Annotated in this window: 37 protein-coding genes (1 of these 37 running past the window's edge); 23 read left to right on the forward strand and 14 right to left on the reverse strand. The window is 59.8% G+C overall.

Annotated features, from left to right (window positions below):
• Nucleotides 1-2,364 (reverse strand): hypothetical protein (locus MOV76_RS02385; RefSeq protein WP_247263705.1); only part of this gene is annotated, 2,364 nt, incomplete at its 3' end.
• On the reverse strand, nt 2,346-11,891 hold the full coding sequence (locus MOV76_RS02390) for a hypothetical protein (RefSeq protein ID WP_247263706.1): 9,546 nt from the start codon (nt 11,889-11,891) through the stop codon (nt 2,346-2,348). The genes MOV76_RS02390 and MOV76_RS02385, both read right to left, overlap by 19 nt.
• 838 nt (nt 11,892-12,729) lie before the next feature.
• Between MOV76_RS02390 and MOV76_RS02395 the strand changes: the two genes are divergently transcribed.
• Nucleotides 12,730-13,194 (forward strand): hypothetical protein, encoded by a 465-nt coding sequence (locus tag MOV76_RS02395; protein WP_247263707.1) that lies wholly within the window; start codon nt 12,730-12,732, stop codon nt 13,192-13,194.
• Between the two features lie 360 nt (nt 13,195-13,554).
• Nucleotides 13,555-14,157 (forward strand): hypothetical protein, encoded by a 603-nt coding sequence (locus MOV76_RS02400; protein ID WP_130794974.1) that lies wholly within the window; start codon nt 13,555-13,557, stop codon nt 14,155-14,157.
• Nucleotides 14,158-14,582: 425 nt separating this feature from the next.
• Here the strand turns inward: MOV76_RS02400 and MOV76_RS02405 are convergent, their stop codons facing one another.
• Nucleotides 14,583-15,572, reverse strand: a complete 990-nt coding sequence (locus tag MOV76_RS02405; protein WP_247263708.1) for an IS5 family transposase — start codon at nt 15,570-15,572, stop codon at nt 14,583-14,585.
• 311 nt (nt 15,573-15,883) lie between these two features.
• Between MOV76_RS02405 and MOV76_RS02410 the strand changes: the two genes are divergently transcribed.
• From MOV76_RS02410 to MOV76_RS02425, 4 genes are read left to right on the forward strand one after another with little or no spacing between them, the layout of a single operon-like run.
• The gene (locus MOV76_RS02410) at nt 15,884-17,017 is read left to right on the forward strand and encodes a radical SAM protein (protein ID WP_247263709.1); all 1,134 of its coding nucleotides are present in this window, start codon (nt 15,884-15,886) and stop codon (nt 17,015-17,017) included.
• Nucleotides 17,014-17,598, forward strand: coding sequence for a 3'-5' exonuclease (locus MOV76_RS02415; protein ID WP_247263710.1), 585 nt, complete (start codon nt 17,014-17,016; stop codon nt 17,596-17,598). The genes MOV76_RS02410 and MOV76_RS02415 overlap by 4 nt, the downstream gene beginning before the upstream one ends.
• The gene (locus MOV76_RS02420; RefSeq protein WP_247263711.1) at nt 17,595-18,176 is read left to right on the forward strand and encodes an AAA family ATPase; all 582 of its coding nucleotides are present in this window, start codon (nt 17,595-17,597) and stop codon (nt 18,174-18,176) included. Before MOV76_RS02415 ends, MOV76_RS02420 begins: the two co-directional genes overlap by 4 nt.
• A 59-nt stretch (nt 18,177-18,235) precedes the next feature.
• Nucleotides 18,236-19,672 (forward strand): HD domain-containing protein, encoded by a 1,437-nt coding sequence (locus MOV76_RS02425; RefSeq protein WP_247263712.1) that lies wholly within the window; start codon nt 18,236-18,238, stop codon nt 19,670-19,672.
• A gap of 69 nt (nt 19,673-19,741) precedes the next feature.
• Here the strand turns inward: MOV76_RS02425 and MOV76_RS02430 are convergent, their stop codons facing one another.
• From MOV76_RS02430 to MOV76_RS02450, 5 genes are all read right to left on the reverse strand, one after another.
• Nucleotides 19,742-21,013 (reverse strand): three-Cys-motif partner protein TcmP, encoded by a 1,272-nt coding sequence (locus MOV76_RS02430; RefSeq protein ID WP_247263713.1) that lies wholly within the window; start codon nt 21,011-21,013, stop codon nt 19,742-19,744.
• Between the two features lie 39 nt (nt 21,014-21,052).
• The gene (locus MOV76_RS02435; protein ID WP_247263714.1) at nt 21,053-21,886 is read right to left on the reverse strand and encodes a DUF5131 family protein; all 834 of its coding nucleotides are present in this window, start codon (nt 21,884-21,886) and stop codon (nt 21,053-21,055) included.
• 514 nt (nt 21,887-22,400) lie between these two features.
• Nucleotides 22,401-22,949 (reverse strand): hypothetical protein, encoded by a 549-nt coding sequence (locus MOV76_RS02440; RefSeq protein ID WP_247263715.1) that lies wholly within the window; start codon nt 22,947-22,949, stop codon nt 22,401-22,403.
• A 1-nt stretch (nt 22,950) separates the two neighbouring features.
• The gene (locus tag MOV76_RS02445; protein WP_247263716.1) at nt 22,951-24,603 is read right to left on the reverse strand and encodes an anti-phage dCTP deaminase; all 1,653 of its coding nucleotides are present in this window, start codon (nt 24,601-24,603) and stop codon (nt 22,951-22,953) included.
• A gap of 243 nt (nt 24,604-24,846) precedes the next feature.
• Complete coding sequence (locus MOV76_RS02450) at nt 24,847-27,201, reverse strand: LuxR C-terminal-related transcriptional regulator (RefSeq protein ID WP_247263789.1); 2,355 nt, start codon at nt 27,199-27,201, stop codon at nt 24,847-24,849.
• Nucleotides 27,202-27,336: 135 nt separating this feature from the next.
• Between MOV76_RS02450 and MOV76_RS02455 the strand changes: the two genes are divergently transcribed.
• The 10 genes from MOV76_RS02455 (at nt 27,337) to MOV76_RS02500 (ending at nt 39,981) form a co-directional block, all read left to right on the forward strand.
• On the forward strand, nt 27,337-28,365 hold the full coding sequence (locus tag MOV76_RS02455; protein WP_247263717.1) for an ABC transporter permease: 1,029 nt from the start codon (nt 27,337-27,339) through the stop codon (nt 28,363-28,365).
• Complete coding sequence (locus MOV76_RS02460; protein ID WP_183928166.1) at nt 28,365-29,246, forward strand: ABC transporter permease; 882 nt, start codon at nt 28,365-28,367, stop codon at nt 29,244-29,246. Before MOV76_RS02455 ends, MOV76_RS02460 begins: the two co-directional genes overlap by 1 nt.
• Before the next feature lies 1 nt (nt 29,247).
• The gene (locus MOV76_RS02465) at nt 29,248-30,894 is read left to right on the forward strand and encodes an ABC transporter ATP-binding protein (protein WP_247263718.1); all 1,647 of its coding nucleotides are present in this window, start codon (nt 29,248-29,250) and stop codon (nt 30,892-30,894) included.
• 12 nt (nt 30,895-30,906) lie between these two features.
• On the forward strand, nt 30,907-32,463 hold the full coding sequence (locus MOV76_RS02470) for a hydantoinase/oxoprolinase family protein (RefSeq protein WP_247263719.1): 1,557 nt from the start codon (nt 30,907-30,909) through the stop codon (nt 32,461-32,463).
• Complete coding sequence (locus tag MOV76_RS02475) at nt 32,456-33,589, forward strand: DUF917 domain-containing protein (RefSeq protein WP_183928171.1); 1,134 nt, start codon at nt 32,456-32,458, stop codon at nt 33,587-33,589. Before MOV76_RS02470 ends, MOV76_RS02475 begins: the two co-directional genes overlap by 8 nt.
• Nucleotides 33,590-33,628: 39 nt before the next feature.
• Entirely contained in the window at nt 33,629-35,227 is a 1,599-nt protein-coding gene (locus MOV76_RS02480; protein WP_247263720.1) for an ABC transporter substrate-binding protein, read from the forward strand.
• 72 nt (nt 35,228-35,299) lie between these two features.
• A complete protein-coding gene (locus MOV76_RS02485) occupies nt 35,300-36,373 on the forward strand; it encodes a DUF917 domain-containing protein (RefSeq protein WP_183928175.1) in 1,074 nt (357 codons plus the stop codon).
• Nucleotides 36,374-37,912: a hydantoinase/oxoprolinase family protein gene (locus MOV76_RS02490; protein ID WP_247263721.1), complete on the forward strand. Its 1,539-nt coding sequence runs from the start codon at nt 36,374-36,376 to the stop codon at nt 37,910-37,912.
• 73 nt (nt 37,913-37,985) lie between these two features.
• On the forward strand, nt 37,986-38,930 hold the full coding sequence (locus tag MOV76_RS02495; protein WP_247263722.1) for an isoaspartyl peptidase/L-asparaginase family protein: 945 nt from the start codon (nt 37,986-37,988) through the stop codon (nt 38,928-38,930).
• A 19-nt stretch (nt 38,931-38,949) separates the two neighbouring features.
• Nucleotides 38,950-39,981, forward strand: coding sequence for a dipeptidase (locus tag MOV76_RS02500; protein WP_258719696.1), 1,032 nt, complete (start codon nt 38,950-38,952; stop codon nt 39,979-39,981).
• Nucleotides 39,982-40,210: 229 nt separating this feature from the next.
• Here MOV76_RS02500 and MOV76_RS02505 read toward each other — a convergent pair whose 3' ends face one another.
• The 4 genes from MOV76_RS02505 to ligD all read right to left on the reverse strand — a co-directional run bounded on the left by MOV76_RS02505 (nt 40,211) and on the right by ligD (nt 45,708).
• Complete coding sequence (locus MOV76_RS02505) at nt 40,211-42,550, reverse strand: S8 family peptidase (RefSeq protein WP_247263723.1); 2,340 nt, start codon at nt 42,548-42,550, stop codon at nt 40,211-40,213.
• An 11-nt stretch (nt 42,551-42,561) separates the two neighbouring features.
• Entirely contained in the window at nt 42,562-43,533 is a 972-nt protein-coding gene (locus tag MOV76_RS02510; RefSeq protein WP_247263724.1) for an AAA family ATPase, read from the reverse strand.
• 286 nt (nt 43,534-43,819) lie between these two features.
• On the reverse strand, nt 43,820-44,593 hold the full coding sequence (locus tag MOV76_RS02515; protein ID WP_247263725.1) for an SOS response-associated peptidase family protein: 774 nt from the start codon (nt 44,591-44,593) through the stop codon (nt 43,820-43,822).
• 62 nt (nt 44,594-44,655) lie between these two features.
• Nucleotides 44,656-45,708, reverse strand: a complete 1,053-nt coding sequence (gene ligD, locus MOV76_RS02520) for a non-homologous end-joining DNA ligase (protein ID WP_247263726.1) — start codon at nt 45,706-45,708, stop codon at nt 44,656-44,658.
• Nucleotides 45,709-45,988: 280 nt separating this feature from the next.
• Here ligD and MOV76_RS02525 point away from each other — a divergent pair, with 280 nt between their 5' ends.
• From MOV76_RS02525 to MOV76_RS02555, 7 genes are all read left to right on the forward strand, one after another.
• Nucleotides 45,989-46,741, forward strand: a complete 753-nt coding sequence (locus MOV76_RS02525; protein ID WP_018517340.1) for an ImuA family protein — start codon at nt 45,989-45,991, stop codon at nt 46,739-46,741.
• Nucleotides 46,662-48,173: a DNA polymerase Y family protein gene (locus MOV76_RS02530; protein ID WP_247263727.1), complete on the forward strand. Its 1,512-nt coding sequence runs from the start codon at nt 46,662-46,664 to the stop codon at nt 48,171-48,173. Before MOV76_RS02525 ends, MOV76_RS02530 begins: the two co-directional genes overlap by 80 nt.
• The gene (locus tag MOV76_RS02535) at nt 48,170-51,472 is read left to right on the forward strand and encodes an error-prone DNA polymerase (protein ID WP_247263728.1); all 3,303 of its coding nucleotides are present in this window, start codon (nt 48,170-48,172) and stop codon (nt 51,470-51,472) included. Before MOV76_RS02530 ends, MOV76_RS02535 begins: the two co-directional genes overlap by 4 nt.
• A gap of 62 nt (nt 51,473-51,534) precedes the next feature.
• Nucleotides 51,535-52,767 carry a tyrosine-type recombinase/integrase gene (locus MOV76_RS02540; protein ID WP_247263729.1) on the forward strand — a complete coding sequence of 411 codons (1,233 nt, stop codon included), beginning with the start codon at nt 51,535-51,537 and terminating at the stop codon, nt 52,765-52,767.
• On the forward strand, nt 52,764-53,684 hold the full coding sequence (locus tag MOV76_RS02545; protein ID WP_168279083.1) for a tyrosine-type recombinase/integrase: 921 nt from the start codon (nt 52,764-52,766) through the stop codon (nt 53,682-53,684). Before MOV76_RS02540 ends, MOV76_RS02545 begins: the two co-directional genes overlap by 4 nt.
• The gene (locus MOV76_RS02550; protein WP_168279081.1) at nt 53,681-54,676 is read left to right on the forward strand and encodes a tyrosine-type recombinase/integrase; all 996 of its coding nucleotides are present in this window, start codon (nt 53,681-53,683) and stop codon (nt 54,674-54,676) included. The genes MOV76_RS02545 and MOV76_RS02550 overlap by 4 nt, the downstream gene beginning before the upstream one ends.
• 129 nt (nt 54,677-54,805) lie before the next feature.
• Complete coding sequence (locus MOV76_RS02555; RefSeq protein ID WP_168279079.1) at nt 54,806-55,552, forward strand: bifunctional 2-polyprenyl-6-hydroxyphenol methylase/3-demethylubiquinol 3-O-methyltransferase UbiG; 747 nt, start codon at nt 54,806-54,808, stop codon at nt 55,550-55,552.
• A gap of 385 nt (nt 55,553-55,937) precedes the next feature.
• Here the strand turns inward: MOV76_RS02555 and MOV76_RS02560 are convergent, their stop codons facing one another.
• Nucleotides 55,938-57,338, reverse strand: coding sequence for an L-serine ammonia-lyase (locus MOV76_RS02560; RefSeq protein ID WP_247263730.1), 1,401 nt, complete (start codon nt 57,336-57,338; stop codon nt 55,938-55,940).
• A gap of 92 nt (nt 57,339-57,430) precedes the next feature.
• On the reverse strand, nt 57,431-57,671 hold the end of the coding sequence (locus tag MOV76_RS02565; protein WP_247263731.1) for an aldehyde dehydrogenase family protein. The gene runs 1,298 nt beyond the window's last position; 241 of the gene's 1,539 nt are visible here — the last part of the coding sequence; its start codon lies beyond the right edge, outside the window; its stop codon occupies nt 57,431-57,433.

The following is a 57,671-nucleotide window of genomic DNA, read 5'->3' on the forward strand; positions in this document are numbered from 1 at the left end:
GTCCCACACCACGACGAGCTGTTCGGCGAAGGCCGTCTCCTTGCCGCCCGAGGCGATGCCGCTTTGCGAGTTGCGGACCAGCCGCGTGCCCATTGCCACCGTGGCGCCGTCGGCGGGGCGCACGCCGTCGTCCCCAGGCGGCGAGAAGGCATTGGCGACAACATCGAGATCCGCGAGATCTTCGGGAGCCACATGGCTGTAGCGCACGACCCGGCTCGACAGGCTCGACCAATGCCGGGGAGACCCATCCATCTGTGGCAGGCCGACATCGAAGCGGTAGCCGATCAGGAGGTCGTTCGCATCGACGCGCCTGCCTTCGCGCGATTGCGCGTTGCAGGAGGTGAAAATCTCGTCGATCACGGCGCCTTGCCTGAAGCGGTCGACGATCTGCAAGCCACCGGTTTTCAGCGTCGAGGTCTCCGCCGCCGAATTCTGCTCGGCTTCCGGCATGTCGAGGGACTTGCGCTCGAACGTCTTGGCCGCGGGAACCTTGTCGTCCTCGGGCAGCGGGGTGCGGGCGTCTCTGACCTGGGCCTCGGCGGCTTGGCGGCGTTGCTCCGCCTCGGACGCGATGGTCACGTCGAGCGAGAAGACGTCGTAGCGCTTAAATACTTGGCCGTTGGCCATCAGCGGCGCATCTAGATCGATGACCGCGTCGACCTGATCTAGAAAGCCGCTGTCCTCTGGGGTGGAGGCGACGGGAAGGTTCTGTTTGGTCGCGCTTCTGAGCGCCCATTCCTCCGTGGTTGAGGGCCAGCAGTGCCCCCCCGACTCCTGCTCATCGTCAGCCGGCAAACGCAGCTTCGTCAGCGTCCAAAGCGTTTGATGGACGAGGTTGCGTCCATCCTGCGGGTCGGTCGCAGCAAGGGCGAACTCCAGGAAATAAGCAGGATCGGCCAGACCGCCCTTCCCAGTCAGCTTCGCATCGAGACCGTTGAGCTCACCTTCGGTCAGGGTGAACTCGATATCCATGGTGAGGTGCATGGCGCGCATCAACGTCGGCATGCCTTGGAGCGCGTGCCAGCGCCGCTGCATTACAGTTATCTTCGCCTCGACCTCTTCCGGCCTTCCATAGTCCTGTAAGGTCGAAGCTTGCTGCGCCGCCGCATCTTTCGCGGCCGCATCGTCGAAGGCCGTCCCTAAGGCGGATTGCGCGGTAGTCTCGATGTGCGACGCGCGATGGGCGACGCGATGATCTTTAAGCTTGCCGAGGTAATCGGCAAGTTGGACAGTAGCAGCGCTGCATGCGTCAGCGCAATCCCTGCACGATTCGGCGTATTTCTTGGCCGCATCGCGCTGCTCGGCGAGCTGAAAAGCAAGCGTAAGCTCGAGCCAGCGGCGCTCGTCTTCCAGATAGGCCCCCAACTGTTTGGCCCACGCCTCCGCGGGCATCGCTTCCCATCTGTGAGGCTCGTACTTGTCTTCGTCCGTCGGCGTCGGCAGGGCTTTCGCGGCCTGTTCGAGCGCTTGGCGCCAGGCAACAAGGGTAGCGTCTGGCGGCTGAGACTTGTCCACGTTTTTCTCGAACTCCGCCGCCTCCCGCTCCAAGGCCTCGCTTTGCAGCTGTGAGCTTTCGAGAGCCCAAGCCAAACGCAGGTCGCTTGCCGCTCGCTTCGCCAGGTCTTCGGCAGTCATGCCAAGCAGGGCGCGCAGGATGTCGGTCCGTGGGGACCCCAGCGGCACCTTGGACCAGGGACGTTGCGCTGGACCCGGAAGGGCAGCCTTCCGGAGATCGCGCTGTTCTCTTGACATCTCGCTTTCGGCAACCGATTGCGCACCGGCGAGTGATTCGATCAGATTGCGCGCCCGCCCGAGCGTTGTTTGGCGCGCCAGTTCGGCGCGCGGGACGCTGATCACGTCCGGCGTGCCATTTGGCCCACCGTTTGCGTCTTGATACATATCCGTCTTGTCGCCGGCCGTTTTTGTGGCGGCGTCGCGCAGGATGGCGCGCAGGCTGGGCATGGCATCGAACCAGGTCCGCCAGATTTCGGTGAGGCGGGTCAGTGCCGATGCATCGTCGGCAGCGATTTTGCCATATGCGGTCCTGAAAGCATTGATAGCGGGTTTGGACAGCTGGCTGGTCGCGTCGTCCATAGCCCGGCGGACAAGGACACGGACGAAGTCCTCTGCTTCTGCATTGGGATCTCGCGTGAAGCGCTTGGCGATCCACGACGGCCACTCGTCGATCTCGCCGTTGCTTTCCGTGCCCGGAACCGGAGTGAAAGCGACACTGGCGCGGATCAGGTAATTTCCGCCGGGAGTTCGCATGACAGCGGTGGGCACGAGTTGAGCCGCAAAGGCGTCGGCTACGCTCGGCGCCGGCGCCGCAGCCGCGCCTGACTGGGCTAAGGTGAGAGTATCCATGGGTGCTCATCCGAGAAATATTGCATGTAGCCGGCAAAATTTTCGCACTTGCAGGCGGTTTCGCTGCTGATTCTTGGCCGATTGTCGTCGGACTCTTCCCCGGTGGTTGCACCGGTGGTCATCGGGTCGATGCCCAGCGCGCCGAAACGAGTCGGCGGCTCCAAGCTCCCATTCTGACCGCCCGGACTGAGCCCGCCGCCGCCAAAACCCTTCTTTTCCTGCTTGGCGATCACGAAGCGGAACTCGATGTCCTTGATGCCGAGCGAGAATGAGAACACGAAGATAGCGATACCGGCGACGCCGCCGGATGCCTGCTGGCCGACGCGGACCTGCAGCATCGCCATGATGCTGAACATGGCTATCTTCGCTGATCCGGCGGCGGTGAACACGCCCTCGATCGTCGAGACGCGCTTGTCGCCCATGTCGATTGAGCGGATGTAGACGCCGGCGGTGATCTGGCCGCGCCCGGTGACCGGACCGAGCTTGAAATCCACGATCGCACCGAATTCCAGCGACGCGCTGAAGCCAATGATGCCGGATGGGCTGGCATAGAGAGCCAGATGGCCGCAGCCGCCGAAAATGGTGGAGGTGATCGAGAACGGGGCTTCCGGGCGCGACAGGCCAACCTTGAAGATCGCCGTCCCCTCGGAGAACGGCAGGATGCAGGAGGCGTTCAGCGATACGTTCGAGATATTGAGCGCGCCGAGCGTCAGGTAGATCGGCGGCATGCGATAGCCGGCCTCGATGCCGGGCAGATCGTAGCGTAACGACAGGAAAAAGCCGCTCTCGCCGAACGACACGTATTGCGAGATGGAATCGAGGAACTCAACCATCTTGCCAAGCTGGAAATCAGTGATGTTGGTCTTCAGCTTGCCGCCGGTCTCACTGCCGAAGCGCGCGCCATCGAACTGCAGGGTCAATACGTCGAATTTGCTGCCGATCAGCTTGACCTTGAAAGCGCCGATTGAACCCGACACGTCGACCTTTGGCGGCGCCGGTTTCAGAAGATCGATATAGGTCCGCGCCTTCAGCGTCAGCTTGGCCGGTGCGAATTCCGAATTGAAGTTCTCGGCGACGCGCGTGTCAGTCGTGTCCTCGAAGTTGGGGATGAAGATGCCGAGCGGATCGGACTGCTTCAGATCGACATCGAGGTCGTAGGCCAGCGTCAGGCGCGTCGGCACCATTTCGCGCAGCTTTGCTTCGACCTCGCGACGCACCGCGGCGATGTCGACGAGCCGGCCGAACTCGCCGCGCACCACCGTCTCGACCGCTTCGGTCACCTGCTTGAAGATCATTACCACGGCGTTGGGGCCATCCGCGGCGCCAACCTTGCACACTGCCGTTTCGCCGGCGCCGGCGATTTTCCAGTTTTCGACGCGTTTGAAGAAGTCGTTCGAGGCAGTCAGAAACTCGTTGGAGCCGGCCGGCTGTTCGGCGATCGTCTTCGCCCAGCGCCTCAACTCTTCGGTCTGGGCCGCGAGCTGATCTTCCAGCATCTTGGAAGGGTCGGTCGGGCACGCGACCAGCAGCGCCGTCAGCCCCGCGTTGACTGACGCCGAACCGTTGGGCAGGTCGGTGACCACGTCGTTGCGTGCCGTGAGGACAGCCTGGAACGAGTCAGCCGTGGTCCCAACGATAGTTGTGAGCGTGGGCTTCAACGCAGCAAGCACTTTGCTGAGGTCAAGCTTCGCGCTGGCGAAAACGCGCGAAACGACGCCCAGCATCTGGTTTTCGAAACCCTGGGCGGCCTCGGCCAGCGCGTCGTTAGCTGCGTCGATCAAGATTCTGCGAACGTCTTTTTTTAAGGCCGGAAGGCGCACGTTCAGATAAGCTTGGAGTTCATCTCGCTTGCCGTCGATCGAACCTGCACCATAGCCGACTTTCCTGAAGTCCTCGATGACCCGGTCCACCGATTGCAGGGTGACGATTTCCTTTCCGATGTTGTCAGCGAGGGCAACGATCTCCTTCTGGAACGGGGTATCGGCTGCCTTGTTCATGAGCACCGACAGAGACGCGAAGAACCCGTTTAAATGATCGATCCCGATGGCTGCTAGCGCACCCACCAGTTCCTTCCGGGCTGCATCGCGTTGCTCATCGATCGATCTGACCGCATCGCCGGCTTTGGCCGTGGCCAGTGCGGCAAGTGCTGTGACGTCGGCCAGGAAAGCAGCCGAAGTAGTGACGGGCCACAACACAGTGGCGAGGATGTCCTTCTTAGCCGTCTCGACAAGGTACAAGGCTGTATCTGCGGACTTGATCGCGTCAGCGGGTATGTCGCTCCAGGCCCATGACTTCGGAGCGGCATCGATCGCCGGCTCAACGTTCGTATCCGGTTTCGTGATCGAGGGAACACCGGTGATCCCTGCCGGCCACAGGAAGTCCAGGCTAGTCTTGAGCACCCCGGACAAGACAATCAGCTGCTCGATGGCGTCGGTCCGCCGTCGCTCGAGCTGGACCAGCGAATTGCCAAGGGCCCGCGCCAGCTTTTCCGGAGTGAGACACAGCGCGGCCGCATCGCTGAACGACTTCCGGAGCGCAGCCTGGAGGCTGCGGACGTCGGTAACGATCGCTACGAGTTCTAGTCGAACCGTGTCGAGGTCTTGACGCAGTTTGTTTTTTTCTGGAACAAGGGCGCCATAGAAATCCTCGAGCGGTATTACCGCTGCGTCCACGATTCCCTCGGTTCGCCATGGCTTCACGGCGCGAAGAAGTTTGCCCAGTTTGTCGACGTCGGTATCGACCAGGGCCGCGATTGCATCGCTCAGGCGGATCACCGAGCCGACCAGTCTGTAGAATGGTGGAAACAGTCTCGGGTCCTGGCAGGTTGCCCAATCCCGTTCGGAATCGGAGCCGATGCAGGCCTTCGGATCCGCAACAAAGCGCGGGAAAACGACCTGCGTGAATTTATCGGCTGCGTCGACGAGATTCTGGCATTTGCTTGTCCAGCTGCCGGCGATCTGCTGCAGCGTCTGAAGCTCCCTGAAGCCTCTGGCAAGGACCACGCCCACGTCTTCGAGTGCATCGATCGCCCTGTCGATCGACAGATCGGTCAGCGCCAGAGCGCTTCCGAGCACATCGGTGGCCTTGCTCAGGCCGGCGACGACGATCTCGTCGAACAGGGTCCAGAGCGCTCCTTGCAGCGTTTCGGGCTTGGCTTTCAGCGCATTGTCGGCCCATTTTTTCAGCTGCTCCTTGAGTTCGGTTTCCAAGCCATCCGCGTCTTCCTCGATCGCTTTCTTCAGCTTGGCGAAGAAGGTCTGCTTGAACGTGTCGAGATCGAAGATCGGCCGGCCGGGCTTCAAGCTCCACGGCGATTTCTGCCCATCCTCCACCGCGTCCGGCGCCATCAGCAGCGTGGCGGCATAGGCGGTCTCGATGTGCGTCTGAGCCTTTTCGGCAAGGAGTTCGGACGCCGGGATCGGCAGTTGGATGATGACATTCGCCAGAGCCGAGGTCGCCCCACTCGGAACCAGAAGCTGTTGTTGCAGGGTCTCGACCGCCCATTTGCGTATGTCCGCGGGCCTGTAGGCCTCGATCAGCTTATCCTTGGCCTCGGTGACTGCCTTGTTCAGCGAGGCCACGAAATCGTCGACAAGCCCGCGCACGGCTTCGCGCAGCGGGGTGAGCGGGTCGCGCGTCACACGCTCCACGGCCTGCGAAAAGCGCCGACCGGTGGCGTAGACCGAGGAATAGAGCTCGATGGTCGCGTCCGCATCACTGGAGGGAGGCGGCGCTGCGATTGCCTTGTCGAGCACGTCGGCGAAAGCCGCCATCGTCCGCGCGACCTCCGGATAAACGCGATCCAGCGCCTGGGTGCCATCCGTGCCGTTGAAACGCAGATTTTCGAGCCGGTTGCGAAATACCACCAAGGCGTTGGCGATCGGCATCAGCACCTTATCGCGGATGAAGGCGTCTGCATCTTCGGCCAAGCCGCCGCCATATTCGCGGATCTCGCGTAGCTGCGGTTCGACGTCCAGCAGTTTGCCGAGTATAGTCAGCAGGTCGCTGATGCTGACGATGCCGAGCAGTTTGGCATTGTTGCCGAAGAAGGACGCGAGATCGTTGTCCTTTACCCTTTCCCCGGCTGGCGGAATTTCCGGTGCTGGCGGCAGTGTTGCCGGATTCGGCGACGGGGTTGCCGGCTGGGCCGGCTTCAACGTGCTGTCGGCATCGGCGTTTCCGATCGGACCGCGCGAGCGCGACAGCGCCACCACGTCGATCTGCGGGCGTGCCACCGCACCGCCGCGCTCGCCTTCGTTACCAAAGCGCATGCCCAGCGGTTTCAGCAGGGCGAGGAAGATGTCCCGCCCATTCTTGCGCGGTGGTGCATCTGTAGCCTCCGGCGTTCCCTCAGCGGGTTGCGGGGGATCGAAGCCGGCCAAGGCATAGGTGGTGTCATAGCCAACGGAGACAGGCACGCTCGGCTGACCGGTTAGCCGATCGATCTGCTTCACGTGCACAACCGCACGGCGCATCGCCGGATAGAAGGGCGGCTGATCAGCCCCGTTCAGATACGGATCGTTGTTGAAGTTGCGGTTGGCCGTGATCGGCTGGTAGGTTCTGGGGTCCAGGGTGCCTAGATTGCCACTGCGCCCACCTTCGACCGCGAAGGTCAACGTTTCGGTCTCGAACTCGGTGTCCCCGTCGTTTTCAGGCGGGGCGAAGATCAGCTTCTGGCTGAATAGCCGCCGCTGAACCAGAGATGCCCGTGCGACATAAGCTGCGACGGCTGGGTCGGGAGTCTGCTCCAGCGGAGTACCATGCAGATTGTAATAGTCGGCGAGCGGCCCGAGCGAATTCTCATTGTTCACGGTGACGTTGTCGACGAAGATCATCGGCATGCGCACGCGGATCTTTTCATCGAGCAGGACTTCGAACATCACTTCGGCGCCATAGCGCCGGGCGGTGCGCGGCCAGAAGGGGGTTCCGGCCCGGCCCGAGCCCCTCTCACTGGCGGCAGTTTGGGGGCGGTCGATGAGATCGATCAATCCGCCCGGCCATACACCCGTCTCATCGCGGTTACCCGCCAGATCGAAGGGGTCGACGATATCCGGCGTTTGCAGCGTTTTTATCTGGATCTTGCGGAACGGCACACGGCGTCCGTCGTCGGCCTGCCGGAACGCACGGAAATCCTTCTCCGGCTTAGCGATGCGGATGAACATCCGCTGGCGGAGGACCGCGACCGGTCCGCCCGTGCCGCCGATGCGCTCGAACCGCCGCTCGGTGCTCTTGATAAGGGAGGCGCGGATGCCGAGCGGCATCAGGTACCCCTTGTAGACGACCTCGGCGCTGATGTCGCGGCCAAGCACGATGCGATGCCGCCAGCGCTCGATGGACAGAGCGTCGAACAGCGTGCCGCGCTCATAGTCAATGATGGCAGCGGGCGGCTCGAAGGACGCGTCGACCGAAAGGAAACCGCCGAGCGAGCTCAGTGCTAACTCGAATCCTTGCGGGTCGAACGGCCTCGGCACGTAAATGTCGCCGAGATCATAGGATTCTTGCGGGTCGGCGGGCTTGCCCATCAGCGAAAGATAGAAGCCGCGCGGCGGCTCCCGCTGATCCCGTCCGATCCGCTTGTTGTCCAAGGATATCCGCCCGAGCACGGGAAGACCGTGGACAGAACTGAGCGCGACAAGCTCGTGCCGGTCGAATGCGTCAAGGGAAGTGCGGAAACGGTGATCGCCGATTTCCCCCTTCGCGTCAGACAGGTTGAGCGAGGAGATGTGCCTTCCCATTGCCCACGGAGCATAGGGTCCGCGCAGCGGCGCGCGATTGGCGCGCGAGCGCTTATTCGGAAAATAGCGGGTGACGAAGTCGGGAAGAGCGGGCTGAGCCGAAGTCAGAAGGCTCCTCCACAAGGCTTCCCGGCGCGGCTCCTGCGGCAGAAACACTTCCGGCCGGTAGTCCGGCGACCAGATGGCGCGGGTCTCCGCACCCGACTCGGGATCGAGTTCGGCGGTCCAAAGAGCCGAGGCGGCGGGCTCGCTGTCATCTTCTTCGCTTGGCCGGAACAGCCCGGCCGGGACGCCACGCGGCGTTCGAAACAGGGCGTCCTGCGAAGGCGACAGCATCAACCGGAAAGGTAGCTCGATGGACGTCTCGTCGTCCGCCGGTGGTTCGGTCGACAGCGTAACGACCTCGGCCAAGCGCTGGTCGACGGTGACCCTTGCTTCCGACCAGCGGCGCTGGCTGGCGGTCTGGTCGAGATCCGGCTCCTCGGTGCGCCGCGCATCCACCGGCTGGAGCTTATCGCCCCCGCGCGAAAAACCCTGATGGACGAGCATGTGAGCGAAGTCAGGATCCGCCTCGGTGTCCCAGACGGGCCGCCGGCTCCCGTCGAGGTTCGACAGAAGCAGCTTCTGGGCGCGGCGCACCACGGACAGCTCGAAGCGCGAAAAGTCTGTGAGCGCGTCGACGGTGAACGGGATCTCGCCGGTGGCGTAGCGCGGATCGTAGTCGTCCGTGTTGACGCGGAAGGCGAGACGGGTCGGACCTGATAGGCGGGACTGGACAGGTCGCACCGGCGGCTCCGCCCCTGTATCCGCCGCCGGCAGGGCGTCGACGAGCGGCGACAGTTTTTCGGCGAACGGCTTCCACCAAGCGTCGAATGCCGCCTTGCCTTTCGCCTTTTCGTCTTCCTTATCCTTGTTGGTCAGGAATCGATTGGCGTCAATGATCAGGCCGCGCAGCCGGTCGGCGCCGCCAAACGGCGTGAGCGGAAGCGGAACCGTCGGAACGAAGCCCTCCGGGAGGGCGAATCCCGCGAAAGTAGCGTCAAAACCCTTGGCGAAGGCAAGGTAGCCGGGACTGCGGAGTTCGCGCAGCGTGCTGACCTGGTCGGCGACGGCGCCGGTGTTCCCACCGTTGCCCGCTCCTTGCACAGGCAGGTTTTCCTTCAGCGCTAGAATCTCGGCCTCGGACACAGGCTCGACAGGAACACGATCGAGCAGCGGATTACCTTCGGAGTAGATCGACCCCTCGATCGCGTGCTGGGCTAGTTCCGCGTAGCGCTGCGTGTCCTGGTCGACGAATTCTGGTCCGGCATAGAGTTTCTGCTCGGCAGGGAAGTTCGCCGGCGGAATGTCGACCTCTTGGGTTGTCGATGAGCCAGGCTGCGGAAACCGGCCGGCAAACGCGTTGGCAAACGCGAGAAAGTTCGCGATCTCTTCGAGCAGTTTTTGATCCGCGCCGAGGTCGAGCTTGTCTTCTGGGGCAGGTCTCTTCTTCAGAAGCATGGCGAGATGCTCCCACCGGGTCCGCCAACGCTCCTTCCAGTCGTCCTCCGTTTCGTCCTTGTTTCTGGGGACCTGCAATTCGATCAGCCGCAACAGAATGTCGGCACGATGCTTCAAGCGCACCTCGCCATCACCCGGCCCATAGGCTCGGCGCAGAGCCTGCAAGGAAACGCCGATCGGCTGGGTCTCGCGCGCTGCCCCCGGCAGCTTCGGCAAGGATGGGCGCACGGTGCGCAACTGGAAGAAAGCCTGCTCAGCCCTGTGCTGCGGCGGGAACTCCACGATGATCATCGGGCGCGGATCGACCACCATGCCGGTCAACGGCAGCGCCAAGGGTTCGACTTTCTTGCCGCCCGCTGAAGACGCTTCGTCTTGGCTTTTTGCGGCGTTCGCGTCGGTCTGCTCGGCGCCCGAGGTATCCATAGGCGGCGTTTTTTCGCTCTTGGCGGAGATCAAGGGTTCATCGACTGGCTTCGGATCCGCCGCTGGATCGACAATCCGCGCGACTACCGCCGGCCCTCGCGGCCGCAACACGCAGCCGGTGCCGTTGTTGACCAGGTCGAACCCTGCGAAGCGGAAGCGCAGATCGGCGAGGTCGCCGTAACGAAGCACGCGCAGCAATGCCCGCTCCATCGGCAGCGACGACGCGAGCGGCTGAGGCGCTTCCGGCAAGGGCAGCCCGTTGGTGGTGGCAAGCAGGATATGGCCGGGGTGGCCGATCCGCGGCTCGGGGACGCCGTGCAGGCGCAGGGCGATTTCCGGACCGCCGAGGAAGTCGAGGCGGGTGAAATGGCCGCGCGACGCGCCGAGCGAAGGTAGCGTCGACTGATCTTCGAGCAGCGCGACCGACGCATCGGCAATGCGCACCGCCGCCTCAAAATGCGTCACGGTCGAGAAATTCCTCGCCCGAATGACCACGGGCGCCGGTTCACGTTTCTCGCCCGGCCTTCTGACGCGTTTCTCCGGCCGTTCCGCCGAATAGTCGCCGAGCGAGGTCGAGAGCGTAAAGGTCCGCTCGGCCAAGGGGAACAGACAAAGCGTATTGAGGTCGCCGGGTTGCGGGATTAAGGGGGCCGCCACGGCGAGCAAAGTCGAAACGCACAATTCACCGTCGGCGACAGGCAATTTACCTTCGAGGAATTCCGGTCCCGCGATGCCGCCTAGCCCACCCGACAGGACGCTCACCTCGCCCGAAAGGAACGCTCGCGCGGCGGCGATTTCGGCACGGTCTCCCGTGCTGTCGATGATCGTCGACCAGCGGGCAAATTCGACCGGGCTATGCGGGATCGATTTTCTCGGTTCTGCTTGTGCGTTCGTGCCGTTTTCACCGGCCTTGACCTTAGGAACCGTCAGATAGTGCTGCTCGAGCAGCACCGCGCTGAACCCACCTTCCTCGCCAAAGTCCTGCCCTGCCACAGCGACCCGCGGCCCGGCAGTTGCCGCTTCGTTGAAGGCGCCGCGAATGATGGACCCGACCGGCTTCTGCTCCGGGAAGCGGCCTTCGACCCAGACAATGCCGTCGGTCTCATCCTCGGACTTCGCGGCGACCTTGTCCTCGGACTTGCCAGTGTTCGCTGTCGCAGGCTTTTTGTTGTCATCCGCCTTTTTGATTTTTTTCCCCGCGTCGGCCTTGGCGGATTTCTTTTCAACGGGCGCCGGCGCTTCGCGCCAGATATCCAGCTGGGAGGCCCGAGCGATCGTCGTCAGACTCGGATCCTGCCCAGTGTCGGCCTTGCCGGAGCTTTTGTCGGGTAAGCGGCTGGAAAGCGTCAAGACCCGTTCGACAGCGACATCTTTTTTTTCTTCGCCAGCCGTTTTAATCCGCCAAAGGAACCGGTCGTCGGGATTGAGCTGTGGAAGAAAACAGAGTTCCGAGTTGCCGGGTTCGACGATCGGGCCGAAGATGCTTGCCGCGAAGCGGGCGGCGAGCCCGGTTTTATCTCCCGCCACGGGTTTTGCATCGCTGACCGGGATCGCGCCGCGCCCTTCCTTGATCCATTCGTAGAGCGTCCAAGGTTTCGTGGTCGATAGGCCCCCGATGAACGCCCAGCCGCGGGCGGCGATATCGATGCTCGGCGCGAATGCGCCGTTGGCCGCGTTATGCCTGAAGAAGAAGTCGAAGGTAAAGAACCGCGTGCCGCCGCCATCCGACCCGGCGGCGCTTTCCGGGAGCATGGTGGCCTTGGAAATGCGCAGCCTCAGGTCGATCCGGCCCGACTGCGCATCCGCCGCATCAGCCGGCCGGATTTCGATCCGGGCGAGGACGCCGAACGTTCGCTCGCGAAAGTACAAGTCCTGCTTCGCATTTCCGCTGCCGTCGAAATACGTCAGCTTGTAAACAAATCGGTCCGGCCCATCGTCGTTCTTCGAGAATAGCCAACGATCTCTACGATCGCCTGTTTCAGCGGCGAAAACATCATCTACAAAAAAAGCGCTGGCGGCGGCACTGCCAAAGATAAACCCTCGCCTTGTTACGCGAAGGTGATTGTTGTCGTCGTCCGTAGATGACAATGCCCCGGTATCTGAACGCTCGACCAAGTATCCCCCCTGTCAAGCACATGTACAACGAGAACCACTTCAAGTTTTCATGCCATTATGATTGCCCGCATTGGTTCCGGAGTCAATGGATACCGCGGAGGCAATTTCGGGAATGCTTTGCAGTGGCGCTCCCGAATTTCATCACGCAAAGAAAACATTCGCCGGTCTGCGGTTAACAGAGTGTTAGCGTCACGACTGCTATTCGCTGCGCTTGGCCGGCTCGGAGACACTCGGAAATATCGGGACACGTTTGGGCGTGGGGTGCATCAGCGACGTGGTCATATCTAGGGTGAAGCCAGCAACCGCCCAAGAGCAGCTTACGAACCAAGCAAAAACGCCTTGCTTGGCACGTTAACCCGCAAGGATGTTGTTGAATTCACAGAGTGACGCCTCCGCTTCAATAAATACGCAGAACCGCATGATCAATTACGCTTCTCAGCTTGAGAATTGACCCCTCTGGAAGTAAGTTTATAGTTGACCGTTCGCTAATACAAGTGCATTTTTATTTTAATCGCAACAGCAAGATGTACTCACTGCGTCGGCGGACACGGTTAAAATCACGATCTCCCCTTCAGCTTGGCGGTGATGCCTCATGAAGACCAGCTCGGAAGGCGTAGAACAGCAGGCGGGAAACGAGGCCTTCCAGCTGGAAGACATGCGAGTTCGAAGCGAGCAGTTTTTAATCGTCTGGCGGGCGATTTTTGACTATGCGCAAATCGCGATCCGCACGATCATTTTAGCCAATGGTGCGGGGGCCGCCGCGATATTGACTTTTCTTGGCGATGCCCGCCAACAACACTCGGCACCGGTCAACGAAACTTTGTTAGGGCTGGCTGCCGCCTCATTCGCGATGGGGGTTGCTTCTGGGGTGCTAACTGCATTCCTCGCCTACCTGAATCAGTATGATGTTATCCGGATGGCGACTGCCTCTCAAGGTAGGGTGCCAGTTGGTTCTTCCCCGAAGAGAATAACAGGGATCGTGCTTGCGTTCATCGGTCTCGGCTTCTTTTTGATCGGCATCGGCACAGCGATTTGCGGGTACCTTTTTGCCAGTTAAGATCCCGCCTTCAGCTGACCTGTTCTATTGGTGAACTTTTAAGCGGATAGAATCACAATTGAGGAGTAGCGAGCGGGCAAGTAGATGGCACAGGCGCGAGTTCAATATATTGCAATTTTCTGGTGCGTGAGGGGGACGGTGGATCTGTTGCCGGCGGAAAATCATTAGGCTGACAGAAGCCTTGGTGAAAATGACACCATCTAGCGGGGCGCCGCGCCGGAATCTCCGCAATAGGGGATGATCTCTGGACTTATGCGGAGCTGCCGGCTCGACGGCGTTACAGAGACAACGCACTGCTTTTAGAGATCGATAGTGAGAATTAGAGCCTTCAACAAGTGGTAATGGAGAGGAGAGGAAACTATGAGAAAACTACTGACAGCTGTCGCTTTATCAGTCGGGTTTTGCAGCCAAGTGGCGGCCGCTCCTGGGGACTGCATGAACACTGATCCTGAAGGGTGGAAGACAAACGCTGAACAGAAAGCGCTGTACGATAAGCTCGTTCAATATATGTCTTGTCCTACAGACGATCCAGCGAGCGGTCTGCTTGCGGACAAGGTCGCATGCAATTATTTCGTTGGAAAGGTTCTGGCGGAAATCTACGGTATAAATGATTTTTCCACGGGCGCCGGAACCTGGCTGCTTGCAAACCAGATGTTGGATTATGTTGCAAGTCACACCGAGACTTGGTCAAAGTTGGGAAAGGCTAACAGCCAGGCGGTATTGAACGACGCTGCGCAGGGGGCGGGTAACCAACAGCCGGTGCTGGCCCTTATGCCGGGGGACCCGGGTCATGTTGCGATCATTCTGCCAGGATCCCCTAAGGTATCGTCAGCCTGGAAGCTCAAGGCGCCTAATTCTGCTGCCTTCTCTCTGGGACACGTTGAGAACGCTTATGTGTTTTGCCGGCTGTCGTTCGCTTTCTCGGACCCCTCCCAGGTGGATATATATTGGCGGCTTAAATAGGCCGCCTGCGGGACGTTGAGCCAGGCCGCGAAACCCGTGTAGAGGCTCCAGCGCGGAGCGTTGCCGCCGCGCTCTACCCCGCTGCCTTCATGACGGTGACCGAGTTTGGGGTCAGAACAAGATGGGGTGGTTGCCGTCCTCCCCTAGTAGCGGCATCTGAATGTGCCAAGATGATGTTGTGTAGACCACAGGTCAGAGAGGACGGCGGATGAAGGATATGATGATCGGGGTGGACACGCTCGCACAATTTCCAAATTAGGCAGCGTTAGACGGCATGAGACCGTAGACGGCAGGGAACATCCGGCCCGCTCTTGAAAGCGCTGCCAAAAGGGGTCAAATGTGCACGCCACCCGTGATACTCACTATCATCGTGGCTTTGGTGCAGCGATCGCAGTGTAAGTGGATTTCTGTCTTTGAAGTCCTGGCTATTCGGTAGCGTTTCTGCATCGGGCGGATTTCGGGCGGGCGCATGCGAGCATCCGGTTCAGGACGCCGCAGCCAATGGCCACTTCGGTCTGCTGTGCTGCGAACGAGCGTGCCCTCAGCCGGGTGCCGATGATCGATTTGTACCGGCCGATCGCGTTCTCCACCAGCGATCGCTTGCCATAGCTGGTATCGACTTGCCACTTCATCCGGCCATCGGCGTCGATGGCCGCGATTTGTTGGTTTCGTTGATCGGTGGGATCGCTGGCGGGCTGTTCCACCGCATTGGCACGTGGCGGAATTACCACCGTAGCGCCGGGGCTGTGCCTGATAACAGCCTCATAGGTGGGATTGCCATCATAAGCGCCATCGGCCGTGAACTGCCCGATCGGCATCTCTATCTGGTCAAGCAGCGGTTCCACCTGAGAAGCGTCGCCGGCATCCTGATCCGTCATGACCTGTGCGATGATCCCGCCGCTGTCGGCATCCAGCGCCAGATGCAGTTTACGCCAGTTGCGACGGGATCTGGCACCGTGCTTTTCCTCCAGCCATTGGCCCGCACCGTAGATCTGCAACCCTGAACTATCGATGAGGACGTGGACGGGCCCCTTGTCGGGGACACGAGAAAACTGCCGCTTGTTCGGCGCTCTTGGTTTGCTTGCCCTTCGGCTCAACGTCGTATGATCGGGAACGGCCAGATCCAGCCCCATCAGCTTGAGCACCGAAGCCATAAAGCCTTCCGTCTGTCGCAGCCTCAGGCCAAACACCAATCCCAGCGTCAAAGCAGTCTCTATCGCCAGATCGGAATAGCGCGGCTGACCGCCGCGTGTTGTTCGCTTCGGCGCCTGCCAGGACGATACTACTTGCGGCGAGATCCAAAGCGTCAGGCTGCCTCGCCGACGAAGACCGGCCTCATATTCCGGCCAGTTCGTCAGCTTGAACTTCATCTTCTCGATGCGATGGCGGCGAGAGGCGTTGTGTTTGAAGGGCATCGTCGGGCAGACCAGTTATGAGACTGGAACAGCGTGGCCGCCACCGTTTTGCTCGGACCATTGTGACGATCCAGGAGGCGCTGCTTCATCATATCGTAAGATTGCCGATGCTGTTTCGCTTGACCCATTTGTCCTCCGGAGCTGATGGCGTTCCTAACCATTCAGCTTGCATACTTGAACCATGCATCTGCAGGGAAGCTTTGAATTTTAAGACTACAGTTCGCACTATAAACTTTAGAAGACAACATCATTCCCTTGTATTCTTCTGCCGCTTCATTCACTGTGAGGTTGTATTTCGGGGGCAGACACAAGTGGCATCGATTCGTATTTCCCGTGAAAAGACTGTTCGCCCCGCGCCGGCAAATCTCCCGCCCAGCCTCCGCAGTTATATCGACTATCGCAAATCCGGCCTTAGCCTCAATCACATCGTTGGTTGCCCACTCGACTGCGGCTACTGCGTAAGGCATTTGTTCGATAATTTCTCCATGAAGCGGCCCCATCTGATAGTGGACGATGAGGTTGCAGTGGAAAGCCTAATCAATCACTGGGCCTTCAGGGCGCATACCACGCCAATTCAGATCTTCAACCGCGCGACCGATCCCTTCCTCCCAGGCGTGAAACAGCATCTGTTCACTACGTTGAAAGACCTTGATAGGCGCGGCCTGTCGAATCCGACTCTGGTAATTACCCGGTGGAAGATCGACCCGGCGGATGTCGAACAGCTCGAGATGCTTGAAAACCTGAAATTGACAGTTTTGGTGACTTGGTCGGGTATCGACGATGAAAGAGTGGAGCCGGTCTCCTCGGCGATCGCGGCCAGAAGCCTGGAGGTGCTGGCGAAAAAGGCGTTCCGGACAAAGAAGATACTCTATTGGCGGCCTATCATTTCTGGAATGAACGACACACCAATGCACTTTGCTTCCGCTAGACAGCTTGCGGAGTTCGCTGATGCAACCGTATTTACCGGCGTGTTCTATCGCGACGAGATCCGGGATTATTTTCGACAGGCAGGGGTACCCGACCTCTATGAGGCCGTCGCAAGACGGAAGATTTTACCGCGCGAAACGGAAAGGAGAATTCTTGATCATTTTGAAGGGCTTCCGATCTTCCGCAAAACGTCTTGCGGCATTGCGTACGCGCATGGCGTTTCTGATTTCAACGGGCACTGGGGCATTAATGAGCTCTGTGAAATCTGCCCAGAGTCTCAACGTCGGATCTGCAGCCAGCACCACCGAACGCCCGGTTTGGAGCAGGTGCGTGAGCTAGCGCGCTTGGTGTCTCTTTCAACCGACGACATCGACATTTCCGAACACCGCGTTCAAGTGATTGGAAGCACTGAGGCTCAACGCTACTTCATGCAACACGCGCTAAACTTCCAAGTCCATGACCGGGCACAACCGCATCGACAGCATATGCATGGGCGAGCGGAGATTGGATGGGAATGAGTTGGGAAAAGGTATGGGTCGTCGATGTCGAAGGCAACGGCGCAACCCCTCCGGAAATCATCGAAATTGCATTGCTCGAACTTATAGACTTGGAGCCGACAGGGCGTGCGTTTCATTGGTTGATCAAACCCAACGAATCGATCAGCGCCGCCGTAACCCGGATCCATGGTCTAACTGACGCCGATGTTGCGGACGCTCCGACTATAGACGATGTCGCTGAAGACATTCTTACATGGACTGATGGTGGAGTTATTGTCGGCCACAATGTTCGCGTTGAACTTGAGGTCATCAGCCGATCGATTCCAGAATGGCAGCCTTCGGCGGCTATCGATACGTTGAAACTCGCGAGGTCTCTCCGGCCAGGGCTCGAATCTTACGGGCTGGAAAAGCTCGGAAGTGCGCTCGGCCTCACTGCCGAGGCGGAACGTCAAACCGGTTTGAGGCATCACTCGGCGGAGTTTGATGTCGTGCTGACTGGGCTGCTGTTCAGCAGCCTTCTTCGCCCGCTTGGTATAGATTCCCGCACGGCGCGCGCCCGCGACGCTGACATTTTTTTCAGCGCGCAGGAGAGCTTTTTATGAGCCACAAAAAGATAAAGGTCGGAATTGCCGGCACGCATTCGACGGGGAAGTCTACTTTTCTGGAGCGGCTAAACTCGCGGCTCACCGAAAATAGTCTTCGCACCGGGCAAGTGGGCGATCTGGCTAAAGCCGCGAGAGATCGCGGTTTCCCGATCCTGACGGAACACAACTTCGAAAGCACGCTTTGGATCATGGCTGAGGGAATGAGACAAGAAGCCGAGGCGGCCCTAATCAGCGATGTCATCCTCGTTGATCGACCCGTTTTCGACGCACTCGGCTATCTCTATGCGGCGCTTGAAATCTCGGGCCGCTCGTTGCCAGACCGAAAGCTGAAGGAATTGCGATTGATCGCGGGGGCACATGCGGCGGACTACGACCTCCTTATCTTGACCGAGCTCGATCCGGCGATCCGTCTTGGTGAAGGCAGGGATGGCAACCAAGATTTTCGGGTGGCGGCGGCCGAGCATATTCGCAGGATCGCAGAGGGTGAAACCCTCGCGCCGGTCATCCTGACCTCTCGAAACACCGATACGGTATTGCAAGAGATCTATGAAAAGACGATCGGGCTTCTAGCATAAAGAATTCTGACGAGGAGGGCGAACTGCGACGCACGACGTTCAGAAACTTTGGAGGGGTTATGACTGAGTTTGTCAGCAAAGTTATCAAGGATCCAATCCATGGATTTATTGATTTCAACGGTAAGCAGGAAAACGATCTAAAACTGCTGCTTTCAGATCCATTCTTTCAACGCCTCCGACGAGTCAAACAGCTCGGCTTTTCTGACTACATCTTCCCTTCAGCGGCACACTCGCGCTTTTCTCACTCTTTAGGCGTTTACAGCATTGCGAAGCGGATGCTGACGGTTGTCGAATCTAACGGCATCAATGGCGAATGGAGCCGCAAAGGACAAGCGTGCCTGGCCGCTGCGCTGCTTCATGATGTTGGCCACGGAATGTTCAGCCACGCTTTCGAAAACGCGATGAAGTTCTTTCTCAAACGGAACTCACTGGAGCCCTCGCGCCAGGTTGCGTTCAAAGAAGCTGTAAACCACGAAAAAGTGAGTCAGAAGATCATAACCGACTCTTCAATTGCAAAGGCACTACGAGACCTCGGTGGCGACGGCTTCCCGGCCATGGTTTGCGATATGATCAAGAAGACCGACAAGAACTGCGTTTATACGTCGATCGTGTCGAGCCAACTTGACGCCGATCGATTGGACTATGCGCAGCGCGATGCCTACTTCGCGGGGGTTTCCTCCGGGGGTATCGACCTTGACTGGCTTATCCGAAACTTCAAAAAGGCCAAAAATGGAGAGGCTGAGTTCCTATACGTGGGTAGCAAGGCCTACATCTCTCTCGAGCAATTCACCGTCACACTATTTCATCTCTATCCGACGATTTACCTGCACAAGAAGACACGCGGTCTGGAATACATGTTCGCGCTGCTTCTCAGCAGGGTGTTTGAGCTCATTGCGAGTGGAGCTGAAAAACAGGCGGGCATTTCCTCAGATCACCCTTTCGTTCGATTTTTCAACGAACCACATAATCTCGAGCACGCCCTTCTTCTCGACGATACCGTATTCTGGGGATCGCTCCACCAACTTCGGACGGCTCCGGACGCTTCAATAAAGTGGATCGCCGATCAGCTCTCGGCTCGAAAGATCTTCCAGTCGATCGACGTTTGGAAGATTCTTGATCAGGCTGCGGTCTCCCGATCCGCCGTTCAAAAGCTTCCGGCGGGCCAGCGCGTAGGAAAGTTTGACGAAATATGTGAACAGGTCTGTAAGGAGATTACGGGCGATGGATCGCCTTGGGCCGACGATTGTTATCACGACACCTACGATCGCCCGATCTATAAGCCCCGCGATGTCGAAGGGGGACATCCTCAGCAAATAAATGTCGAGGTTGGCGGTCAGATACGCGATATTGCTTCCATATCGCCTCTTGTGGCAAGTGCGGCGTCCTTCAACATCCATCGCATCCACTACGACGAAAGCAAGTTCACCCGCGTCGACGATCTGACCTCGGAAATCCGCAAGCTGGTGGCGGCTAAGCTGGATGACCTGGAGGTCTGATCTTCGCAAGCTAAGCCGAAAGCGGCAGGCACGATTTCAGCAATCCGCAACGTCGTCATACCTGCCTCCCTACCGGCTACCGAGCGACCAGAGCTTCGGTTGTTGGGCGACACCAATGGTGTCCCGAAACACAGGCACAGACGTACGTCTCGTTCCATTGCCTTCGTTTCGGAGGTCCAGCTCTTTTTCCTCGACGAGGAAAGCCGTCACCTTGTCGATGTCGGCGAGGCGAGCAGGTGTTTCGTTGGCGATGGAGGTGACGAAATCTCCATATGGAACCGAAATGTTCTTATGGACGCCCCGTAATCTACGCATGAAGTCGTCAGCAAGCCGGTCTTTCATAACCTCCTCGTCTTTGGCGCCGAACCAAAAATCCGGTGCGCCGTCCGGATCAATGTTCGGATTGAAGCCCAACATCTCCAAGCCGCCATGCCCTTGATGCAAGGACTGATTATTGATCAGCCAGTGGCTGTCGACCATCACATTTCGCGCCTTGAGATGGTTTGACAGATGAACCAGCCATAGGTCCTTCCGGGCTTCCTTCGAGCGAAGAAAAAACGGGCTTTGAAATTTTGCTTTGGTAGCATCGGCGATGTGCCGCAACAGCAGACGTTGAATGACGTATCGGCCACCTTGCTCGTCCTTGAAGCGGAGAAATTCGCGAAGCTGCTCTTCCGATATTTCAATGGGCGAGACGCGCTTCAACGTCTGTGGCTTGTCGGTCAGGTAGTCGATCAGCCAACCGACAGCAAAGGTGAGAATGCATTCCGCTGCGCTAAAGCGCAAAATCTTCCGAACCGTTTCGAATGCAACGTCGGAGTAGCCTTTCTGATCCAGCAGAAAGATTGATCGCCCAACCCCGCGCTTGGTCCGGCCTTCAATTCGACGACAGATATCCGGAAATACGGTTTCAAAGTCGGCGTTGTAAAGGAAGATCGATCGGTCAAGCTGGTCCAGGTAACCGGCTTTGATCAGCTCCGCCCGCAAAAACTCTACGTGATCCCGCTTGCTGTCGACGAAGTGATACTCCGCGTCGATCGTCAAAGGCTTGTTTCGACCGGTATTTGCTATCCGCTCTGCTTTCGCGACGGCCTCGAGAAACAAAAATGGGGTGCCGCTTACGATCGAACCGTCGTCCGTAAACCTCCCGCCACCGCAAAACCCATCAACGAGAGTGATGCGCTGTCGGTCCTGGGCATGATTTACAAGAATTGCGGGAAAGTAACTTTCCAGGTAACGCGCGATCAGCCGAAGCTTTGCATCACTGTGCGCGCTCAACGAAGGAGGCGCTGAACCTATCTTCCAGCCGAATTCAGCGATTGTCGCGACTCCTGTTGTCAATCAACAGTAGGTTGCGATTCTGTTACAGCCCTGTCAAGGTTAGGCCGCGTTTACGTTTTTCTTATCACCAGCCGGAAAGTGTCTGATTAGTCTTCCGTCCAAGAGACCACCACCCTTGCCGAACGGATCAAGATCCTTGATATCCGCGGCGGAGATACCCTTCTCCTGTACGAGGGGATTGTTGCCGGCCGCGCCCCACTGCTTATGAAAGGCAGCGATTCCGAGAGCATCGCAATCTGCGATAATGTCCCTGACCCAATTGCACATCATTGGACGCGCGCCAGGACCGCTTTCGCCACCGCTGATCAGCCAATCGGGCCTTGGATCTGCTTCTGAAATACGAAGGGGACCGATCGCGGGCTCATAAGAAACAAACCAGACCTGGGCGGCGACCTCGTTGATGACGCGTTTGCGCTGATCGAATCGAACCTGATCTTCGGCCGTAAAGCCGAGCCACACGTTAGAATAACCGGTAGCGCCCCAATCCGGCGGCAGCATCTTCTTGATATTCTGCGGACGCTTTGTAAGGAGCTGCCAGTCAAGCGAGGGTGTTGCACGGATGACTTTGAACAGGTCGGTACGCCAAGCAGGGTCAGCCTGATTATCGAACACATCCGCCAGCGATGCGCAGAAGACTCTCTGCCTGCGGCCATGAGCGGCGGCGAACTCCGCCGCTTTGCGCTGCCAGATATGCGGCGACCGCCAATAGCTATCGGTCGTTCGCTTGCGCGGCGAGTTGCCCCATTTGACTTGGCCTGACCGCTTCGACCATGCTTCAGCATAGCAATGATCGCAGCCCGGGCTGATATTCGTGCAGCCGGTCCATGGATTGAAGGTGTGATCAGTCCATTCGATTGTTGAATTCATCGCCATGGCGAGACCCTTCATGCAAAGCAGCGATTCAAGCTACCTTGGTTTCCGATGATGACCAAACTATTAAGATACGAACGGTTTTTCCGCCTACGAAGCGTCAGTGCAATTCACCATCTACCCGCCCCATGTTTGACCTGGCCACGATTAGCACCGCGCAATATCGTATCGCCAATCCAATTGGTAAAACCGGACAAGTAAGGCGGAGCGCTAAAATGGACGGTTTGCAGTTGAGGAGCCGAAACTGCTCCGCCCGACCATCGATGGGTTTTCCGACCGTGATGCGATCGCCTGGGCGATCTGCTGGCCAGCTTGGCATGTCCCCGACTTCCCGGCGCGCGCGACGCTCCCCGACGATTTCGTACTATTCGGTACGGTCAAGCAATTCTAAGTGCCGTTTCCATATTCAGCTGCACGGTTATTCCGCTACCGGCGCTTTCTTGTCCGAATGATCAGGAAGAGGGGCGCGATACGAACTCGAAAGCGGCGTACCATGGAAGTGGCGACTGCCGCTAGATCAGCCGATCTGCTCCATCCGCCAGCTGGTCTTGGCTTTCGCCGTGAGCATTCGGTTCAGGTAAGCAATGAGCATGTTGGCGTGCTGTGGCTTCGGAACGAAGAACATCACTGTCCCTTTATCGAGCTCGAGTAGCTCATGATGAGCTCTAGGGACCCTGACACCGCCCTCCGTCATGAAGTCGCGGACAGAAAGGTCGTGCCAAGGCATCGAGTCCAAGGCGTAGTACGAGCCGACGGACGTAAAGTAGGCGAACAACGTGTCCCTGTTGGAACCATATTGGTCAAAACGGGCCGCATACCGGAGATCGATCACCGACCTAGGTTTGTGAGAGAGCACGGCCTTCTGAAGCGTCCGGCCGTGGACGGTATCCATGGCAACGACGAAAACGCGCAAATCGGGAGGAGCGGGCGCGTCGAACAGATCAAGCTGGTCGGCGAGCGGTAAGCTCTGGACAGTATGACGGGTGGAGACCTCATGCGTCTGCGCGACAACGCGACCATGCCAGCTTCCGGTATTCTCGACGAGTGTGAGTTGCGGTTTCGCCACGTTATTTCGCCAAGGCTGCTTCGAGTTCAGGATAGCCTACCGTCAAAGTGGCCCATTCGCTACCCCAGTCTGGTGCCCGCATCTCAAATTCTCCGCTTGTCTTATTCTTAAGTTGCCACGTTTTCTCGAATGCACGGACGTACATCCGCGGTGCGACTCCTACGAACGGTCTGAAAAGCACCTTAGGCTCGTTGAGCTTAACGCCGTCCTTATCATCATCCGAGGAAGCACGCAGTTGTGCCCGGGCCGCACCAATGCTCTTTGGGACGGGCGGTATCCATTCGGACGGGGTCACCTCGATGGCATCGCTATGCAGCTTTCTGGCTAGGCTCTTGGGATACGGCTCGATGAACTGGACTTCGTACACGCCGGCACTGACGATGTGCCTGGCGCAATAGTGGCAAGGATATGTTGTGACGAATAGGCGGGTACCAACGGTCGAGACACCCTCGCGTCCTGCCGATAGCAACGCATCCATTTCGGCGTGGACCGCGCGACTGAACTCGATAAGGCCGCCCAGTCGAGTCTTCCGGATGCGCGCAGCCAAGTCGATTTTGTCAGAGACCAGCTTCAGCTCGGGAAGAACCTCGATCAAGTTGTCTATGATGTCGTTTTGCTCTCGATTACTGCTGCAATACGCTTCGGCTCGGAAAGCACAACGATGATCGTCGATGCCACCGCTCGACGTCGCGAAACGTTCGCCATAAACGCCGCCTCCCGCCGCCGGCACTTCGTTCGTTCCAGTCGCGACCACGGTTCCATCAGCGTCGACCAGTGCGGCTCCTACCTGCCGGGATAGACAGGCGCTCCGAACGCGCGCGGAATGAGCATGGTGCATCGCGGTCTCCTCTATGGTGGGCCGCTCCACACGATCATGCGCGATGATACTAACGAACCTGCTTAAGTCAGTGTCGAGCAGATTCTTGGATCCGTTCGGGTCATCTCGTGTATTGTCGATAAAAAAATCCGCCTCATAGAACGCCTCGGTCACATGCTGGCCATGCTTGCGGCTGAAGTCGTCGGAGTCGCGATCCATGAAACGGTCGACGGCGCTTTGTGTTTCGGGGAGCCCCTTTTCCGGCCCGCGGAAGTATTTCTCAAGAATTCGTGCGCGACGCACGCCCTCCTCGCAAACGACGCCGATCAGCCCAAATGCGTTGCCGTAAGTTCTGCGCAACAGGTAAATTTCGGCCGGATGCCTTATCGAATCGATAAGGTAGACGCGCTTGACGCTGTCGGGAACGACTTTCTCGCCCTTGACATACGTCTGACCGGTGCGATTGGCACGTCGCTGTGCGATTTCGCGCATTGCCGCCTTGGCGACTTCTGCCATGTCCAGCTCGCGCATCGAGTCACCGAGGTTCTGCAACTCGGTGACGACTTCTAAAGTCTTTGGCGCTGCACCGGGGAAGGCAAGACCGCCGTCTTTTGCCCAGGTTCGGATCAAGTCGCTTGCCTTGATCAGCTCAACTTCATAGCCGCCGGACTTGCAAACGCGCTCCAGTGCTTTGATCGCCTGCGATGCGCCCGCTCCAACCGGACCGACAACGGCGAAGAAGAGCTCTTTCGAGTGACTTCCGGCCAAGACGGTTTTGCTATCCGGCTTCTGGCTAGCTTTCTGTTCAATCTTACTGACAACCGTCGATCTAGCCATGCCAGCATCTCCCCTCAGCCGACTCGGCTAAATTTTCATATCAAAGAACTTGCAAAGTTTTAAGCGCGGCTTTCACTGTATACAACTTAAAGCATCCTGCCGCCCCAAATCATTCATTCCGCTCGGGCCGAAACATCACCGATGCTGGAGATTTGAAACGGAGGCTTTCTAAAACAACAGGTCGTCGGTTCTGGTCCCTTCAAGGCGAAGGTTTCTCAATAAGAGGGGGTGCCGGATCGACTTCTAAAGCCAGTTGAGTGCCGTTGCCGCACGAAGTGCTTCTGCCCGACGGCTGCAACCTAATTTCCTGAAAAGATTTCCGAGGTGGAATTTCACCGTCACCTCGGAAACGCTGAGCGTGTGGGCGATGCGTTTGTTCGACAATCCGGCAGCGACCAGCTGCAATATCTGTATCTCGCGCTGCGACAGGCCGCCGTGCAAAGCCCGAGCCTGAGGTGAATTGATCGACGCCGCAAAGATTGACAGCGCGGTCCGGACGTCGTGCGACGTCTCGACAAAGCCCCTGATCCGTTTGTTGTTGAGAAGCGGCGACAGAAATATCCGCTCTTCCGATAAGACGCCGTTGCAGCCGAGACGCGTCGCCGCCTCCAGCGCGGACAAAAGATGCGTCCGCACGGCGGCATTGTCTCGCCGCTGGTAGGCCGTATAGCTTTGCCACAGCTGGAGAGCCACGCGTTCGCGGTTCGTGACTTTCGGGTTTGCGATGAGCGCATCGATCTGTTGGAGAAGGTAAGGACGAGGCGTAGCCAGCCGCACGGCATCGCGCAACCAGGCCATCGCATAGGCGATCTCATCGCGCCGAGCGAGGCGGGTCAATTCGTCGGTAGCGCTCTCCACCCAGTTGCGCCCGAGCGGCATGCGCACGGCAGTGAGGGTTGCCGCAGCATCGGCCCACCGGTTGGCGTTCTGATAGGCGATGGCGGTGCGGATCTCCATCATGGCGTGGAACTGCAGTCCTTCCGACAGGTGAAGCCACAGGCCGTCCAGGAAGCCCGGCCGGATAGTCATCGCGAAATGATCGCCGAGCGCCTGGGATGCGTAGTGCAGCGCGAACTGCATCAGGCTCGGCCAGATCTCGGCGGCGGCGAAAGTCTCAAACTCGTTCTGGACGAATTCCAGCAGATCGCGGGGCCGGCCGGTTTCATAGGCGAGACAGGCTTCCGCGAGGCGCAGCATGCGAAATTCCTGCAGGGCGTCATGCGGAACCTGTTCCAGCCGGGATCGGGCATCCCTTGCCGCCCGCCTCGCAAGCAGGACGTCGCCACTCATCAGCCGAAGCACGATCTGGTGCAGATGGATGAAGAATTCCAGCAGCGGCTGCCCGCCGCCCTTGTGCAGATAGATGAGCGCCCTTGTGGCGGCCGCCTCGGCCTCCCGGAAATTCCTGCGACGGATCTCGAACTCGAGGATGGCATTGTAGTATCCAGACCATCTTCCGTCATCGCCCAACGGATAGTCGGCCATGAACTCGCCGAAACGGGTGATCATTGCGTCGCTTGGCGTCAGATCCTCGCTGATCATCAGGTTGAGCCTGAAGGTGCGCGCCGCAAATGAGAACCGCGAGCCGCGGGAGAGCACTTTGAGCGGATCGAGGTAGTCGTGCCCTAGATGCCTGGCAACCAGATGGCGTGTGCGTGACAGTTCACCCTGCTTCATCAGCGTGCGGGCGACGGCGAACAGCACTGTCTCGTTGGTGGCGATCATGGCCTGGGAAAATCGCATAACGATCTTCCGGAAGGCGCCGACGCTGCTTCGGTAGATCAGCTCCCGACCCTGCGCCCGCTCGAGTATCTGTGCCGCATGCTCCTCATGCCCATGGTCGAGCAACAGGTCCATTGCGGCAAGAGGCCGTCCCGCCCGCTCCAGTGCGGCGGCCACCTCGATGACGGCGCCTTCCGCGATGTCGGTAGTAAGCCGTTCACCGGTGGCGATGGAAAGGAGGTGCAGCAGGTCGGCATGCCGTTCGGGAGCATCGGTGAGAGGGGGCGGTAGAAAGGCTTTCCAGTCGCCGGCAGTGTCTGCCGATGGCGCCTCCAGCCAGATCGACAATTCGGCCGTCTCCGACGGAGAAAACGATGCCAGGAAGACTTCGCGCAGGTAGTCGATGCAGGCTGCGTCATCTCGTTGTGCCGTGATCGGCAGGAAGGCAGGCCAGCCCGCATAGCCATCCAGAAGCCGGCGCTGCTGTTCGGCCGGCAAGGCACTCAGTTCGTCCTCGGCAAAGACCATATCGGCGGCGGCGAAAGTGATCGCGCCCTCATGCATGATGCGCCGTGCCATGCCGCTGATCCGTTGTTCCGGCCGGCAGGCGATCAGCAGGTATTTCGCGGCGTCCAGAATCTGGGTCGAGAGTCGCGCCGATCTTGCGGTGGACGGAACGTCCCAGATCAAACATCCATCCTCGACATCTTCCATGCGAGGCTGGCGTGACGAGCAGAGCCGTCTGCCGAGATGCTGCGACACCATCCCGAGCAGCACCGATTTCCCCGCCCCTGCCGGAGCGCGCAGAAATACCACGCCAATGGCTTCACTGGTGATACGGCGGACGAGGCGGAGGCGGGGCAGCAGCGGATTCATGTTTTCGGCATAACCCGAAATTTTCGTCTGACCTATACCATGTCGCATAAAAACTATACCCACACGCGGTTGTCGGTCTGCCCTTGGTACGGAATGGTAAGCCTCACGCAGTGATGCACGAGGACCTCTCCGCCGATGCAGCAACATCCGTTGGTCGCAATTCTCACCCGCATGGGCACGTTCGTGCTGGTGATGATTGCCCTGTCGATCATGATCTTCCTTCTGGCGCGGGTGGTCCCCGGCGATCCGGCGCGCATGGCGCTTGGGCCTGCTGCCACGCCTGAACAGGTGAAATCGCTTCGGTTCCAGATGGGTCTGGACCAGCCGCTGGTGGTTCAATATCTCGATTATGCAGGCAAGGCCCTGCGCGGCGATCTCGGCATGTCCCTGGTTTCGCAAAGGCTAGTGACCACCGACCTTGCCCAGACGGTTCCGGCCACGCTCGAACTCGTACTCGTCTCGGTCATCTTCATGTTCGCGGTGGCCATTCCGCTCGGTGTGATCATGGCGCATTACCGCGACCGCGCCGTCGATCATGTCGGCCGCCTGCTGTCGCTGACTGGGGTCACCATCCCGAGCTTCCTGTTTGCAATCACGCTGCAGCTTCTGGCCGCGCGTTTCCTCTCCGGCTGGCCGATCATCGGCCGGCTCGATCACGGCATGGACTGGACCGGAGGTCCAACAGGTCTGCTGCTGCTCGACGGAATTCTGACGGGTCGTCTCGACATCGCGCTCAACGCGCTTCAGCATCTCATCCTCCCGGCTTTCGCGCTGTCGATGGCGGGCATCGGCCAGATCACCCGCATCACCCGTTCCGCGATGATCGAGAACCAGCGCAAGGACCACGTGCTGACCCTCAAGAGCTTTGGCGTGCCTGAGCGGGTGATCATCTTCAAATATCTGCTGAAGTTGTCGTCGATCGCGCCGCTGACGATCATGGGGCTCGAATTCGCCTCGCTGATCGGCAATGCCTTCGTGATCGAAATGGTGTTCGCCTGGGGCGGCTTCGCCTCCTACGGCCTGACCTCGATCCTGCAGAAGGATCTCAACGCCATCACCGCCGTGGTGCTGGTGGCCGGCCTGTTCTTCATCGTCGCCAACCTGATCGTCGATATTCTGATCACGATGATCGACCCGCGCCTGCGCCGCAAGGAGGCCCGTTGATGGCCGATATGAAAATGCTCGACGCCTCCGATCGCGGGCTCAGCGCCGGCTACATGATGTGGTACCGCTTCAGCCGCAACCCGGCCGCGGTGATCGGCACACTGATCATCTTCTCCGTGCTCGTGCTCGCCGCGTTTGCGCCCTGGCTGACGCCTTATCCCAAACATGTCGGCGCCGTGGTCGATTTCCGCGCGCGCCACCTGCCGCCGGATGCGGCGCACTGGTTCGGCACCGACAAGGCGGGGCGCGACATCTTCTCGCGCACGATCTTCGGCCTGCGCATTTCGCTCCTGCTGGTCGTCGGCGTGCTCGGCATTTCGGTGCCTGTCGGTGCCGTGCTCGGTCTGATGGCCGGCTATTTCGGCGGCTGGACGGAAAAGTTGATCAGCGGCCTGACCAACGTCATGCTGGCAATGCCGCCGCTGGTGATGGCACTCGCCGTGTCGAACCTGCTCGAGCCAAACCTGATGAATGCGATGATCGCCATCACGCTGCTGTGGTGGACCTGGCATGCGCGATTGATCTATGCGGTCTCGAAGTCGATCGCGTCAGAAGATTATATCGAGGCGGCCCGCCTTGCAGGCGCCGGACCGATGCACATCCTGTTCCGGGAAATCCTGCCGAACTGCATCCCGGTGATTTCGGTGAAGACGACTCTCGATGCGGCCTTCGTCATCCTGTTCGGTGCGACGCTGAGTTTCCTCGGTTTCGGCGTCAAGCCGCCGACCCCCGACCTCGGCTCGATGGTGGCCGACGGCCGTCAGTTCATGCCGGATTACTGGTGGGAGGTTCTCTGCCCCGGGATCGCAGTCCTTTACGTCACTCTCGGCTTTAACCTGCTCGGCGATGGCCTGCGCGACATTTTCGACGTGGAGAGCTGAGATGAGCGAACCGCTTCTGAAGGTCGAGAACCTCACCGTATCCTTCACGACCCATGGCCGGACGCGGCAGGTACTGAACGATGTCGGCTTCAGCGTTTCCGCCGGCGAGCGTGTGGCGCTGATCGGAGAGACCGGCTCCGGAAAATCGGTGACGGCCAAGGCGATCATCGGCACGTTGCCGAAGAACGCAGCCATCCGCTCGGGCTCGATTTCGTTTGGCGGCCGCGATGTGCTGTCCATGCCGCGTAGCGAGCGCGAAAGCCTGAAGGGCAGCGCCTTCTCGCTGATCATGCAGGACCCGCTGTCCTCGTTCAATCCGGTCTTCAAGATCGGTACTCATCTCGACGACGTGATGCGTTTCGCCGACAAGCGCGAGGGCAAATCGTCCTCCAAGACCGAGCGTCGGACCCGCATCGCCGCGGTATTGCGCCGTGTGCAGCTGGCCGACACCGACCGGGTGATGAACGCCTATCCGTCCGAACTGTCAGGCGGAATGCGGCAGCGGGTGCTGATTGGCCTCGCTCTCCTGCACCAGCCCAAGCTGCTGATCGCCGACGAGCCGGGCACCGCCCTCGACGTCACTACGCAGGACGAGATCCTCAACCTGATCAACCAGCTGGTGACCGAGGAAAACATGGCGCTGCTGATGATCACCCACAATCTCGGCGTGGTGCGCAAGATCGCCGACCGCGTCGTGGTCATGCACCATGGCGATATCGTCGAGACAGGTCCCTGCGCCGAAATCCTGTCGATCCCGAAGCAGCCCTACACCCTGTCGCTTCTCGATGCGGTGCCGGCCCTCTACGGCCCCCGGGTTACGGATCTGCCGCAAAGCACCCGGTCTCCCATCATTACGGTGGAGACGCTGAACAAGATTTACGGCCGGCGCAACGGCTATCATGCCGTGCGCGATGTGGACCTGACCCTGCGCGAAGGGGAAATTTTCGGGCTCGCCGGCGAATCCGGCTCCGGCAAGACGACGGTTGCCCGCATCATCATGGACCTGTCGAGACCAACGACCGGTCGCGTGACCATCGATGCCCCGCCGCCCGCCAATGGCAAGCGCCTGACCCAGATCGTCTACCAGAATCCCGGCACCTCGCTGAACCCGAAGCGCACGGCGAAGCAGACCTTGAGCGTGCCTTTGAAGTCGATCGGGCTCGACGGAGCTGCCCGCGAGGCGCGGATGAGCGAACTGATGGACCTCGTCCGTCTGCCGCAGTCCTATCTCGGCAAATACCCGCACGAGCTGTCCGGTGGCCAGAAGCAGCGCGTGGCGATTGCCCGGGCATTGGCTGCGGAACCGAAAATCCTGATCCTTGATGAGCCGACTGCCGCGCTCGACGTGTCAGTGCAGAAGACGGTGATCGAACTGCTGCTGCAACTGCGCAAGGATCTGGATCTCACCTACCTGATGATCAGCCATGACCTGTCGCTGATGCGCAATTTCTGCTCGCGCATGGCCATCATGCTGCGCGGCGAGATCGTGGAAGAAGGAGCGACATCCGAAGTTTTCTCCGGTCCGAAGCATCCCTATACGCGCGCCCTGATCGCGGCCATCCCCGTCGTCAGTGACGAGGAGGAGCGCCTGAAACCCATCGTGACCGAGGAAGAGCGTAGGCGCTTTCTCGTCAAGACCACTGATTGAGAGGAGCCTGACGTGTATCGGGTTGGAATTGACGTCGGAGGCACCAATACGGATGCCGTCGTCCTGCAGGGAAAAACGGTTCTGGCGGGGGTGAAGGCCTCAACCACAGAGGACGTGACATCGGGTGTCATCGAGGCGTTGGAGAAGGTGATCGGGGTAGCGAGTATTGACCGCCAGCAGATTGCCGCCGTGATGATCGGCACCACGCATTTCACCAATGCGGTGATCGAGCGACGCCACATGGAGGAAGTCGCGGCGATCAGGCTCGGCCTGCCATCGGGCGCCGGCCTGCCGCCGATGGTAGACTGGCCGGACGACGTGCGCGACATCGTCGGCAACCACGGCTACCAGGTCCGGGGCGGCTACGAGTTCGACGGGCGCGAGCTTTCGCCTCTCGACGAGGACGAAATCGTCCGCATCGCCGGCGATATCCGTGCCAAGAGCCTGAAGGCTGCGGCCGTCACCTGCGTCTTCAGCGGCGTCAACGATGCCATGGAAGTCCGCGCGAAGGACATCCTGCAGCGTCATTGCCCCGGCCTGCCGGTGGTGATGTCGAAGGATATCGGCCGTCACGGTCTATTGGCGCGTGAAAGTGCAGCGATCATCAATGCCAGCCTCCTGTCGCTCGCCGACCGCACGGTGGTGGCTTTCGGCAAGGCGTTGGCGTCAGCCGGCATCGCCTGCCCCTTCTACATCACCCAGAATGACGGGACGCTGATGGTCGCCGATATCGTGCGTTCCTTCCCGGTCCTGACCTTTGCTTCCGGCCCGACCAATTCGATGCGCGGCGCGGCATTCCTCACGGGCATCAAGGATGCCGTCGTCGTCGATGTCGGCGGTACCACCACGGATGTCGGCTCGCTCTCGCACGGCTTCCCGCGTCAGGCCTCGACCACCGTTGATATCGGCGGCGTGCGCACCAACTTCCGTATGCCCGACGTATTTTCCATCGGCCTCGGCGGCGGCTCGCTGGTCGTCGAAAGCGACAAGGGCATCGTCGTCGGCCCGAAATCGGTCGGCTACCGGGTTCGCCAGGACGCGCTGTGCTTCGGTGGTTCGACCTTGACTGCAACCGACATCGCCGTAGCCGCTGGCATGGCCGATATCGGCGACAGGGCGCGGGTGGAGGGTCTCGACAAGTCTATGGTCGAGGCCGTTGCTGCAAAGATCAATGCCATGCTGGAGGCCTGCGTCGAGCGCAGCCGCATCTCGTCAACGCCGGTCCCGGTGATAGCCGTCGGTGGCGGCTCGATCCTGATGCCGGACCGCATCGGCGACCTGGAGGTGATCCGGCCGGACAATTTCGCCGTCGCCAATGCCGTCGGTGCGGCCATCGCCCAGATCAGCGGCGAAACGGACCGTGTGTTCTCGCTGATCGACGGACGCACCCGCGAAAGCGCGCTTGCGGAAGCCGAAGCGGAAGCCCGCGAAAAGGCGATTGCTGCGGGCGCGATGGCCGAGACGCTGGAGGTCATCGAGCGCGAGGATACGCCGCTCGCCTATCTGCCGGGCAATGCCACCCGCATTCATGTGAAAGTCGTCGGAGAAATGGGAGGTCACGATGCCTGAGGCGCGCAAGCTGAAATACGATGAGGCCGATGTCCGCACGCTGACGGTCGAAGACCTCGATGCGCTGGAAATCGGTGCGGGCATTCTCGGCACTGGCGGCGGCGGCAACCCATACCAAGGCAAGCTGTTGGCACTGGAAGCGATGAAGGCCGGCTACAAGATGAGGGTTCTTGCGACGGATCGGATCGAGCCCGATGCACTCTGCATGTCGATCGGCGGCATTGGCGCGCCGGTGGTCGGTGTCGAGCGCTTGCGCGAAGGACGTGAGGGATTGCGCTGCCTCCGGGCGATGGAAGACCTGATCCGCGCACCGATCGATGCCATGGTTTGCGAGGAGATCGGCGGCGCCAACGCCATCAACCCGCTTGTCACGGCGGCGCTTGGAGGGTTGCCGATGCTCGACTGCGACGGCATGGGCCGCGCCTTTCCCGAAATGCAGATGACGACGTTTTCCATCTACGGCCATAGTTCGACGCCTTCTGTGATGTGCGACCTTCACGGCAATGCAGTCATCTTCAGCCATGCGGTCTCCGAAGTTTGGCACGAGCGCATGGCGCGTGCCTGCGTGGTGGCGCAGGGCGGTGGCGCGATGCTGGCGACGGCACCGATGCAGGCGCATTTCGTGCATCGATACGGCATTCCCAAGAGCTACACCAAGGCGATCGCCATCGGCGAGGCGGTGATCAAGGCGCGCAAGGCGCAGGAGGATCCGATTGCAGCCGTCTGCGCGCTCGAGGGAGGCCGCCGCATCTTCAACGGCAAGATCACCGACCTGAAGCGCCATCTGCGCGGCGGCTTTGCGGTCGGCGACATGGAACTCGCCGGTTTCGGCGATTGTGCCGGCCAGACTGCCGGGGTCGCCATCCAGAACGAGTTCCTGATCTTCCAGCGCAACGGCAAGGTCGAGGTCACCGTGCCCGACCTGATCGTGCTGCTCGATGTCGATACCGGCTACCCGATCACCACCGAGATGCTGCGCTACGGCCAGCGGGTCGCGGTTCTGGCCATCCCCTGTCACGACCTGCTGCGCAGCGCCAAGGCGCTCGAAGTCGTCGGGCCGAAAGCCTTCGGTTATCCGGAGATCACGTTCACGCCGCTGCCCTTCGCAGCGCGCCAGGCTGCCTAACCATAAGCGGAGCGTTCCGCATTGAAGAGAGGAACTTGCATGAAAACCACGTCCAGAACATCCCGCCTGGCAGCACTTGCGCTCGGCACAGGCATGGCCCTGCTGATGAATTCCGCAGCCGCCTCCGCAGCCGACGACAAGGTCTCGATCGCCGTCAACACGATGCAGATCTTCAGCTCGCTCGATCCGGCCAAGGTCACCGACTACACGGGCTATATGGCGATCGTGAACATGTATGACGGCCTCACCACCGTCAGCCCGTCAGGCGAGATCATCCCGCATCTGGCCAAGTCCTGGGATATTTCCAGCGACGGCCTGAGCTACACGTTCCATCTGCGCAATGACGTGAAGTTCCAGGACGGCACGCCGGTCAAGGCGTCCGATCTCGTCTGGTCCGTCAAGCGGCTGCTCGGCATCAACAAGGGTCCGTCGAACCTGGTCGTCGGCCTGATCAAGCCGGAAAATGTCACCGCGCCCGACGATGCCACGTTCTCGGTGAAACTCGACCGCCAGTTCTCGCCCTTCATGTCGATCACGCCTCTGTTCATGGCGCTGAACCAGCAGCTGGTCGAGAGCAGCACCAAGCCCGAGGACAAATGGGGCGAAGCCTATGTCGGCGAACATTCCGCCGGTTCCGGTCCCTACAAGCTCGTCAGCTACAACCGCTCCGCCGACATGGTCATTGCCCGCAATGCCGATTATTTCCTAGGCTGGACCAAAGGCACGCCGATCGACGAAGTTCGTTTCGTGCAGACCAGCGACGATGCGACGGTCAAGGCGCTGGCGGAAAAAGGCGAGCTTGGCCTGTCCTCGCACGGGCTCGGCAACGATACCTATGAAGCCCTCGGCCGGATGAAGGGCTACAAGGTCATCCAGACGCAGACCTCAGGCGGCTTCGTCATCAAGCTCAATACCAAGGTCTACCCGACCGACGACGTGCATGTCCGTCGCGCGATCGCCTATGCGACCGACTACAAGACCATCCAGGAAGTCATCTATCCCGGCACCGATATGACCGGCCCGCTGTCGACCGCCTTCAAGGACGCCCACAATAACGATATCGCGCCGGGCGTATTCGATCTGGAAAAGGCCAAGGCAGAACTCGCAAAATCGAAATATGCCGGCCAGAAGATCACGCTGGTCAACAGCTACGTCGCCTCGCTCGCCTTCGAGGCGGAAGTCGCGCTGATGCTGCAGGCCAATCTCGAACAGATCGGCATCACGCTCGATATCAAGCCGGAACCGTGGAACCGCATCGTCGAGCTTTCCGCCAAGCCGGAGACCACCCCGGCCTCGACACAGGTCAACGTCTCGCCGAGCTACCCCTCGCCGGATTCGATGTTCTACAACCAGTATCATTCGAAGGCTGCTGGTACCTGGTGGTCGATGGAATGGCTGCAGAATAAGGAAATCGATGCGCTGATCGACAAGGCGCGCGGCGAAACCGACATCCCAGCGCAGAATGCCATCTACAAGGAGATGCAGGCGAAGATCGCCGATCTGCAGCCGGACGTCTTGGCCGTTTCACCGAACCGACGCTACGCGGCCAACAAGTGCCTGCAGGGTTATGCCTTCATCCCGATGCAGAGCTGGGACCTGAACTTCTCCAACTTCTACTGGGACTGCAAGGCGAACTAGGCCTTCCTGCGATCCAAACCAACCCGGCCGGCGCTGATGCCGGCCGGGCCAGTCAGTGCCGATGGGTGAGACATGCTTGAAGAATTCCCCGAGGAAAATATCGAACCGCTCGCCACGGGCGCCTGGATCCTGGGCACCGGTGGCGGCGGAAATCCGTATATCTCGACGCTCAACCTGCGCCGGCTTTATGCCGAAGGACACCGGGTGCAAATCCTTGACCCGATGGACCTTGCCGATGACGATATGGTCGCCGTCGTCTCCAACATGGGCGCCCCGCTGGTGGGCCAGGAACGCCTCAGCGATCCGGCCCAATTGGCCCGCGCCGTTGAGGTGATGGAGGATTATCTCGGCAGGCCGTTCCGCGCCATCATGAGCGTCGAGATCGGTGGCTCAAATGCCCTGTCGTCCTTTCTCGCCGGTGCCATTCTCGACCGGCCCGTCGTCAACGCCGATGCCATGGGTCGCGCCTATCCGGAAGCGCAGATGACCTCGTTTGCGATCGGCAACCTGCCGATGTTCCCGCTGTCGCTGGTCGATATCCGCGATAATGAGGTGATCGTCACCCGCGCCGCCTCGTGGAAATGGATGGAGCGCATCTCGCGCAAGGTCTGCACCGAAGTCGGCTCGACGGCCGCCACTTGCAAGGCCCCGCGCACCGGCCGTGAGGTCAAGGACTGGGGCATCCACCACACGGTCACCAAGGCGACCGAACTCGGCCGCGCCGTTATCGATGCACGCACCCGCCACGACGACCCCGTCAAGGTGGCGCTTGATCACGAGGGTGGCAAGCAGCTATTCCGCGGCAAGGTGGTCGATGTCGTGCGTGAAACGACCGGCGGCTTTCTGCGTGGCAAGACGGTAATCGAGGGCATCGACGCCGACAGGGGCTCGCGCCTAGAACTGGCGTTCCAGAACGAATGGGCTGTCGCTTTCCGGAATGGTGAGCCTGTCGGCATGACCCCGGATCTTCTGTGCCTGCTCGACACCGTCTCGGGTGGGGCGATCGGCACGGAGTCCGTCCGCTACGGCCAGCGCGTCACGGTCGTTGCCCTGCCGGCGCCGGAAATTCTGACGTCGCCTGCAGGGATTGCCGCCGTGGGGCCACGGGCCTTTGGTTACAACATTGATTTTAAATCGGTATTTTGAATGACACGCATCGGCATTGACGTAGGCGGCACCAATACGGATGCCGTGCTGATCGACGGGGACACGATCCTGTCCTCGATCAAGGTTCCGACGACCCAGGACGTGATGTCCGGCGTGAAGGCGGCGCTGGCGCATGTGTCCGGTCATATCGGCCCCAACGATCGGCCAATCGACGCCGTGATGATCGGCACGACGCATTTCACCAACGCGGTCGTCGAGCGTGCCCGGCTGGAGCGGGTCGCAGCGATCCGCATCGCGCTGCCGAGCGGCTCTTCGCTGCCGCCGATGTGCGACTGGCCCGATGACCTGCGCGCCTGCGTCGATCCGCTGGTCTTCATGGTGCATGGCGGCCACGAATACGACGGTAGCCAGATCGTTCCGATGATCCCCGACGAGATCCGCGAAGCGGCAATGAAGATCTGCGATGCCGGCATCACCTCGATCGCCATTTCGGCAACATTCTCGCCGCTGACCACCGAATGCGAGGTGACCGCAGCCGAGATCGTCCGTTCGGTGATCCCGAATGCACGTATTACGCTGTCTCACACGCTCGGCCGCATAGGTCTGCTGGAGCGCGAGAATGTGGCGCTTCTGAACGCGGCGCTGCAGTCTCTCGGCAAGACCACCGTGCAGGCATTTTCCGATGCCTTGCGCGAGGCGTCGATTGCCGCGCCTTTTTACCTGACCCAGAATGACGGCACTGTGGCGCTTGCCGATGTTGCGGCGACCAACCCGGTGCACAGCTTTGCTTCCGGCCCCACCAACTCCATGCGCGGCGCCGCCTTCCTCACGGGCCTCACCGACGCCATGGTCGTCGATGTCGGCGGCACCACGTCGGACATCGGCTGCCTGGTTGGCGGCTTTCCGCGCGAGGCGAACAACATCGTCTATGTGGGCGGCGTCCGCACCTTGTTCCGAATGCCCGACCTGTTGCCGATCGGGTTGGGTGGCGGCACGATCATCGATCCTGAAACAGGAAAGATCGGGCCTCGCTCCGTCGGCTACCGCATCCTGACGGATGCGCGCGTTTTCGGTGGCAATACGCTGACGACATCGGACGTCGCCGTGGCTGCTGGGATGATCGATATGGGCGACCGGGACCGGGTGAAGGATCTCGACCCGGCCTTCATCAAGGCAAGTTGTGCCCGTATCCGTGACATGGTGACCGACAGCTTCGACCAAATGAAAACTTCCGCCGAGGACGTGCCGCTGATCGCAGTCGGTGGTGGCGCCTTCCTGATACCGGACCGGATTGCTGGCGCTTCCGAAGTGCTTCGCGTCGAAAATGCCGGCGTTGCCAATGCTCTCGGCGCTGCCATGGCACAGGTATCGGGAGAGGTCGACCAGGTGTTTTCCGGCATCAGCCGCGACGAGGCGCTGGCCACCGCGGAAGCCGAAGCGCAGAATGCGGCCGTTGCATCCGGTGCCGGACGTCAAAGCCTCAAGACGCTCGAAGTGGAAGACATTCCGGTCGCCTATTTGCCGGGCGGCGCCCGGCGTGTACGTGTGCGAGTGATTGGCGATATCGCCTTCAACTGAAGAGCGCCTGTCCACCTGAACCGGGAGGCCACTATCCGCCCCGGAAACGGGGAATTCTAGATCGGAGCGGGACATGACGAAGATCACACTGGCCATTCACGGCGGATGCGGCGTGATGCCGGAAGGCAGTATGAGCGTGGAAGAGTGGGCGGCCGCCCGCGACGATATCGCGGCAGCTCTGCGCGCCGGATACGCGGTGCTTGCAAAGGGTGGCCGGGCGGTAAACGCGGTCGAGGCCGCCGTCGTGGTGATGGAGAATAGCGCGCATTTCAATGCAGGTCATGGCGCAGCTCTCAACGAAAACGGCATCCACGAACTCGATGCTTCGATCATGGACGGCGAAACGCTGGCGGCCGGGGCGATCAGCGCTGCGCGGACCATCCGCAATCCGGTGAAGGCGGCCCGCGCCCTGATGGAGGACGGCCGCGCCGTATTCCTGACGGCAGGCGCCGCAGATAAGTTTGCGGAGGCCAAAGGCCTGGACATCGAGCAGCAATCCTATTTCACCACCCGGAAACGGCAGGGCGCGCTGGCTGCGATGAAGGCACATGCAACTGCGGGGACGGAAGGAACCGAGAACGAAAAGCATGGCACGGTCGGTGCAGTCGCACTCGACGCGGCAGGCCACCTCGCGGCGGCGACCTCTACAGGCGGTTACACGAACAAGCCGGACGGGCGAGTGGGCGACAGTCCGGTTATCGGTGCAGGCACCTATGCGCGCGACGGCATCTGTGCTGTCTCTGGGACCGGCAAGGGTGAATTCTTCATCCGCTATGTCGTGGGGCATGAAATTGCCTCGCGCATGGCCTATCTCGGGGAAGACCTCGAAACCGCCGCGGACGTCGTGATGAACCACGACCTCGCACTGCACCAGATTGGCGCCGGCCTTGTTGCCGTCGACGCAAAGGGCGGGATCCGTGCACCCTACAACACGCCGGGCATGTTCCGGGGCTGGGTGACGCCCGAGGGGAGAGCTTGCGTCGCCACGCATGAGACAATCCACGAAATCCTGCTGTAAGGAGGTTCGCGTGACCGAACTGACGGCTCTCGTTCCTGTATTTGACGGGCACAACGATATTCTCTCCCGCCTGATGCGCGAAGGCCGTGAAGGCGCCCAAGAGCGCTTCCTTAAAGGTCAACTGGGCCTGCATGTCGATCTTCCCAGGGCACGCCAAGGCGGACTCGTCGGCGGGCTTTGCGCCGTCTACATACCTTCGGGCCGGGACCTCGACGCGAACGGCGATCTGCCGCGCGTCGACCGCCAGAGCGCGCTCGATCAGACGATCGCGCAGGCAGCACTTCTGCGAAGCATCGAAGCCCAGTCGGATGGCGCCTTCAAGATCTGCGTCTCCGCCGGCGAAATCCGCGCGGCGATGGCGGAAGACCGGTTCGCGGCGATCTTCCATATCGAAGGCATCGAGGCTGCAGGGGCGGATCTCGACCTTATCCCGGTCCTGCATGCCGCGGGCCTGCGCACGCTCGGTCCCGTCTGGAGCCGTCCGAACATCTTTGCGCATGGCGTTCCCTTCCGCTTCGGCCATGGGCCGGATATCGGGCCGGGATTGACCGAGGCGGGCCGCGATCTGATCCGGCTGTGCAATCGCCTGAAGATCATGGTCGACCTCTCGCATATGAACGATGCCGGTTTCTGGGACATTGCGAAGATCTCCGACGCGCCGCTGGTTGCTTCGCACTCCAATGCGTTTGCGATCTGCCCGCACAGCCGCAACGCAACCGATCCTCAGCTCGACGCCATCCGAGATACGGGCGGGTTGATAGGCCTCAACTTCGGCGTCAAGTTCCTGGATCCGGAAGGCAAGGCGGATGTCAACCTGGACCTGTCGATCATGGTGCGCCATGTCGACTACATGGTCGAAAAAGTCGGTATCGATCACGTCGCTTTGGGCTCGGACTTCGACGGCACCCTGATCTCCGGGAAGATCGGCGACGTTACAGGCCTGCCGCGCCTGATGGCAGCGCTTCGCGAAGCAGGCTATGACGACGAGGCTTTGGCCAAGCTCGGTCATCGCAACTGGATTGCGGTGCTGGAGCGCACCTGGGGCGTTTAGAATCTTTTGGCGTGGAATTGGCGACGGTTAAGTTGCTGCTGTCGCGAGGGCAGATCGATGGTGCGGTCTTTGTCTAGCGGCTTATGTTGCGCGTCTTTAGTTGAATCGACGGTCTAGTGACATGGAGCGCGGTGGCGCCAGTTCGTTTCCCTTCAAGGCGACCAAATATCCAGCACTTGCAACCTAGATGGTCGCGCGCTTCTGCGAGGTTTGTAGGCAATTGGTAGGCCTACGCTTGGATCCGAATTCTCTGCCTAATTCTCTCGTAAAGCTGGACTTCCGCTTTGTGAGAGATTTCGACAACAACCGCAAAATTCTGCCGATCTACGTGATTTGCCCAGCCCCCCTCGCAGCGAACCATGAGATAATAGTCATTGCCATATTCCGTGACGTCTCGCTTAAATGTGGCAGTTGCGCTCTGGACCGTTCCCTTCTCTCGAAGGGTAGATGACGGGGAAAGTTTGCAATCGAATCGTCCGGCGATCTCGGGAAACCGTTCCTCATCCTTCGCGCGTTTCCGATAGTGCTCGAAAATCAGGTCTGGCGCGCAGCCACGCAGAAGCCGGAAACTCATTCCAATACCGGCATAGTCCGCGCGCGTATGACGCACCGGCGGGTCATAGGCGATCGTCACGCGGATGGACCTTTCCCCCTGTTCCGTCTGGAACGGTTCTGGGATGGGGATGCGATAGACGGCGAAGTGATCGATCGCCAGCTCATCCTCACCATAAAGTACGACCCGTGCGTCATCGGAGAATGCCGCCCGCTCAAGGTCGACCATCCCGTGGCCAACAACGGAGCGGATGGCATCGCTACCAAGAAGCGTCATCCGTTCCCTGGCTGCGTCGGGGATTTCAGCAGAGCCCACCATGAGTGCGCGGATGAGGTTTGCCGAGGCCGTCGGCATCCGGCCGAGAATTTGGGCGGCGCTGAAGGCAACGCGCGGCGCCGCATAAGACGTTCCGGAACCTGCCGTGAAAAGTCGGTCAAGGAACGTGTGATGGAGCGTCAATACGCCAGCACTTGGAACTTCCTCGCCCTTCCGGAGCCTTTGAACGACAGGATCGTAAATCAGCGTTCCACCGATATCGACAAGATCGGGTTTGGTGGACCCACCAATACCCGGACCGATGCGTGAGAATGGCGACGGCTCATTTTGCCGGGTGATCGGTCGTACCATCACCTCGGCTAAATGCTGGGCATTTAATCCCTCGCCATGCGCGAGCGATCCGACGGTGAGAACATTCACTGCGCCCGCAGGCTCGAAGAAGCGATTGGCGTCCTCCACCAAATAGGCCGGATACTGGGTCACTGCCTGTTCAAGGCGGTTTCCGCCTCGGGGGTTCCTGTTACCGGAAGATACCACGATAACGACATCGAGTTCGCGCGCGAGTTCGTCCAGCGTCGCGGCCCATGTCCCGACCTTGCCGCCGTCGTAGGGCCGCTTCGTGTCGCCCAAAGCAATCACGAAGATCCGACAGCCGTAGTCGGTATTGAGCGTGATGATGGCCTCCCGCATTTGCGAGGGAACCAGACGACGGTCGTCAAATGCCCCATGCTCATTGACCACCTTTGCCGAGCAAAGCCGGGCTCCCCGATCAAGGGTGCCGGCCGCAAGCTGCGCACGCAAGTCGCCGAATACGGCGACCCCGCCAACCCGCGTTCCGTGCCCGAAGTCATCAGCAGTTCCCAGACGGGCGGGAACGCCGATCGAGCCTACCAGAATATCATTGAAGAAAGGATGGGCGTTGATGCCACTATCAAGAATTCCGATAAGTGGGGCATCGGCCGCAACCCCGTTTAACGGGGGAACGTCATCCAAAGTGAGATTATAAGCTTCACTTGTCGTAACGTCGGGCTGTGGCGGTTGGTCGATCGTCGCAACGGCCTCGACGGCGAGCAAGGTCTTTAGAAGTGAGCCCGACACCCGAATGCGGGCCATTGTGATTGACGGGCCGATATAACGATCAAGGACTTCACCGTCCCTGGCCTCAATGTAGGCTTCCGTTTGCTCCAGCTTGCGCTCGCGCAGCCGTCGCTCGCCCAGATCCCAGAGCTCAAGATCGACGAGATATGTGGCGTCGTCTTCAAAATCCGACGATTCGTTGAAACCGTCCTCACGGAAGCGGACCCCGATCCGATCTCGGGGTTCGACAGCGCCGATGCTTTCGATCGCGGCGATGAAGCTGTTATAGGAGGGCGCCTTCTGCCCCTCAGGTATCCCGGCCCTCCATGCTGTCAGCCGGCGCCGGAACTCCTGCATCTCGTCGGTTGATGCAAACAGAACAAGCGAACGATCCAGATCGCTCGACAGGACCATGAGGCCCAACTGCTCCCACTGTTCCTCGAGCAACTGGCCGTTCATGTGGACCCGCAGGATCAGCGAGGGATCGATGAATTCGGCTTTACGCCGACGTTGCTGCGTGGCAATCGCCGCGTCCAGCTCGGTCTCAAGTTTCGTACTATGAGCCGCGAGGTCTCTGTTTGGCGGCGGTGACCCGCCACCGTGTTTGCGCCGTTCGAAGCGTTCGGGAAGACGGACGAGTTGCAGATGGTCATACCGTGCCATGTATCAGCCGATCAGGAGCCGGCTTTCAACCGTGCGGAGTTCGAGCGCCGACGCGTCTCGTCTTTCAGAGCCCGGTTGAAATCACGCTCCTGGACCTGCTTGCGGCGTTCGACAATCATCGACTTGATCGCCTGAATGCAAACCCGCTCGATCTCCGCGTAGGAATAGCCCTCAAGCGACGGGATGAAAGCTGCGGGCTCGAACGTGGTGGCAACGTTTTTGAACTTCATACGCAGGAAGCGATCAATCATTCTGCGATCAGGCCGCTCAAACCATACGACTTCGTCGAATCGGCGCCAAACCGCGGGATCAAGTGCCTGGTCCAGATTCGTAGCCGCGATCAGAAAACCCTTGGGCCTGATCTGGTCTATGAACAGCAAAAGGCTGTTCACGACCCGGCGCAGCTCATTGTGCTCACCGCTGTCGTCGCGCGCTCGAGCAAGCGCGTCGAACTCGTCGAAGAACAAAACGCAGGGCTGTTTGCGCGCGAACTCAAAAATCTTGCGAATATTGGAAGCCGTCTCACCGAGATAGGATGAAATGAGCCTGTCGAGTTTGACGACGAAGAACGGCAGACCGAGTTCCGCTGCAAAAATCTCTGCGCAAAGCGTCTTGCCGCAACCAGGTGGCCCACAGAAAAGCACCTTCGAGCGGACCTGCAACCCATGGCGGCGAAGGTCCTCCCCGCGCCGAAATTCTTTGACCAAGCCCAGCAGCACACGAACGTTCATTGCGCTGAGGACAATATCCCCCTTAGTGTGTTGAGGCTCGATCCGTTCTATAAAGTCGGATGCCGCCTCCGGAAAAGGAAGGAGAGGCGCGAGCGCTTTCGGAGGGGATGGACGGCTTGTCCCACCCTCAAGCGTCTTCCTCAAGGTCTTTGCCAACGCCAGATTGTTCTTCTTTTCCTCTTCTGTGATGATCTGTTCTGCAACGGCGCGGAACTCGTCGTCCCGACCGTAGCTTGCCAGCAATTTTTTCATCAATTCGCCGCGTGCCATTGGTCGCCTGAAGAGGTTTCTACCGAGAATCAGCCTGTCATCACAGGCTTAACCCATTTGGTACGTCAATAGAGAGTTCGTCAACTCTACGCGTCGATCGTTCAACTAACAAGGCTAGCCGCAAGGTCCGGTGTCGACGGAAATCGCCGTATCGAAATGGAAATCATCGTCCCTCCCAGCCGTTGTTCAACTCTTGGAAAGCCTGCCGCACCTCCTCCCGCGGCAGGCTTTTTCGTTTTCCGATACATTCAAGCTCTGAGTTCAGGCGTCAAAGCAGACTGCCCTGCTCCACCAGCTCTCCGGATTTCGAAACGATCGTGGATCCGTACGGTTCGCGGGACGAGATGATCAGCGCGTCATTCGGTAACGGGCGGGCCAGTTCCTTGGCCTCTTCCCATGGCGCCCGCATCCGGGTGTCCGTCTCCTCCTTCGTCAGCAACACGACCGGCATCGCCTTTCCATGGATTGGCTTCACCAGGTCGTTGGGATCCGTGGTCAAAAACCCATAGAGATCGTCGGTCGTCAGCCCGTCCCTGACCTTTCGGACACTCTGCCATTGCGGCACATGGATGCCGGCAAAGAACATCAGCGGTTTGGTTGCGTCACGGGCGAACCAGGCGTTCGGCACGTTGCCGCCTTGCTCCTGGCTGGCAGGATCCGGCTCGGCGAAACTGGTGACCGGGACGAGGCATCTGTTTTCGACACCGAACCATCGCTTCCAATGCGGAAAATTGAGCTTGCGCACATTGGTCGTGCCGCGGTCGGCCTCCATCCGGATCAGTTCTTCGAGATCGAATGGCTTGCCCTTGGCCGCAAGTTTCTCGGCCTTGGCTTTGGCGGACTTCTCGAGCGTGAAGCGCGGCGAGGGCAGTCCCCAGCGTGCATGGACCAGTTGTTTCTTCCCGTCGGCGGTGTTGCGGACGATCGGCCCCATCTGATCGGGGTTCATCTGGTAGGCCGGCATCAGGTTGATCAGGCTTTCGGCGTCCTGGGCCCACTTCGCGACCCAGTCCCTGTCTTCCATCCGATAAAGGTTACACATTGTGGGCCATCTGCTCCGCTTGAGCTCAGTGGAGGACAATCTAGCGTATGGCGCTGATTTCGCTAGTCGAGCCGGAAGACGTCGGCATTGTCCTGCCGTTCTCGCAAACCCTTGTAAGATGGATGACGGAGTTTCCCGTCTGTCGTCCAGGCGCGAAACTCGATCTCGGCAATCAGCGTCGGTTCGACCCAGACGATATCGGCACTTCCGGAATAGGGCAGGGGCGGCTGCTTTCGCTTCCAGCGCAGCTTGTCCAGCATCTTCCGCAATCGGATGGCCTCGGTTTCCTTGAAACCCGTGCCGACGCTTCCGACGTGGACGAGATTGCTCCCGCGATAGGCGGCAAGCACGAACGAGCCGAAGCCGGCAGGGGACGCCGATGACCTCTCATAGCCGACAATGAAGAAGGCCTCGCTGTGGACGCATTTGATCTTAACCCAATCCCCGGTTCGGCCGGAAATATAGGGACGATCGAGGTGTTTGCCGACGATGCCTTCCAGGCCGAGGCGGCAGACATGCTCAAACAGGACGGCTGGTTCGGTGTCGAATGTTTCCGACGGCCGAATAGCACCGTCTTTTCCGTTCAACGCGTCATCGAGAAGATGCCGGCGCGATCGGTATTCGACACCGCGCAGATCGTGTCCGTCGAGATAGATGAGATCGAAAGCGTAGAAGATGGCGTCAGACGCCCGGTTACCGGCTTGTCTGCCGGATGCGCCCAACGATTGCTGCAGCAGCCCGAAATCCGGCCGGCCCTCTGCGTCCAGCACGACGGCCTCGCCATCGATGATCATCGTCGCCGGCCCGAGCGCCCGGGCGGCCTCTACGATCGCCGGAAATCGGTGCGTCCAGTCATGGCCGCCGCGGGTGAGAATCCTTATCCCTTGAGGCTCGATGTGAACAGCCAGGCGATAGCCATCCCATTTCAGCTCCCAACTCCATTCTTTCCCTTTTGGAGGATGGCTCTTCAATTGCGCCAACGCAGGTTCGACGCGGTCTGGCATCGGATCGAAAGGCAGCTGTGGCTGGGCCGGATTTCGCTTGCCTCGCGGCTTTGAGCGGATCGGAGCCTCGGTATCACGAAGGAGGGGTTTTGATCTCGGAGGCCTGGTCATGCCGACAGTTCAGCAGAAAAATCTTAAAGACACTGTGACGATGCCGACTTGTCCCCGCAATTCACACAAAGGGAGTAGCACTCGCAGGCGCTCCGAAAAAAACCTCCAGCCGCTACCCACCTGATTCTCTTGGGTATTCGTGCGATTCCTAATGTTCAGGATAATATTCCCATCCTCCGGTTGCTTGACTCTTCAAGTCGGCGGGAACAGATAGGGAACATCCGCATTTTGATCGACATGATGTCGGCCGCCAACACGACCTTTAAGGGAGCCGTGAACGATGACTGCTGCCCGTGAACGGGTGATTTCCGATCTGCGCGAGCGCATCGCTTCGCTGGAGGGCGTGTCAGCCAGAAAGGCCGGCTGTCTTTCCTTCGGTGTGCCGGAAATCGATGCAGTCCTGCCGGGAGGTGGTCTGGCCTATGGCGCCTTGCACGAATTCGCCGGTGGCGGGTCGGGCACGGTGGATGGTGCGGCGGCAGCGCTTTTCGCCGCCGGCATCGCAGCGCGCACCAAAGGCCCGATCGTCTGGTGCCTGACGCGGCCGGACCTGTTTTTTCCGGCACTCGCTGAGGTCGGCCTCCATGCCGACCGGGTGATCTTTGTCGAGTCCGACAAGGAAGAGGACGTGCTCGCCAATATGGAGGAGGGGCTGTCCTTCGGCGGCCTTGGCGCCGTCGTTGGTGAACTTGTCCGATTGCCCATGGTCGGCTCCCGCCGGCTACAGCTGGCGGCCGAGAAAACAGGGACGATGGCGCTCGCCGTCCGACGCTGGCGCAGGCAAACGGAGGCGAATGATTTCGGGCAGCCGACGGCGTCGACCACGAGGTGGCGGGTGAGCGTCATGCCGTCGGAGGAGCTGCCAGTGCCGGGTGTCGGCAGGGCCCAGTGGTTGCTGGAACTGATGCGCGTGAAAGCGGGTGAATGTGCTGAGTTTCTCGTGAGGGCGTGCGATGACAAGGGTCGTCTCGATCTATCTCCCGGATCTGCCGACGGATCGCATTCGTCGCGCCGATCCGTCTATTCCGCCTGAACAGGCGATCGCCGTGATCGCCAGGAGCGGCTCGAAACGCTGGGTAGCGGCCGCAGACACCGCCGCCCGAAAAGCTGGCGTCCATGTCGGCATGCCGGCTGCCAAAGCGCAGGCGCTGTTTCGCGGTCTGATGCTGGTCGATGCAGATCCTGCGGCGGATGCCGCAGCACTCGAACGCATTACCCTTTGGGCGCTGACGCTCTATTCTCCGATCGTCGCGGTCGATGGGATCGATGGCATTGTCATGGATACTGAAGGCGCCGATCACCTGCAGGGTGGCGAACTGCCGATGGTGACGAGGATCGCCAACCAGTTCCTGGCCAGAAAGCTCACGCCCCGCATCGCTGTCGCCGACACCTGGGGCACGGCGCATGCCTGTGCCCGTGCCATCAGCCGTGAGACGGTCATCGTGCCGATCGGCGAGACCGTGCGCGCCGTCGAGAAGCTGCCGATATCGTTGCTTCGCCTTCCCGGCGCGGTCGTCAGCGACCTTCGCACGCTCGGCTTCCAGACCATCGGCGAATTGGCCAATACGCCGCGCGCGCCGCTGACGCTTCGCTTCGGGCCGGAGATCGGCCGGCGGCTCGATCAGATGTTCGGCCGTATCTGCGAGCCGATCGATCCGATCCGTACCGCCGAGCTCGTCGAGGTCAGCCGCGTCTTTGCCGAGCCGATCGGTGCTTCCGAGACGATCAACAAATATGTCTCACGACTGGTCGTGCAACTGATCGAGGAACTGCAAAAGCGCGGTCTTGGCGTTCGCCGTGCGGATCTGATCGTCGAGAAGGTCGACGGAACGCGGCAGGCAATCCGCGCCGGGACGGTCAAGCCGGTGCGCGATGTCGCCTGGCTGACAAAGCTGTTTCGTGACCGGACGGAAAAGATCGAGCCCGGCTTCGGGATCGAGAAGCTCACCCTGGTCGCTGTCATGGCCGAACCGCTGGAGGAGCGCCAGAAATCCTCGTCGTTGGTCGAGGACGAAATCACGGACGTGACGCCGCTAATCGATATCTACGGCAACCGTGGCCAGCGCGTTTATCGGGTGGCGCCCGTTGCGTCCGATGTGCCGGAGCGCTCCGTCCAGCGGATCAGTGCCGCGGCCGATCCGGTCGAAGTCACCTGGGTCAACCATTGGCGCCGGCCGGTCCGGTTGCTGGCCCGTCCGGAGCTGATCGAGGCGATCGCCTTGCTGCCGGACCGGCCGCCGGTCTCCATCACCTGGCGTGGCAAGCGCCGCAAGGTCAAACGGGCCGATGGCCCTGAGCGGATTTTTGGCGAGTGGTGGCAGCGCGACGCCGAGATGGAGGCGGTGCGCGATTACTTCGTCATTGAGGACGAGGCTGGTGAACGTCTGTGGGTCTTTCGCTCCGGTGATGGCATCGATCCTGAAACGGGAAGCCATCGCTGGTTCATACACGGGATCTTCGCATGAGCTATGCCGAGCTGCAGGTCACCACCCATTTTTCCTTCCTGCGCGGGGCAAGCTCGGCGCAGGAACTGTTTGAAACCGCCAAGGCCCTCGGCATCGAAGCTCTCGGCGTCGTCGATCGCAATTCGCTGGCCGGAATTGTACGGGCGCTTGAGGCATCGCGGGCCACCGGTTTGCGCCTCGTCGTCGGTTGCGGGCTCGATCTGGCCGATGGCATGTCAGTACTGGTCTACCCGACCGACCGGGCTGCCTATTCCCGGCTGACCCGCCTTATCACGCTTGGCAAGTCGCGCGGCGGCAAGAACAACTGCATCCTGCACTGGGACGACATCATCGCCTATGCCGAAGGCATGATCGGCATCCTGGTGCCGGATCTGCCGAATGACGCCTGTGGGATCCAGCTGCGCAAGATGGCCGAGGTGTTTGGCGATCGCGCCTATATGTCGCTTTGTCTGCGGCGCCGGCAGAACGACCAGCTGCGGCTGCATGAAATTTCCAATCTCGCCGCGCGGTTCAAGGTGAAGACGGTCGTCACCAATGATGTCCTCTTCCATGAGCCAGGTCGCCGGCAGCTTCAGGACATCGTCACCTGCATTCGCACCCGCACCACCATCGATGATGTCGGATTCGAGCGCGAGCGCCACGCCGACCGCTATCTGAAGCCGCCGGAAGAAATGGAGCGATTGTTTCCGCGATACCGGCAAGCCATCGCGCGAACCATGGAGATCGTCCGTCGTTGCACTTTCTCGCTTGAGGAGCTCACCTACCAATATCCGGAGGAGGCGATCGTGCCGGGCAAGGATGCCCAGGCTTCGCTGGAGCATTATGTCTGGCAATGCGTGCCCGACCGCTATCCGGAGGGTCTGCCGCCGAACGTTCTGAAAATCATTCGGCATGAACTCGACCTCATCCGCACCATGAAATACGCTCCATATTTTCTGACCGTCTTCTCGATCGTGCGCTATGCGCGCTCCCAAGGCATTCTCTGCCAGGGCAGGGGTTCTGCCGCCAACAGCGCCGTCTGCTACATTCTCGGGATCACGTCGATCGATCCGGAGACGAATGATTTGCTCTTTGAGCGCTTCGTTTCCCAGGAACGCGACGAGCCGCCGGATATCGACGTCGACTTCGAGCATGAGCGCCGCGAGGAAGTCATCCAGTGGATCTACAAGACCTACACACATCAGAAGGCAGCTCTGTGCGCGGCCGTGACACGCTATCGTGCGAAAGGTGCGATCCATGATGTCGGCAAGGCACTCGGTTTGCCGGAGGATATGATCAAGGCTCTGTCATCGGGCATGTGGTCCTGGTCCGCCGATATGGTCGGCGATCGGAACCTGCGCGAACTCAACCTCAATCCCGACGACCGCCGGCTGGCGTTGACGCTGAAACTTGCGCAGCAGCTGATGGGGGCACCCCGGCATCTCGGCCAGCATCCGGGTGGATTCGTGTTGACGCATGATCGGCTCGACGATCTCGTCCCCATCGAGCCGGCGACGATGAAGGACCGGCAGATCATCGAATGGGATAAGGATGATGTCGAGGCACTGAAGTTCATGAAGGTCGACGTCCTGGCATTGGGCATGCTGACTTGCATGGCCAAGGCGTTCGATCTTATTCGCGAGCATATGGGCGAGGACCTTGATCTTTCGAAGATCGAGCAGGAGGATCCTGCGACCTATGCGATGATCCGCAAGGTCGATACGCTCGGCACCTTCCAGATCGAAAGCCGCGCGCAGATGGCGATGCTGCCGCGGCTGAAATCCCGAACCTTCTACGACCTCGTGGTGCAGGTCGCCATTGTCCGGCCCGGTCCGATCCAAGGGGACATGGTGCATCCTTATCTCCGTCGGCGGGAAGGCAAGGAGGCTGTTGAGTACCCGACGCCGGAACTCGAGGCCGTGCTCGGCAAGACGCTGGGCGTGCCGCTGTTTCAAGAGTCGGCGATGAGGGTCGCGATGGTCTGCGCCGGCTTTACCGGCGGCGAGGCCGACCAGCTGCGCAAGTCGATGGCCACTTTCAAGTTCACCGGTGGCGTCTCGAAATTCAAGGACAAGCTGGTCTCCGGCATGGTGAAGAATGGATATTCGCCGGAGTTTGCTGAAAAGACCTTTTCGCAGCTCGAAGGCTTCGGATCGTACGGTTTTCCTGAAAGCCACGCTGCAAGCTTCGCGCTCATTGCCTATGCCTCCAGCTATGTGAAATGCCACTATGCTGACGCGTTCTGCGCGGCATTGATAAACAGCCAACCCATGGGTTTTTACGCAGTCGCTCAGATCGTCGGCGACGCCCGCAACCACGGTGTGGAGATCCGTCCCGTCTGTATCAACCGCTCTCGCTGGGACTGCACGCTCGAGCAGGTCAAGGGTGACGAGCGCCGCCATGCTGTCCGCCTGGGGATGCGTCTGGTGCGTGGACTGGCCGCGGTCGACGCGGCACGCATCGTGTCCGCCCGTGCCGACCAGCCCTTCGACAGCATCGATGACATGTGGCGGCGCGCGAGCGTTCCGGCAGCATCGTTGGTCGAACTGGCGGAGGCCGATGCTTTCCTGCCATCGCTCGAACTTCAACGACGCGATGCGCTGTGGGCGATCAAAGCTTTGCGCGACGAGCCATTGCCACTCTTTGTTGCTGCGGCCGAGCGCGAGATGAAGACGATCGCCGAGCAGCAGGAGCCTGATGTCGAACTCCGGCAGATGACAGATGGGCACAACGTCATCCAGGACTATAGCCATACTGGTCTGACCCTGCGCGAGCACCCGATCGCATTCTTGCGCAAGGACCTTGCCGCTCGAAGCATCGTCACCTGCAGTGAAGCCATGTCGGCCCGAGATGGCCGTTGGTTGATGACCGCCGGCCTCGTTCTCGTCCGCCAAATGCCGGGTTCGGCAAAAGGCGTGATGTTTCTGACGATCGAGGATGAGACGGGTCCGGCGAACATTGTCGTGTGGCCAAAGCTCTTCGAGCGACGCCGGCGCGTCGTGCTCGGATCGAGCATGATGGCGATCAACGGCCGCATTCAACGGGAAGGGGAGGTCGTGCATCTCATCGCCCAGCAGCTCTTCGATCTCTCCGGCGACCTATCCGCCTTGGCGGATCGTGATGGAGAGTTCAAACTGCCGGCGGGCCGCGGCGACGAGTTTGCTCACGGTGCGCCGGGAAGCCCGGATTCGCGGGATCGGGCGCCGGCGGTCAAGCCGAGGGATATTTTCGTGCCGTTATGCCGAGTTCGGCATAAGGGAACTTATCCCGAGCCCGATACTATGCCGAGCCCATTCCCTAAAGCCCGAGATTTCCGGTAATCCAGCATTGAAAGCTCGGCATAATAGTCTGTTTCCGCAACTGCAACTTAGCGGAGACACGCATGACTATTCCTTCTTTCGAGACAATACAGCGCTGGAAGCTGATTGAGGATTGGCCACATCGGCCGAGTGTAGATGCCGTAATCACCTCCATGGTGGACAAAGGCTACTCGTCGCAGACCATGGTGAGAGCCGTTCGATTTATCGGGGCTTTTATCGAATGCCAGAACAAACGTAACGGTGGAGCGCCAGAACGACTGGACGCTGCTGATATCGATCAGTTTCTCGCCAGCCGATTGTCTGCAGGTGCTATAGAGAATGGTAATCGCATCGCTCTGCGCCGCCTGCAAACCGAACTCGTGAGAGCTGGTGTTCTATTTCCACCGGCAGAGAAAGCCGACCCAGCCGAGAAGGTCGACACGCTTTTCGGCGCGGAGCTACATCGTCGAGGTTATTCGAAGCATTCGATCTCCGGGCACATCTGGTCGGCGCGGCGCTTTCTTCGGACCGTCTGGGCCGAGCACGGTGGAGTTTCCCAGCTGACACACAGTGAAGTATGGGATTATCTGGCGAACAACTTAGATGGCCGGAAGAGCAACTCCCTTGTGACCTGGTACTCCCACCTTCGGGTTTTGCTCCGCTTCCTGCAAGCATCGAGGCTCACGGAGCATGATCTCTCCGCAGCCGTCCCAAGCCCAAGGAACCTGCGTTTCTCGGCATTGCCAGCTTATATGAGCGTCTCGCAACTGAACTCGGTTCTGGAGGCCTGTGATCTGTCCACGATCCCTGGCCGCAGAGACCTTGCTGTGCTTTTGCTGCTTTCGAGGCTGGGCCTGCGTGCAAGCGAAGTCGCCCGTTTGTCGCTTGATGATATCGACTGGCGATCAGGTCTCCTCCGTGTGAACGGCAAAGGCGGGAGGGTCGCAACCATGCCCCTTCCGAAGGATGTCGGGGCGGCAATATCGGACTACATCCTGCATGGACGTCCAACATCCGGGTCCCGCACCATCTTTCACAGGGTGCAGACCCCATGCACACCTTTCGAGACGGCGACGCCCGTCATCCTGATCGCACGCAGGGCGCTGAAGCGGGCAAAGGTTTCAGGCACGCGGTCTCATCACGCGCATATTTTCAGGCACACCTTCGCCACGATTGCGATCAGGTCTGGCGTGGGCCTGACCGAGCTTGCCCAACTCCTTCGCCACAAAAACCCTGATACCACCAGGATATATGCGAAGTTCGATATCGAGGGCCTGCGTTCCATCTCACGGCCATGGGCAGGAGCGGTTCTATGATGGACATGTCCGACGCCCTTGAACAATATCTGACGTTGCGGCGCTCACTCGGGTTCAAGCTCAAAACTCAGGAGAGCCGCCTGCGCAATTTTGTGAGGTATGCGACTGCGCGTGGCGAACTGCGGGTTACTGCAAAGATTGCGGTGGATTGGGCAAGCCACCAATGTGGACCCGCAACGTGGTCGTCGCGCCTTTCGACGGTCAGAGCTTTTGCCCGCCACCTCCAGGTGGTCGACCCCCAAACCCAGATTCCACCTTCGCACATCTTTCCACCACAACGAAGACCGCGTCCTTTCATCTATTCAGACGAACAGATCGCCGATCTCCTGAAGTCGATGCTCGACCTGCATCCTGGAAGCTTCCGAGGGCCGACATATCATTGCTTCTTCGGCTTGCTGGCATCCACCGGACTTCGATTCTCAGAAGCGGCGCGGTTGCTTCGTGAGGACGCCGATCTGGAAGCAGGCATGCTGACGATCCGTGAGACGAAGTTCGGAAAGACCCGCATCGTGCCGCTGCATCCGAGTACGACGCTGGCGCTTCGGCGATATGCGTCAATCCGTGACGATCACCCGGTCAGACGGGTAAGCAAATACTTCTTTACCGGAGACCTTGGCAGGGCCTTGATCCATGCTAACCCACACTTCTCCTTTATCCGCTGGACACGCCAGGCGGGACTGAGGCAGCCGGATGAGCGTGACGGTCCCAGGATTCACGATCTCCGCCACACCTTCGCCGTTCGAACGCTGCTGTCCTGGTACCGGGATTGTGAGGACGTTGAGCGGCGATTGCCTGAGCTTTCGACCTATCTCGGGCACAATCATGTCAGCGCCACCTATTGGTATCTTACCGCGCATCCCGATCTGCTGGATCAAGCAAGACTTCGCCTCGACGCAAGGTGGGAGATGGCAGAATGACCAACCCGCTACCTCGACTGATCGAACGCTTCTTTGGGCAGCGCCTTGCTCGCCAGCGCAACGTGAGCCCACATACGATTGCCTCCTATCGCGACACATTCAAGCTCTTCCTGAAGTTCGCACATCGTCGAACCGGCAAATTTCCGTCTGATCTTCGACTGGAGGATTTCGATGCGGAGCTGGTTGTCGCGTTCCTTGATGATCTGGACTCCGAACGCCACGCCAGCCCTGCGACCTATAACCTACGGCTGACGGCAATCCGGTCCTTCTTCCGCTTCCTGGCCTTCGAGGAACCAGCATATAGTGGGCAGATACAGCGCATCCTTGCGATCCCAGGGAAGATCGGGTCGAAGCGGGAAGTGCAATTTCTCACCCGTAGCGAGATCGAAGCGATCCTCTCGGCTCCTGATCGACGAACCTGGGTTGGGCGTCGTGATTATGTTTTGATGCTGACAGCCGTGCAGACAGGGATGCGCCTCTCCGAGCTAGTGGGCCTTGATCGAAGTGCCGTCACCATTGGCACAGGGGCGCACATCCGGTGTTTCGGGAAGGGACGCAAGGAACGCACTACGCCGATAACCAGAATGCTCAATGTTACGCTCAAGGCCTGGTTGGACGAGCCACCGGTTGGGAACGGCAATGCTCTTTTCCCGACCGTTCACGGCGGGCGGATGAGCCCTGATGCCGTTCAGTATCTTCTGGCAAAATACGTGTTGACGGCGTCGAAGGGCTGCTCGTCGTTACGATCAAAGCGGATATCACCCCATGTCCTTCGACATAGCGCGGCGATGGAGTTGCTGGATGCCGGTGTCGACAGCACGGTGATCTCATTGTGGCTCGGCCATGAGTCCACGCGGTCCACACAGCCGTACTTACATGCCCACCTGGCAATCAAGGAGGTCGCTCTAGCCAAGATCGACCCGTTCAATGGACAATTGCCTGGCCGGTTCAGGGCTGGCGACGAGCTATTGGCGTTTCTTGACAAACTTTGATCCCTGCCAAAGCTATTGACATCGCGGTGAGGGCCGCGATGTCACGCCGAGCGCACCAAACATCGAGGAACGTTCACTAGGCAGTAGAGCGCCATTTGCAGACATCTGAACTCACGATAGTGTTGAGCGATGACAAGCGAAGCATCCGACGAAAGAACCGAAGCGAACCGCCATGCTTGGAACGCTCAACGATTTGACGCGTGGCTATCGGCGTTTGGTAGCCCGGAGGCCGAGGCGCGGAGAATTGTTGCTGAACCGGGGCAGGTTCTCCGGCGACTCCTGCCATATCTTGGGGAGGTTGCGGGCAAGCGCATCTGCAATGTGCAAGGCTCGCATGGACGCGTTGCGGTCGCCCTGGCCCATCTGGGCGCGGATGTTCTTGTGATCGATTTTGCAGAAGACAACAGGCGCTTTGCTCTTGAACTCGCAGCATGTGCGGGTGTGGTTATCGATTATGCTCTCTGTGATGTCCTGAAGGCAGATGGACTCGGCCGAAATCGCCAATTCGACGTCTTGGTGCTTGAGCTTGGCATTCTTCACTACCACCAAGACTTAAACCGCTTTTTCCAAGTGATGCGAGAGCTTGCGACAGATGGTGGCACTCTCCTTTTGAATGAATTTCATCCCATTCAACGCAAACTGTACTGGCCAGAAGGCCCGCACCACTACTTCCAGACGGACCTGATCGAGGCGGACGTTCCGAACCCCGCCCAAGACGGCGAAAGTCTCGGGAGGTGTATGTACCGGTTCTGGACTTTGGGAGAGATCGTGACTGCAGCCGTAAACGCGGGGTTTAGGATTGCAAGGCTCGACGAGCATCCCGATTGGAAAGACCCAACTATTCCCGGCTCCTTTACAATGCTGGCCGAAGCGTGAGCCGATGCCATGACCGGTTCGGGCCGAGCCTGGTCTTCCAACGCCTTCAAACTATGCCGAGCTTTTGATCCTGGATTACCGGAAATCTCGGGCTTTAGGGAATGGGCTCGGCATAGTATCGGGCTCGGGATAAGTCCCCGATTTGCACATCGATACGCTGAAGGTGAAAAGCCGGAATTTTCACTAATTCGCTCTAAGTCATTCCGCTTTTGGTGGGTCAGAAGATCGTTTTCCGCTCGATCTAACCGAGATGCTAACCCGAAAACGGCGGGGAAGAAGACGCCGCCCCTCCGTGTAGAGCGTTTCTGGGTTTGCGATCGCGGCAGGCAGTTAAAGCCACAAACGATGTTCTGACGTACGTCGCCAGTCCAGAAACATTATTTGCTCAGCATTCCACGACGTTCACTGCCAAGCCACCAAGGCTAGTCTCTTTATATCTCTCGTTCATGTCTCGGCCCGTCTGCCGCATAGTCTCGATACAGGCATCCAGTGGCACGAAATGCGTCCCGTCGCCCTTAATCGCAAGTGATGCCGCAGTGACTGCCTTCACCGCCCCGAGAGCATTTCGCTCAATACAGGGCACCTGCACCAGACCTGCGATAGGATCACATGTCATTCCCAAGTGATGTTCGAGGGCGATCTCCGCCGCATTTTCGATCTGCTGCGAAGTACCTCCCATGACAGCAGCCAGTCCCGCAGCTGCCATCGCCGAGGCCGACCCCACCTCGCCTTGGCAGCCGACTTCGGCCCCCGAAATCGACGCTTTATGTTTGATGATCCCGCCGATAGCAGCGGACGCAAGCAGAAAATTGTGAACACCTTTGTCGTCCGCGTCATCGTGGAAGTGCATGTAGTATCGCAGCACAGCGGGCACCACGCCAGCAGCACCGTTTGTCGGAGCCGTCACTACACGGCCTCCAGCGGCGTTCTCTTCATTGACCGCGATGGCGTATACAGAGAGCCAGTCGTTGGCGACGAGGGGATTCAGTAGGTTGCGCTTGGTGTCGTCGTTGAGGCGTTCGAACAGAATCCGGGCGCGACGTCGAACCTTGAGGCCACCAGGCATAATGCCTTCCTGAGTGAGACCACGGTCGATACAGGACGTCATCGCATGCCAGATCGCATCGAGACCTCTATTCAATTCTTCGGATGACATGAAGACTTCTTCGTTCGCGCGCTTCATGTCGGCGATCGACAGTCCGCTCGAGTGCGCCATCAGTAGCATTTCATCGGCGGAGGCGAATGGAAATGGGACTTTCGTTTCAGACTCGTGCGATTTCCCGTCCTTGCTGGAGTTCAGCTCATCCTCCGACAGTACAAAGCCTCCGCCGATCGAATAATAGACGCGGCGCAAAAGAAGGCGATCGTCTCCGTCCCGCGCCTCGAACGCCATGCCATTGGCGTGTCCCGGCAGAGCAGTCTTTCGGTCCATGACCAGGTCGAGATCCGGATCGAAAACATACTCGGGGTGACCCGGAGGCGCCACCCGCTTGCTTTCACGCACCCATTTGTCGATCGATGACATCTCGTCGGGATCAATTGTAGAAGGAAGCAGGCCGCACAATCCGAAAACCACGGCTCTGTCAGTGGCATGGCCGACGCCCGTGAACGCCAGCGACCCATGCAGAGACGCGCTCAATCTACGGACCTTCGCGTCCCTGTAGCGGGGCCAGTCGCCGTTCTTCACTTCGTCAAGAAAACGGGCTGCCGCCGTCATCGGCCCCATGGTGTGGGAGCTCGATGGACCGATTCCAATTTTGTAAAGGTCGAACACCGAAAGAAACAACAGCCGCCTCGCCAGGATTGAGTTTCCCATAGACCGAGCAGCGAAGTGCCCAAAAAAAGAGAAGAGCCGGCTATTAGCCGGCTCTTCGTCAATCAGCCTGCGAAATAGCCAAACGTGACAGTCGGTTCGGCCGCGGTCTCGACCCAAATGCTCTTGGTCTGCGTATACGCAAGTAGCGCGTCCCTACCGCTTGAGCGGCCATAGCCACTCTTGCCGAAACCGCCGAAGGGCGACATCACACTGATGGTCTTGTAACCGTTGATCCAGAACGTCCCCGCGCGAACCTGCGAAGCTACACGGTGCGCGCGCGCAACGTTCTGCGTCCAAACAGCC

This window comes from Rhizobium sp. PRIMUS64 (assembly GCF_023006465.1).
Classification (GTDB): Bacteria; Pseudomonadota; Alphaproteobacteria; order Rhizobiales; family Rhizobiaceae; genus Rhizobium; species Rhizobium leguminosarum.

Excerpts from the sequence above, each read along its gene's own strand:
- MOV76_RS02395 (WP_247263707.1), top strand. The coding sequence starts at position 12,730 with ATGAAGACCAGCTCGGAAGGCGTAGAACAGCAGGCGGGAAACGAGGCC.
- MOV76_RS02400 (WP_130794974.1), top strand. The coding sequence starts at position 13,555 with ATGAGAAAACTACTGACAGCTGTCGCTTTATCAGTCGGGTTTTGCAGC.
- MOV76_RS02405 (WP_247263708.1), bottom strand. The coding sequence starts at position 15,572 with ATGCCCTTCAAACACAACGCCTCTCGCCGCCATCGCATCGAGAAGATG.
- MOV76_RS02415 (WP_247263710.1), top strand. The coding sequence starts at position 17,014 with ATGAGTTGGGAAAAGGTATGGGTCGTCGATGTCGAAGGCAACGGCGCA.
- MOV76_RS02420 (WP_247263711.1), top strand. The coding sequence starts at position 17,595 with ATGAGCCACAAAAAGATAAAGGTCGGAATTGCCGGCACGCATTCGACG.
- MOV76_RS02425 (WP_247263712.1), top strand. The coding sequence starts at position 18,236 with ATGACTGAGTTTGTCAGCAAAGTTATCAAGGATCCAATCCATGGATTT.
- MOV76_RS02435 (WP_247263714.1), bottom strand. The coding sequence starts at position 21,886 with ATGGCGATGAATTCAACAATCGAATGGACTGATCACACCTTCAATCCA.
- MOV76_RS02445 (WP_247263716.1), bottom strand. The coding sequence starts at position 24,603 with ATGGCTAGATCGACGGTTGTCAGTAAGATTGAACAGAAAGCTAGCCAG.
- MOV76_RS02450 (WP_247263789.1), bottom strand. The coding sequence starts at position 27,201 with ATGAATCCGCTGCTGCCCCGCCTCCGCCTCGTCCGCCGTATCACCAGT.
- MOV76_RS02455 (WP_247263717.1), top strand. The coding sequence starts at position 27,337 with ATGCAGCAACATCCGTTGGTCGCAATTCTCACCCGCATGGGCACGTTC.
- MOV76_RS02460 (WP_183928166.1), top strand. The coding sequence starts at position 28,365 with ATGGCCGATATGAAAATGCTCGACGCCTCCGATCGCGGGCTCAGCGCC.
- MOV76_RS02465 (WP_247263718.1), top strand. The coding sequence starts at position 29,248 with ATGAGCGAACCGCTTCTGAAGGTCGAGAACCTCACCGTATCCTTCACG.
- MOV76_RS02475 (WP_183928171.1), top strand. The coding sequence starts at position 32,456 with ATGCCTGAGGCGCGCAAGCTGAAATACGATGAGGCCGATGTCCGCACG.
- MOV76_RS02480 (WP_247263720.1), top strand. The coding sequence starts at position 33,629 with ATGAAAACCACGTCCAGAACATCCCGCCTGGCAGCACTTGCGCTCGGC.
- MOV76_RS02485 (WP_183928175.1), top strand. The coding sequence starts at position 35,300 with ATGCTTGAAGAATTCCCCGAGGAAAATATCGAACCGCTCGCCACGGGC.
- MOV76_RS02490 (WP_247263721.1), top strand. The coding sequence starts at position 36,374 with ATGACACGCATCGGCATTGACGTAGGCGGCACCAATACGGATGCCGTG.
- MOV76_RS02495 (WP_247263722.1), top strand. The coding sequence starts at position 37,986 with ATGACGAAGATCACACTGGCCATTCACGGCGGATGCGGCGTGATGCCG.
- MOV76_RS02505 (WP_247263723.1), bottom strand. The coding sequence starts at position 42,550 with ATGGCACGGTATGACCATCTGCAACTCGTCCGTCTTCCCGAACGCTTC.
- MOV76_RS02510 (WP_247263724.1), bottom strand. The coding sequence starts at position 43,533 with ATGAAAAAATTGCTGGCAAGCTACGGTCGGGACGACGAGTTCCGCGCC.
- MOV76_RS02515 (WP_247263725.1), bottom strand. The coding sequence starts at position 44,593 with ATGTGTAACCTTTATCGGATGGAAGACAGGGACTGGGTCGCGAAGTGG.
- ligD (WP_247263726.1), bottom strand. The coding sequence starts at position 45,708 with ATGACCAGGCCTCCGAGATCAAAACCCCTCCTTCGTGATACCGAGGCT.
- MOV76_RS02525 (WP_018517340.1), top strand. The coding sequence starts at position 45,989 with ATGACTGCTGCCCGTGAACGGGTGATTTCCGATCTGCGCGAGCGCATC.
- MOV76_RS02530 (WP_247263727.1), top strand. The coding sequence starts at position 46,662 with ATGACAAGGGTCGTCTCGATCTATCTCCCGGATCTGCCGACGGATCGC.
- MOV76_RS02535 (WP_247263728.1), top strand. The coding sequence starts at position 48,170 with ATGAGCTATGCCGAGCTGCAGGTCACCACCCATTTTTCCTTCCTGCGC.
- MOV76_RS02540 (WP_247263729.1), top strand. The coding sequence starts at position 51,535 with ATGACTATTCCTTCTTTCGAGACAATACAGCGCTGGAAGCTGATTGAG.
- MOV76_RS02545 (WP_168279083.1), top strand. The coding sequence starts at position 52,764 with ATGATGGACATGTCCGACGCCCTTGAACAATATCTGACGTTGCGGCGC.
- MOV76_RS02550 (WP_168279081.1), top strand. The coding sequence starts at position 53,681 with ATGACCAACCCGCTACCTCGACTGATCGAACGCTTCTTTGGGCAGCGC.
- MOV76_RS02555 (WP_168279079.1), top strand. The coding sequence starts at position 54,806 with ATGACAAGCGAAGCATCCGACGAAAGAACCGAAGCGAACCGCCATGCT.